This window comes from Nevskia sp., assembly GCF_021732705.1.
In the GTDB taxonomy this organism is placed as follows: Bacteria; Pseudomonadota; Gammaproteobacteria; order Nevskiales; family Nevskiaceae; genus Nevskia.
This window is the reverse complement of record NZ_JAKFUM010000023.1, coordinates 1-46,789: the sequence shown is the minus strand read 5'-3', so window position 1 is coordinate 46,789 and position 46,789 is coordinate 1. Positions and strand designations below refer to the sequence as shown.

54 protein-coding genes and 1 pseudogene are annotated in these 46,789 nt (G+C 65.6%); 48 read left to right on the top strand and 7 right to left on the bottom strand.

Going from position 1 to position 46,789, the window contains the following annotated elements:
* The 41 genes from QZ951_RS19725 to QZ951_RS19525 form a co-directional block, all read left to right on the top strand.
* Positions 1 to 122, top strand: a 122-nt coding sequence (locus tag QZ951_RS19725) for a hypothetical protein (RefSeq protein WP_293003720.1), incomplete at its 5' end; no start/stop codon positions are given.
* A 182-nt stretch (positions 123 to 304) separates the two neighbouring features.
* The gene (rpsJ, locus tag QZ951_RS19720; RefSeq protein ID WP_022978588.1) at positions 305 to 622 is read left to right on the top strand and encodes a 30S ribosomal protein S10; all 318 of its coding nucleotides are present in this window, start codon (positions 305 to 307) and stop codon (positions 620 to 622) included.
* A 15-nt stretch (positions 623 to 637) separates the two neighbouring features.
* Entirely contained in the window at positions 638 to 1,273 is a 636-nt protein-coding gene (gene rplC / locus QZ951_RS19715; protein WP_293003714.1) for a 50S ribosomal protein L3, read from the top strand.
* A 19-nt stretch (positions 1,274 to 1,292) separates the two neighbouring features.
* Positions 1,293 to 1,898, top strand: a complete 606-nt coding sequence (gene rplD, locus QZ951_RS19710) for a 50S ribosomal protein L4 (RefSeq protein WP_293003712.1) — start codon at positions 1,293 to 1,295, stop codon at positions 1,896 to 1,898.
* A gap of 11 nt (positions 1,899 to 1,909) precedes the next feature.
* Positions 1,910 to 2,212, top strand: coding sequence for a 50S ribosomal protein L23 (gene rplW / locus QZ951_RS19705; protein ID WP_366943996.1), 303 nt, complete (start codon positions 1,910 to 1,912; stop codon positions 2,210 to 2,212).
* 15 nt (positions 2,213 to 2,227) lie between these two features.
* Entirely contained in the window at positions 2,228 to 3,058 is an 831-nt protein-coding gene (gene rplB / locus QZ951_RS19700) for a 50S ribosomal protein L2 (protein ID WP_293003708.1), read from the top strand.
* Between the two features lie 35 nt (positions 3,059 to 3,093).
* On the top strand, positions 3,094 to 3,369 hold the full coding sequence (rpsS, locus tag QZ951_RS19695) for a 30S ribosomal protein S19 (protein ID WP_293003706.1): 276 nt from the start codon (positions 3,094 to 3,096) through the stop codon (positions 3,367 to 3,369).
* Between the two features lie 10 nt (positions 3,370 to 3,379).
* Entirely contained in the window at positions 3,380 to 3,721 is a 342-nt protein-coding gene (rplV, locus tag QZ951_RS19690) for a 50S ribosomal protein L22 (RefSeq protein ID WP_293003703.1), read from the top strand.
* A gap of 14 nt (positions 3,722 to 3,735) precedes the next feature.
* Positions 3,736 to 4,425 (top strand): 30S ribosomal protein S3, encoded by a 690-nt coding sequence (gene rpsC / locus QZ951_RS19685; protein WP_293003701.1) that lies wholly within the window; start codon positions 3,736 to 3,738, stop codon positions 4,423 to 4,425.
* Positions 4,426 to 4,462: 37 nt separating this feature from the next.
* Positions 4,463 to 4,876 (top strand): 50S ribosomal protein L16, encoded by a 414-nt coding sequence (gene rplP / locus QZ951_RS19680; RefSeq protein WP_293003699.1) that lies wholly within the window; start codon positions 4,463 to 4,465, stop codon positions 4,874 to 4,876.
* 78 nt (positions 4,877 to 4,954) lie between these two features.
* The gene (gene rpmC / locus QZ951_RS19675; RefSeq protein WP_293003696.1) at positions 4,955 to 5,173 is read left to right on the top strand and encodes a 50S ribosomal protein L29; all 219 of its coding nucleotides are present in this window, start codon (positions 4,955 to 4,957) and stop codon (positions 5,171 to 5,173) included.
* The gene (gene rpsQ / locus QZ951_RS19670) at positions 5,170 to 5,478 is read left to right on the top strand and encodes a 30S ribosomal protein S17 (RefSeq protein ID WP_293003694.1); all 309 of its coding nucleotides are present in this window, start codon (positions 5,170 to 5,172) and stop codon (positions 5,476 to 5,478) included. Before rpmC ends, rpsQ begins: the two co-directional genes overlap by 4 nt.
* A 5-nt stretch (positions 5,479 to 5,483) precedes the next feature.
* Positions 5,484 to 5,849 (top strand): 50S ribosomal protein L14, encoded by a 366-nt coding sequence (gene rplN, locus QZ951_RS19665; RefSeq protein WP_293003692.1) that lies wholly within the window; start codon positions 5,484 to 5,486, stop codon positions 5,847 to 5,849.
* Positions 5,850 to 5,866: 17 nt separating this feature from the next.
* Positions 5,867 to 6,193 (top strand): 50S ribosomal protein L24, encoded by a 327-nt coding sequence (gene rplX / locus QZ951_RS19660; RefSeq protein WP_293003690.1) that lies wholly within the window; start codon positions 5,867 to 5,869, stop codon positions 6,191 to 6,193.
* Positions 6,194 to 6,279: 86 nt separating this feature from the next.
* The gene (rplE, locus tag QZ951_RS19655) at positions 6,280 to 6,819 is read left to right on the top strand and encodes a 50S ribosomal protein L5 (RefSeq protein WP_293003688.1); all 540 of its coding nucleotides are present in this window, start codon (positions 6,280 to 6,282) and stop codon (positions 6,817 to 6,819) included.
* 15 nt (positions 6,820 to 6,834) lie between these two features.
* Positions 6,835 to 7,140 carry a 30S ribosomal protein S14 gene (gene rpsN / locus QZ951_RS19650; RefSeq protein ID WP_293003686.1) on the top strand — a complete coding sequence of 102 codons (306 nt, stop codon included), beginning with the start codon at positions 6,835 to 6,837 and terminating at the stop codon, positions 7,138 to 7,140.
* An 80-nt stretch (positions 7,141 to 7,220) separates the two neighbouring features.
* Positions 7,221 to 7,616 (top strand): 30S ribosomal protein S8, encoded by a 396-nt coding sequence (gene rpsH, locus QZ951_RS19645; protein WP_293003684.1) that lies wholly within the window; start codon positions 7,221 to 7,223, stop codon positions 7,614 to 7,616.
* A gap of 14 nt (positions 7,617 to 7,630) precedes the next feature.
* On the top strand, positions 7,631 to 8,161 hold the full coding sequence (gene rplF / locus QZ951_RS19640) for a 50S ribosomal protein L6 (protein WP_293003683.1): 531 nt from the start codon (positions 7,631 to 7,633) through the stop codon (positions 8,159 to 8,161).
* A 93-nt stretch (positions 8,162 to 8,254) separates the two neighbouring features.
* Positions 8,255 to 8,611 (top strand): 50S ribosomal protein L18, encoded by a 357-nt coding sequence (gene rplR / locus QZ951_RS19635; RefSeq protein ID WP_293003681.1) that lies wholly within the window; start codon positions 8,255 to 8,257, stop codon positions 8,609 to 8,611.
* 4 nt (positions 8,612 to 8,615) lie between these two features.
* A complete protein-coding gene (gene rpsE / locus QZ951_RS19630; protein WP_293003679.1) occupies positions 8,616 to 9,131 on the top strand; it encodes a 30S ribosomal protein S5 in 516 nt (171 codons plus the stop codon).
* 16 nt (positions 9,132 to 9,147) lie between these two features.
* On the top strand, positions 9,148 to 9,336 hold the full coding sequence (gene rpmD, locus QZ951_RS19625; RefSeq protein WP_293003677.1) for a 50S ribosomal protein L30: 189 nt from the start codon (positions 9,148 to 9,150) through the stop codon (positions 9,334 to 9,336).
* A gap of 85 nt (positions 9,337 to 9,421) precedes the next feature.
* The gene (gene rplO, locus QZ951_RS19620; RefSeq protein ID WP_293003675.1) at positions 9,422 to 9,856 is read left to right on the top strand and encodes a 50S ribosomal protein L15; all 435 of its coding nucleotides are present in this window, start codon (positions 9,422 to 9,424) and stop codon (positions 9,854 to 9,856) included.
* 35 nt (positions 9,857 to 9,891) lie between these two features.
* The gene (gene secY / locus QZ951_RS19615; RefSeq protein WP_366943994.1) at positions 9,892 to 11,244 is read left to right on the top strand and encodes a preprotein translocase subunit SecY; all 1,353 of its coding nucleotides are present in this window, start codon (positions 9,892 to 9,894) and stop codon (positions 11,242 to 11,244) included.
* Between the two features lie 49 nt (positions 11,245 to 11,293).
* On the top strand, positions 11,294 to 11,407 hold the full coding sequence (rpmJ, locus tag QZ951_RS19610; RefSeq protein ID WP_293003671.1) for a 50S ribosomal protein L36: 114 nt from the start codon (positions 11,294 to 11,296) through the stop codon (positions 11,405 to 11,407).
* Positions 11,408 to 11,641: 234 nt separating this feature from the next.
* Positions 11,642 to 11,998, top strand: coding sequence for a 30S ribosomal protein S13 (gene rpsM, locus QZ951_RS19605; RefSeq protein WP_293003669.1), 357 nt, complete (start codon positions 11,642 to 11,644; stop codon positions 11,996 to 11,998).
* Between the two features lie 22 nt (positions 11,999 to 12,020).
* A complete protein-coding gene (gene rpsK / locus QZ951_RS19600; protein WP_293003667.1) occupies positions 12,021 to 12,425 on the top strand; it encodes a 30S ribosomal protein S11 in 405 nt (134 codons plus the stop codon).
* Positions 12,426 to 12,437: 12 nt separating this feature from the next.
* Positions 12,438 to 13,058, top strand: coding sequence for a 30S ribosomal protein S4 (gene rpsD / locus QZ951_RS19595; protein WP_293003665.1), 621 nt, complete (start codon positions 12,438 to 12,440; stop codon positions 13,056 to 13,058).
* Positions 13,059 to 13,158: 100 nt separating this feature from the next.
* Positions 13,159 to 14,142 (top strand): DNA-directed RNA polymerase subunit alpha, encoded by a 984-nt coding sequence (gene rpoA / locus QZ951_RS19590; RefSeq protein ID WP_293003663.1) that lies wholly within the window; start codon positions 13,159 to 13,161, stop codon positions 14,140 to 14,142.
* A 94-nt stretch (positions 14,143 to 14,236) separates the two neighbouring features.
* Positions 14,237 to 14,626, top strand: a complete 390-nt coding sequence (rplQ, locus tag QZ951_RS19585; RefSeq protein ID WP_293003661.1) for a 50S ribosomal protein L17 — start codon at positions 14,237 to 14,239, stop codon at positions 14,624 to 14,626.
* A 503-nt stretch (positions 14,627 to 15,129) separates the two neighbouring features.
* Positions 15,130 to 18,087 carry a TonB-dependent receptor gene (locus tag QZ951_RS19580; protein ID WP_293003659.1) on the top strand — a complete coding sequence of 986 codons (2,958 nt, stop codon included), beginning with the start codon at positions 15,130 to 15,132 and terminating at the stop codon, positions 18,085 to 18,087.
* 86 nt (positions 18,088 to 18,173) lie between these two features.
* Complete coding sequence (locus QZ951_RS19575) at positions 18,174 to 19,388, top strand: aspartyl/asparaginyl beta-hydroxylase domain-containing protein (RefSeq protein WP_293003657.1); 1,215 nt, start codon at positions 18,174 to 18,176, stop codon at positions 19,386 to 19,388.
* Between the two features lie 48 nt (positions 19,389 to 19,436).
* Positions 19,437 to 19,976: a hypothetical protein gene (locus QZ951_RS19570; RefSeq protein WP_293003655.1), complete on the top strand. Its 540-nt coding sequence runs from the start codon at positions 19,437 to 19,439 to the stop codon at positions 19,974 to 19,976.
* A 3-nt stretch (positions 19,977 to 19,979) separates the two neighbouring features.
* Positions 19,980 to 21,596, top strand: a complete 1,617-nt coding sequence (locus QZ951_RS19565; RefSeq protein ID WP_293003653.1) for a peptide ABC transporter substrate-binding protein — start codon at positions 19,980 to 19,982, stop codon at positions 21,594 to 21,596.
* On the top strand, positions 21,590 to 22,507 hold the full coding sequence (locus QZ951_RS19560) for an ABC transporter permease subunit (protein WP_293003651.1): 918 nt from the start codon (positions 21,590 to 21,592) through the stop codon (positions 22,505 to 22,507). Before QZ951_RS19565 ends, QZ951_RS19560 begins: the two co-directional genes overlap by 7 nt.
* Before the next feature lie 41 nt (positions 22,508 to 22,548).
* Positions 22,549 to 23,343, top strand: coding sequence for an ABC transporter permease subunit (locus QZ951_RS19555; RefSeq protein WP_366943995.1), 795 nt, complete (start codon positions 22,549 to 22,551; stop codon positions 23,341 to 23,343).
* A gap of 4 nt (positions 23,344 to 23,347) precedes the next feature.
* On the top strand, positions 23,348 to 24,340 hold the full coding sequence (locus tag QZ951_RS19550; RefSeq protein WP_293003649.1) for an ABC transporter ATP-binding protein: 993 nt from the start codon (positions 23,348 to 23,350) through the stop codon (positions 24,338 to 24,340).
* 200 nt (positions 24,341 to 24,540) lie between these two features.
* A complete protein-coding gene (gene petA / locus QZ951_RS19545; protein ID WP_293003648.1) occupies positions 24,541 to 25,134 on the top strand; it encodes a ubiquinol-cytochrome c reductase iron-sulfur subunit in 594 nt (197 codons plus the stop codon).
* A 39-nt stretch (positions 25,135 to 25,173) separates the two neighbouring features.
* Complete coding sequence (locus tag QZ951_RS19540; RefSeq protein ID WP_293003647.1) at positions 25,174 to 26,427, top strand: cytochrome bc complex cytochrome b subunit; 1,254 nt, start codon at positions 25,174 to 25,176, stop codon at positions 26,425 to 26,427.
* A complete protein-coding gene (locus tag QZ951_RS19535) occupies positions 26,424 to 27,188 on the top strand; it encodes a cytochrome c1 (protein ID WP_293003646.1) in 765 nt (254 codons plus the stop codon). The genes QZ951_RS19540 and QZ951_RS19535 overlap by 4 nt, the downstream gene beginning before the upstream one ends.
* Before the next feature lie 72 nt (positions 27,189 to 27,260).
* On the top strand, positions 27,261 to 27,935 hold the full coding sequence (locus QZ951_RS19530; RefSeq protein ID WP_293003645.1) for a glutathione S-transferase N-terminal domain-containing protein: 675 nt from the start codon (positions 27,261 to 27,263) through the stop codon (positions 27,933 to 27,935).
* 41 nt (positions 27,936 to 27,976) lie between these two features.
* Complete coding sequence (locus QZ951_RS19525) at positions 27,977 to 28,384, top strand: ClpXP protease specificity-enhancing factor (RefSeq protein WP_293003644.1); 408 nt, start codon at positions 27,977 to 27,979, stop codon at positions 28,382 to 28,384.
* 27 nt (positions 28,385 to 28,411) lie between these two features.
* Here the strand turns inward: QZ951_RS19525 and QZ951_RS19520 are convergent, their stop codons facing one another.
* From QZ951_RS19520 to QZ951_RS19505, 4 genes are read right to left on the bottom strand one after another with little or no spacing between them, the layout of a single operon-like run.
* Positions 28,412 to 28,945: an MOSC domain-containing protein gene (locus QZ951_RS19520; RefSeq protein ID WP_293003643.1), complete on the bottom strand. Its 534-nt coding sequence runs from the start codon at positions 28,943 to 28,945 to the stop codon at positions 28,412 to 28,414.
* Positions 28,942 to 30,387: an FAD-linked oxidase C-terminal domain-containing protein gene (locus QZ951_RS19515; protein ID WP_293003642.1), complete on the bottom strand. Its 1,446-nt coding sequence runs from the start codon at positions 30,385 to 30,387 to the stop codon at positions 28,942 to 28,944. The genes QZ951_RS19520 and QZ951_RS19515 overlap by 4 nt, the downstream gene beginning before the upstream one ends.
* On the bottom strand, positions 30,374 to 30,724 hold the full coding sequence (locus QZ951_RS19510) for a YraN family protein (RefSeq protein WP_293003641.1): 351 nt from the start codon (positions 30,722 to 30,724) through the stop codon (positions 30,374 to 30,376). The genes QZ951_RS19515 and QZ951_RS19510 overlap by 14 nt, the downstream gene beginning before the upstream one ends.
* Entirely contained in the window at positions 30,721 to 32,739 is a 2,019-nt protein-coding gene (locus QZ951_RS19505; RefSeq protein WP_293003640.1) for a penicillin-binding protein activator, read from the bottom strand. The genes QZ951_RS19510 and QZ951_RS19505 overlap by 4 nt, the downstream gene beginning before the upstream one ends.
* Positions 32,740 to 32,803: 64 nt before the next feature.
* On the opposite strand from QZ951_RS19505, the gene rsmI reads away from it, so the two are divergent.
* Together rsmI and QZ951_RS19495 are read left to right on the top strand one after the other, a co-directional pair.
* The gene (gene rsmI, locus QZ951_RS19500; protein ID WP_293003639.1) at positions 32,804 to 33,724 is read left to right on the top strand and encodes a 16S rRNA (cytidine(1402)-2'-O)-methyltransferase; all 921 of its coding nucleotides are present in this window, start codon (positions 32,804 to 32,806) and stop codon (positions 33,722 to 33,724) included.
* Positions 33,721 to 35,001, top strand: coding sequence for an MFS transporter (locus QZ951_RS19495; protein WP_293003638.1), 1,281 nt, complete (start codon positions 33,721 to 33,723; stop codon positions 34,999 to 35,001). Before rsmI ends, QZ951_RS19495 begins: the two co-directional genes overlap by 4 nt.
* Positions 35,002 to 35,013: 12 nt before the next feature.
* Here the strand turns inward: QZ951_RS19495 and QZ951_RS19490 are convergent, their stop codons facing one another.
* The 3 genes and pseudogenes from QZ951_RS19490 to QZ951_RS19480 form a co-directional block, all read right to left on the bottom strand.
* On the bottom strand, positions 35,014 to 36,012 hold the full coding sequence (locus QZ951_RS19490; protein WP_293003637.1) for a hypothetical protein: 999 nt from the start codon (positions 36,010 to 36,012) through the stop codon (positions 35,014 to 35,016).
* Between the two features lie 153 nt (positions 36,013 to 36,165).
* A complete protein-coding gene (locus QZ951_RS19485; protein WP_293003636.1) occupies positions 36,166 to 37,614 on the bottom strand; it encodes an ATP-binding protein in 1,449 nt (482 codons plus the stop codon).
* 162 nt (positions 37,615 to 37,776) lie between these two features.
* A pseudogene (locus tag QZ951_RS19480) lies at positions 37,777 to 38,448 on the bottom strand (response regulator transcription factor); the annotation flags it as partial.
* A gap of 290 nt (positions 38,449 to 38,738) precedes the next feature.
* Between QZ951_RS19480 and QZ951_RS19475 the strand changes: the two are divergent.
* The 5 genes from QZ951_RS19475 (at position 38,739) to QZ951_RS19455 (ending at position 46,541) form a co-directional block, all read left to right on the top strand.
* Positions 38,739 to 40,157: a TolC family protein gene (locus QZ951_RS19475; RefSeq protein WP_293003718.1), complete on the top strand. Its 1,419-nt coding sequence runs from the start codon at positions 38,739 to 38,741 to the stop codon at positions 40,155 to 40,157.
* Entirely contained in the window at positions 40,154 to 41,317 is a 1,164-nt protein-coding gene (locus QZ951_RS19470; RefSeq protein ID WP_293003634.1) for an efflux RND transporter periplasmic adaptor subunit, read from the top strand. Before QZ951_RS19475 ends, QZ951_RS19470 begins: the two co-directional genes overlap by 4 nt.
* A complete protein-coding gene (locus QZ951_RS19465; protein ID WP_293003633.1) occupies positions 41,314 to 44,388 on the top strand; it encodes a CusA/CzcA family heavy metal efflux RND transporter in 3,075 nt (1,024 codons plus the stop codon). The genes QZ951_RS19470 and QZ951_RS19465 overlap by 4 nt, the downstream gene beginning before the upstream one ends.
* Positions 44,385 to 44,744 (top strand): DUF3240 family protein, encoded by a 360-nt coding sequence (locus QZ951_RS19460; RefSeq protein ID WP_293003632.1) that lies wholly within the window; start codon positions 44,385 to 44,387, stop codon positions 44,742 to 44,744. Before QZ951_RS19465 ends, QZ951_RS19460 begins: the two co-directional genes overlap by 4 nt.
* A 339-nt stretch (positions 44,745 to 45,083) precedes the next feature.
* Positions 45,084 to 46,541, top strand: coding sequence for a DUF5666 domain-containing protein (locus QZ951_RS19455; RefSeq protein WP_293003631.1), 1,458 nt, complete (start codon positions 45,084 to 45,086; stop codon positions 46,539 to 46,541).
* Positions 46,542 to 46,789: the final 248 nt, after the last annotated feature.

Sequence of the window (46,789 nt, the reverse complement as noted above, 5' to 3'; positions counted from 1 at the left end):
ACAACGTGAAGGTGAAGGTGGAGCTGATCGTTCCGATCGCGATGGAAGAGCAGGTCCGCTTCGCGATTCGCGAAGGCGGCCGCACCGTCGGCGCCGGCGTCGTCACCAAGATCCTGAAGTAAGTCGTACCGACCCCCGCGAGCCCGGACCGGGTTCGCGGGGGTTTTTGTCCCCGAAGCACGCTGCCGGAAAATAGTTCTCGGTATGTGTTGCACAGGGGTTCAGGGGTCGATATAATTCGCGCCCCTTAGTTCCCCGTTGATCATCCGATCTGCGGGTTGTTCTTTAAGACTTGAGTGAGAGCATGGCCGCAACCAGCCAATCGATTCGCATTCGGCTCAAAGCCTTCGATCATCGTTTGATCGACAAATCGGCCCGCGAGATCGTTGAAACAGCGAAGCGCACCGGTGCCGTCGTTCGTGGCCCGATCCCGCTTCCGACCCGCATGGAGCGCTACACCATCCTGGTGTCGCCGCATGCTGACAAGTCGGCTCGTGATCAGTACGAAATCCGTACGCACAAGCGCCTGATGCAGATTATCGACCCGACGGAGAAGACCGTGGACGCCCTGTCCAAGCTCGATCTCCCGGCCGGTGTCGAAGTCCAGATCCGCGTCAACTAAGGCGAGGAGCAGACCATGACCATCGGTATTGTTGGGCGCAAGGCGGGCATGACCCGCGTGTTCACGGAAGCGGGCGATTCGATCCCGGTCACCGTGATCGAGTGCACTCCCAATCGCGTTACTCAAGTCAAGACTGTGGAAACCGACGGCTATCGCGCCGTTCAGGTCACCGCAGGCGAAAAGAAGTCCAGCCACGTTTCCAAGCCGCTCGCGGGCCACTACAAGAAGGCCGGTGTTGCTGCGGGTCGCGGCCTCTGGGAGTTCCGTCTGAATGACGGCCAGGGCGACGAGCTGGCGCCAGGCGCTGAAATCACGGTCACTTCGTTCGAAGGCGTCAAGGCCGTCGACGTGTCGGGTGTCAGCATCGGCAAGGGCTTCGCCGGCGTTCAGAAGCGCTGGAATTTCGGCGGCGGTCGTGCCAGCCACGGTAACTCGCTGTCGCATCGCGTGCCGGGCTCCATCGGTCAGCGCCAGAGCCCGGGCAAGGTCTGGAAGGGCAAGAAGATGGCCGGCCACATGGGCTCGGACAACATCACGGCCCTGAATCTGGATGTGGTTCGCATCGACGCCGAGCGCAATCTGCTGCTCGTCAAGGGCGCCGTGCCCGGACACAAGGGTGCCGACGTCGTCGTGCATCCGACGGTCAAGTAAGAAGCATTCGGACGAAGCAATGGATATCCAACTCCACTCAAGCAACAGCACGCTCGCCGTTGCCGATACCGTGTTCGGTGTCGACTACAACGAAGCGCTCGTGCATCAGGTCGTGACGGCCTATCTGAACGGCGGTCGCGCCGGCACGAAGGCCCAGAAGTCGAAGGCCATGGTTTCCGGCGGCGGCAAGAAGCCGTGGAAGCAGAAGGGCACGGGTCAGGCGCGTGCAGGCTCGATCCGCAGCCCGCTGTGGCGTGGTGGCGGCAAGACGTTCGCCGCCGTGCCGCGTGACCACAGCCAGAAGGTCAACAAGAAGATGTATCGCGGTGCCATCCGTTCGATCATTTCCGAGCTGAACCGCAATGGTTCGCTGATCGTCGCCGACTCGTTCACGGTGGAAGCCGCGAAGACGAAGTCGCTGGTCGAGAAGCTGAACACGGTCGGCGAGAGCGACATCCTGATCGTCACCGATACCGTCGACCACAATCTGTTCCTGTCGGCGCGCAACCTGCACCGCGTGAACGTCGTCGACGTCAACGGCATCAACCCGGTTTCGCTGCTGTCGTTCAAGAAGGTGCTTTTGACTGCCCCGGCGGTCAAGAAGCTGGAGGCCTGGCTGTCATGAGCAAGTTGAAGATCTCGGGCGAGCGCCTGCATCAGCTGATTCTGGCGCCGGTGGTCTCGGAAAAGAGCACGCGCGTTGCCGAAAAGCAGAACGAGGCCGTGTTCAAGGTGCTTCGCAACGCGAAGAAGCCAGAAATCAAGGAAGCGGTCGAAAAGCTGTTCAACGTCAAGGTTGAGGCGGTTCGTACGCTGAACGTCAAGGGCAAGATCAAGCGGTTCGGCGGTTCCGTCGGCGTTCGTTCCGACTGGAAGAAGGCCTACGTCACGCTCGCCGCAGGTCAGGAAATTGATTTCCTGGCTGGTTCCAACAGCTAATCGGAGCGACGAGAAATGCCTCTCCAGAAAATGAAGCCGACCAGCCCAGGTCGCCGTCATGTGATCTCGGTGACGCACCCGGAGCTGTTCAAGGGTCGTCCGTACGCGCCGCTGCTCGAGTCGAAGAGCTCGAACGGTGGTCGCAACAACCATGGTCACATCACGACGCGTCATCAGGGCGGCGGTCACAAGCAGCACTATCGCCTGATCGATTTCAAGCGTGACAAGGATTCGATCCCGGCCAAGGTCGAGCGGATCGAATACGATCCGAATCGCAGCGCCCACATCGCTCTGCTGCTGTACAAGGACGGCGAGCGTCGCTACATCATCGCGCCGAAGGGCGTGAGCGTCGGCGATGCGATCCAGTCGGGTTCCGATGCGCCGATCAAGCCGGGCAACAGCCTGCCGATCCGCAACATCCCGGTCGGTTCGACGATCCACTGCATCGAGCTTCGCCTCGGCAAGGGCGCGCAGCTGGCGCGTTCTGCCGGTGCTGCCGTGCAGCTGGTCGCCCGCGAAGGCGAATACGCGACGGTGCGTCTGCGTTCCGGCGAAATGCGCCTGGTTCACAGCGAATGCCGTGCGACGCTCGGCGAAGTTTCCAACAGCGAACACAACCTTCGCCATTACGGCAAGGCGGGTGCCAAGCGCTGGAAGGGCATTCGTCCGACCGTCCGTGGTGTCGTCATGAACCCCGTCGATCACCCGCACGGTGGTGGTGAAGGCAAATCCGGTCAGGGCAATCCGCATCCGGTGTCGCCGTGGGGCCAGAAGGCGAAGGGTCTCAAGACTCGCAACAACAAGCGGACGGAGAAGTTCATCGTCCGTAGCCGCCACAAGAAGTAGTACGCGTTTTTCTGCACGAATTCTGAGAGCACGTCATGTCGCGTTCCGTCAAGAAAGGTCCTTTCATCGACCACCACCTCGCAAAGAAGGTGGCCGATGCCCAGGGCAGCCGTGTCAAGAAGCCGATCAAGACCTGGTCGCGCCGTTCGATGGTGACCCCAGACATGGTCGGTCTGACCCTGCAGGTCCATAACGGTCGTCTGCATGTTCCGGTTTTCATCACCGAGAACATGATCAGCCACAAGCTGGGCGAGTTCTCGCCGACCCGTACGTTCAAGGGCCACACGGCCGGCGACAAGAAGTCGGCCTAAGGAGCGAACCATGCAGACGCAAGCCGTGTTGAAGTTCGTTCGCCTGTCCCCGCAGAAGGCTCGCCTGGTTGCTGATCAGGTTCGCGGCCAGAAGGTCGATCAGGCGTTGAATCTCCTGAAGTTCTCGCGCAACCGCGCGTCGGGGATCATCCGCAAGGTTCTCGAGTCGGCCATCGCCAACGCCGAGAACAACAACGGTGCCGATGTCGACGAACTCAAGATCTCCGAGATCTTCGTCGATGAAGGCCCGACCATGAAGCGCATCCGTCCGCGTGCCAAGGGCCGCGCCGATCGCATTCTGAAGCGCACGAGCCACGTGACGATTCGCGTCTCCGACGGCATCAAGGGTTAACGGGAAGAGTATTCATGGGTCACAAAATCAATCCGAATCTGTTCCGTCTTGGCGTCTCGACGCAGTGGACGTCGAACTGGTACGCAGAGCGCGGTGCCTACGGCGACAATCTGAACAAGGATCGTCTCGTCCGTGAGTTCCTGTTCAAGAAGCTGGCGCAGGCGTCGGTTTCGCGTGTTCAGATCGACCGTCCGGCGAAGTCGGCGCGCGTCACGATCCACACGGCGCGTCCGGGCATCGTGATCGGCAAGAAGGGTGAGGACATCGAGAAGCTCCGTCAGGAAGTCTCGAAGATCATGACCCTGAAGCCGGATTCCGTGCACATCTCGGTTGAAGAAATCCGCAAGCCGGAACTCGATTCGAAGCTGATTGCCGAAAGCGTTGCGCAGCAGCTCGAGCGTCGCATCATGTTCCGCCGCGCGATGAAGCGTGCCGTGACCAATGCGATGCGCCTGGGCGCCGGCGGCATCAAGATTCAGGTGGGTGGTCGTCTGAACGGCGCTGAAATCGCGCGTACCGAGTGGTATCGCGAGGGTCGCGTGCCGCTTCACACGCTCCGTGCTTACATCGACTACGGCACTGCCGAAGCGAAGACGACCTATGGCGTCATCGGTGTCAAGGTCTGGGTATTCAACGGCGAAGTGTTTGAAGCCGATCGCCAGACCTCCAGAAAGGATGAAGGCGCCGAGCAGGCGTCCGTCTAGTCCTGTCACCACACCCAGTCTCTAGGAGAGCGCTGCCATGATGCAGCCCAAGCGAACCAAATTCAGAAAGCAGCAGAAGGGCCACAATCGTGGCCTGGCGCAGAACGGCAACAAGGTGTCGTTCGGCGAATTCGGTCTGAAGTCGACGGAGCGCGGTGCGCTGACCGCTCGCCAGATCGAAGCTGCCCGCCGTGTCATCACCCGTTACGTGAAGCGCGGCGGCAAGATGTGGATCCGGATCTTCCCGGACGTCCCGGTCACCCGCAAGCCGCTGGAAGTTCGAATGGGTTCGGGCAAGGGCAACGTCGAATGGTGGGTCGCCAAGATCCAGCCGGGCAAGATGCTGTATGAGCTCGAAGGTGTGAGCGAAGTCGATGCGCGCGAGGCATTTAAGCTCGCTGCCGCAAAGCTGCCGGTCAAGACCACCTTCGTGCAGCGCACGATTCTGTAAGCAAGCAGTGGCCTGTGGTTCCTGGTTGACTTCCAAGTCGTTCAGTAGCCACCCACCACTAGTCACTGGAAAAGAGTTATGAAGACCACCGAATTTGTGAAGACGCTGCGGGACAAGTCCCCGGCGGATCTGAAGACCGAGCTGGCGGCGCTGCGCAAGGAGCAGTTCAACCTGCGCATGCAGGCGGCTGTCGGTCAGCTCACCCAGTCGAATCTGGTGCATGACGTCCGCAAGAAGATTGCGCGCGTCAAGACCATCATGCAGCAGCAGGCCCAAAAGCAGGCGAAGGCGTCATGAGCGAAGTGAATGAAGTGGTGGCGACCCAGCGTCGCATCGTGGGTCGCGTGATCAGCAACAAGATGGACAAGACCATCACGGTTGCCGTCGAGCGTACGGTCAAGCATCCGCTGTACGGGAAGCTGCTGCGCAAGACGACCAAGCTGCACGCGCACGACGAGAACAACCAGTGCCACGAGGGCGACCTCGTTGCCATCGTCGAAACCCGTCCGCTGTCGCGTTCGAAATTCTTCCGCCTCGTGGAAGTGCTCGAGAGCGCCAGCGAACTGCAGCAGCGTGAAGCTGCCGCCAAGGCCGGAGTCTAAGCGCCATGGTCCAACAGGAATCAATGCTGGTGGTCGCTGACAACAGCGGCGCCAAGATCGTGCAGGTCATCCAGGTCAAGGGTTCGACCCATCGCCGCTATGCCTGCGTCGGTGACCTGATCAAGGTGACCGTCAAGGACGCGATCCCGCGCGGCAAGGTCAAGAAGGGCGAAGTGCATGACGCCGTTGTTGTCCGCACCAAGAAGGGCGTACGTCGCTCGGACGGCTCCACGATCCGCTTCGACACGAACGCGGCCGTGCTGCTGACGACCAAGCTGGAACCGATCGGTACCCGTATTTTCGGACCGGTGACCCGCGAGTTGCGCGAGCGGTACATGCGCATCATCTCGCTGGCTCCTGAAGTCCTCTGAAGTCGTAGGCCATAGCAATGCGCAAGATCAAGAAAGGCGACGAGATCATCGTCATCACCGGCAAGGACAAGGGTCGTCGTGGCACCGTGTCCGCCGTTCAGGATGACGGCAAGATCATCGTCGAAGGCCTGAACCTGGCCAAGAAGCACCAGAAGGGCAACCCGCAGGCCGGCGTCAGCGGCGGGATCGTCGAGAAGGAAATGCCGATCGATGCGTCCAACGTCATGCTCTTCAACGCGAAGACCGGCAAGGGCGACCGCGTCGGCTTCAAGTTCGTCGGTGAAGGCGATGCCAAGCGCAAGGTTCGCTTCTTCAAGTCGAATCAGGAAGTTCTCGACGCCTAATTTGCAGTAGTTGCTGGTGACCAGCGAACAGTGCGGCATCGATGCCGACCTCGCCAGAATCAGCCACAGATAACGGAAACAGAGTCATGGCCGCCAATTTGCAGACGCACTACCAGAACACCGTCGCACCGGCACTTCGCGAAAAGCTGAAGTGCAACGCGATGGCGACCCCGAAGATCACCAAGATCACCCTGAACATGGGCGTGGGCGAGGCGACCTCCGACAAGAAGGTCATCGAGCATGCCGTTGCCAACATGACGGCGATCGCGGGCCAGAAGCCGGTGGTCACCAAGACCCGTATCTCGATCGCGGCGTTCAAGGTGCGCGAGAACTATCCGGTCGGTGTGAAGGTGACTCTGCGCAGCCAGCAGATGTACGAATTCCTGGAGCGTCTGATCTCGATCGCGCTGCCGCGCATCCGTGACTTCCGCGGTCTGAAGGCCAACGGCTTCGATGGCCAAGGGAACTACAACTTCGGCATCACCGAACAGATCATCTTCCCGGAAATCGACTACGACAAGGTCGATGCGATCCGCGGCATGAACATCACGATCACCACCACGGCGAAGAACGATGAAGAGGGCCGCGCGCTCCTCGACGCATTCAGCTTCCCGTTCCGCAAGTAAGACCGAGTCCGAAACATGGCCAAGACCAACATGCTGGAGCGCGAGAAGAACCGCGCTGAACTTGCCAAGAAGTTCGCCAAGAAGCGCAAGGCGCTGAAGGCGACCATCGTCGATCCGAACGCGTCTTACGACGACAAGATGGCGGCCGTCGAGAAGCTTCAGAAGCTGCCACGCGATTCGAGCCCGATTCGCCAGCGCAACCGCTGCAATGTCACGGGTCGTTCGCGTGGTGTCTACCGCAAGTTCGGCCTGTCTCGCACCAAGCTCCGTGAAGCTGCCTCGCGCGGCGAGATCCCTGGCTTGAAGAAGGCGAGCTGGTAAGAATCTGCACCAGTTGTCGGCGAGGCATCGCGATGCATCCTGCGATGGACCACCGGCCAACCCCCACTGGAATGAATTGAATGAGCATCAACGATCCCATCGGTGACTTTCTGACCCGCATTCGCAACGGTCAGCAGGCCCGCAAGAAGTTCATCACCTCGCCGTCGTCGAAGCAGCGTGAAGCCATCGCCGCGGTGCTGAAGGATGAAGGCTACATCGGCGATTTCTCGGTTGCGACCGAGGGTCAGAAGAAGAAGATCACCGTGACCCTGAAATACTTCCAGGGCAAGCCGGTCATCGAGCGTCTCGACCGTGTCAGCAAGCCGTCGCTGCGCATCTACAAGGGCAGCGATGAGCTGCCGCGTGTGCTCGCCGGTCTCGGCGTGGCGATCATCTCGACGTCAAAGGGCATGCTGAGCGACCGCAAGGCGCGCGAAGCGGGTCAGGGCGGCGAAGTCGTCTGCATCGTCGCCTAAGGGAGAGCAGAAACATGTCACGAGTTGCAAGAATGCCGGTGACGATTCCGGCTGGCGTCGAGTTCAAGAGCTCCGCCACTGAATTGAGCGTGAAGGGCGCGAAGGCAAGCCTGTCGCTGCCGCTGCCGAAGGAAGTCAAGGTCGAGTTCAACAACGGTGTCGTGACCGTCGCCGAGGAGTCGATCAAGGCGTCGCCGGCGATGTCGGGCACAGTTCGCGCGCTGTTGGCGAGCATGGTGCTTGGCGTGACCAAGGGTTATGAAAAGAAGCTGACGTTGGTGGGTGTCGGTTACCGCGCAACGCTGACCGGCAAGAAGCTGAACCTGGCGGTGGGTCTGTCGCATCCGGTCGATTTCATGGTGCCGGATGGCATCACGATCACCGTCCCGACGCAGACCGAGGTCGTGATCCAGGGCGCTGACAAGCGGCTGGTCGGTCAGATTGCGGCGACGCTGCGCAGCCACCGCCCGCCGGAGCCTTATAAGGGCAAGGGCGTTCGCTACTCGGACGAGAAGATCGTTCTGAAGGAAGCGAAGAAGAAGTAAGGAGTGAAGCAGCGGTCAGCATCGAGATCTTCGTGATCGTTCGATGCCCGGCCGCTCGGTCGGTCACTGAAATTTGTCATTGGAACTAGTGTTATGAGCCCGAAGAAAGAATCCCGTCTGCGCCGCGCGCGCCGGACGCGCGCCAAGATCGCCGAACTGGGTACGAATCGCCTGTCGGTGCATCGCACGCCGCGTCACATTTACGCGCAGATCATCGCGGGTGATGGCGGTGTGACCCTTGTTGCTGCGTCGACTGTCGAGAAGTCGGTGGCCGAAGGCCTCGATGCCACCGGCAATGTCGATGCTGCCAAGAAGGTGGGTGCGACGATCGCCGAGCGCGCCAAAGCGGCCGGTATCACGAAGGTCGCATTCGACCGTTCGGGTTTTCAGTATCACGGCCGCATCAAGGCGCTGGCCGACGCCGCCCGTGAAGCTGGTCTGGAGTTCTAATTAAATGGCAAACCCGAACTACAATTTCGACGATTCGCAGAGCGGCGACTTCAAGGAGAAGCTGGTTGCTGTCAATCGCGTCTCCAAGACGGTGAAGGGCGGCAAGCAGTTCACTTTCACCGCGTTGACCGTGGTTGGCGACGGTTCCGGTCGAGTCGGCTTCGGCTACGGCAAGGCGCGCGAAGTGCCGGTTGCCATCCAGAAGGCGATGGAAAAGGCACGCAAGAACATGATCTCCGTCGAGCTCAAGGGGCTGACGCTGCAGCACGAGATCTGGGGTGTTCACGGCGCGACGCGCGTGTTCATGAAGCCCGCCTCGGACGGTACTGGCGTCATCGCCGGCAGCGCGATGCGCGCAGTGTTTGAAGTGGCTGGCGTGCAGAACGTGCTGGCGAAGTCGTTTGGTTCGCGCAACAAGATGAACATGGTTCGCGCGACCGTCGATGCGCTGCAGAAGCTGAACCAGCCGTCCCTGATCGCTGCCAAGCGTGGCAAGACGATCGAAGAAATCCTCGGCTAATTCAACGAGACCCGTCATGACCGCGAACAAGCAACTCAAAGTCACCCTCGTGAAGAGCGTGTTCGGCCGCCTGCAGGCGCACCGCGCGTGCGTCCGGGGCCTCGGTCTGTCGCGCATGCACCAGTCGGTGCAGATCGCGGCAACGCCGGAAAATCTGGGCATGGTCCGCAAGGTCGGATTCATGCTGAAGGTCGAAGAGGTTTGATTCCGTGCGGGCGCTACGCCCGCCGTGGATCAATCGCTCGTTGTCGAATCACGTTTTCTGATCTGAATTCCTGGATAGTGCTGCTATGAAACTCAATACGATCAAGCCTGCCGATGGCGCCAAGACTGAGCGCGTCCGTGTCGGTCGCGGCATCGGCTCCGGCATCGGCAAGACTGCGGGCCGTGGCCACAAGGGTCAGCGCGCTCGCAAGGGTGGCCGAGGCAAGATCGGCTTTGAAGGCGGCCAGATGCCGATCCAGCGTCGTTTGCCGAAGCGCGGCTTCAACTCCGCGATCGGCAAGCTCACCGCCGAAGTTCGGCTCTCGGATCTCGAGAAGATGTCGGCGACGGAAATCGATCTCGCTGTGCTCAAGGCCGAAGGCGTCGTGCAGTCGCAGATTCTGCAGGCGAAGCTGATCAAGTCCGGTTCGCTGACCCGCAAGATCACGATCAAGGGCGTTGGCGTCACCAAAGGTGCGCGCGAAGCGATCGTGGCGGCTGGCGGTAACGTCGCAGAATAAGCAGTCCCCGTTTTCCGACTCGTCAGGCGAATCAGATGGCCAAGACTCCCGGTGCTGGCGGCATGATGCCGGATCTGAGCAAGCTCGGCGAAGTGCGCAGCCGGCTCCTGTTCCTGCTGGGCGCGCTGATCGTGTATCGCATTGGGTCTTTCATCCCGGTGCCGGGCATCGATCCTGTCAAGCTCGCACAGCTCTTCGATCAGCAGAAGGGCACGATCCTGGACATGTTCAACATGTTCTCTGGCGGTGCGCTGCGTCGTCTGTCGATCTTCGCTCTTGGCGTCACGCCGTACATTTCGGCTTCGATCATCGTTCAGCTGATGGCCGCCACGACTCCGCAGCTGAAGGAGCTGAAGAAGGAAGGCGAGGCCGGTCGGCGCAAGCTGACCAAGTACACGCGTTACGGCACGCTCGGGCTGGCCACCTTCCAGGCAGTTGGCGCGGCCTATGCACTGCAGTCCAGCGTGGCGCTGGCTCCCGGTTTCGGTTTCATTTTCACGGCTGCCGTCAGTCTCGTGACCGGTACGATGTTCATGATGTGGCTCGGTGAGCAGATCACGGAGCGCGGTATCGGCAACGGCATGTCGATGCTGATTTTCGCCGGCATCGTGTCGTCCATGCCTGCCGCCGTTGGCGCTACGGCACAGCTGATCAGCGAAGGCTCGCTCAACCCGGTCATCGCGATCCTGGTGCTTGCACTGGTTGGCGTCGTCACGACGTTTGTCGTATTCGTCGAACGTGCGCAGCGTCGCATCCCGATTCACCACGCTCGCCGGCAGCAGGGTCGCAAGCTGTTTGCTGCTCAGACGCAGCACCTGCCGCTGAAGCTGAACATGGCGGGTGTGATTCCGCCGATTTTCGCGTCCAGCATCATCCTGTTCCCGGCCTCGATGGTTCGGTTCTTCGGAGGCGAAGGGAACGGCGGGTTCATGCAGTCGCTGGCGAATGCGCTGTCGCCGGGGCAGGCGCTGTACACGATCCTGTACGCGCTGATGATGATTTTCTTCTGCTTTTTCTACACCGCGCTGGTGTTCGATTCGCGTGAGACGGCTGAGAACCTCAAGAAGTCCGGCGCATTCGTGCCGGGCGTTCGTCCCGGCCTGCAAACCGCGAAGTACATCGACAACGTTCTGACCCGTCTGACGGTTGCCGGCGCCATCTACATCACGGCCGTATGCTTGACCCCTGAGTTCTTGGTGACTTACTTCAACGTCCCGTTCACGTTCGGTGGCACGTCGCTGCTGATCACGGTCGTGGTGGTCATGGATTTCATGGCGCAGCTGCAGGCGCATTTGATGTCGCACCAGTACGACGGTCTGCTGAAGAAGGCAAACCTGAAGTCCTTGAGCAATAACGCAGGTCGTCCGGGCGTCGTCCGGCCGAGCTGAGCATTTTCCATCCTGTCATTGCCGGGCAACCGGTTGTTGAGATCGCGCCATGAAAGTTCGAGCTTCCGTCAAGAAAATCTGCCGTAACTGCAAGGTCGTTCGCCGTAACGGCGTCGTCCGGGTGATGTGTTCGGATCTGCGTCACAAGCAGCGCCAGGGCTAAACCTGAAGCCCCGCTCCACGGTGAATCGGTAGCTGCCGGATTCGGGGATTGCTGAAGGACCTGAGGGCTCACCTCAAGTCGTGGGATCGTGGTTAGGAATGCTGTCGTTTTCGGAGAGGACCAGCGCGCACAGCGCAGACCTCGGCAGCTAACGTCCTTGAATTGCAAGATTCAGGACTAGTCCGGTATACTTTGCGGCTCCCTGCGCCGCTGGCACAAGTAACGAGGTTTTCGATGGCACGTATTGCGGGCGTCAATGTCCCGGCCAACAAGCACACCGTGATCGCGCTGCAGTCGATCTACGGAATCGGCGCGACCCGCGCTCGCAAGATTTGCGAGGCAGCGAAGGTCAGCCCCACCGTTCAGATCAAGACCCTGACGGAAGGCGAACTCGACCAGCTTCGCGGCGAAATTGCGAAGTTTGCAGTCGAAGGCGACCTTCGTCGCGAAGTGTCGATGAGCATCAAGCGCCTGATGGACATGGGTTGCTACCGCGGGCAGCGTCATCGTCGTGGCTTGCCGGTTCGCGGCCAGCGCACTCGCACCAATGCCCGCACCCGCAAGGGTCCGCGCAAAGCCATCCGCAAGTAAGCCCAGCAGGATTTAGAGACTCATGGCCAATACCTCCGCCGCTGCTGCAGCCGCCAAGGCTCGCAAGCGCGTCAAGAAGAACGTGTCCGACGCTGTCGCCCACGTTCACGCGTCATTCAACAACACCATCGTGCTGATCACCGATCGTCAGGGCAACGCCCTGTCCTGGTCGACTGCCGGTGCCTGCGGCTTCAAGGGGTCGCGCAAGTCGACGCCGTTCGCTGCGCAGATTGCCGCTGAGCGGGCTGCAACGGCGGCTGCCGAGCACGGCGTCAAGAATCTGGAAGTTCGCATCAAGGGCCCCGGCCCGGGTCGCGAGTCGGCGGTGCGTTCGCTGAACGCCGCCGGTTTCAAGGTCACCAACATCACTGACGTCACGCCGATTCCGCATAACGGCTGCCGTCCGTCCAAGCGTCGCCGCGTGTAAGGAGAGATCGAAATGGCACGTTATATCGGTCCTACCTGCAAACTCGCCCGCCGCGCCGGCACTGACCTGCTGCTCAAGAGCCGTGGTCGCTCGCTTGAAACCAAGTGCAAACTCGACACGCCGCCCGGCCAGCATGGTGCCCGCAAGCAGCGTCTGTCGGACTACGCGCTGCAGCTTCGCGAAAAGCAGAAGCTGAAGCAGATGTATGGTCTGCTGGAGCGTCAGTTCCGCAACTATTACCAGAAGGCCACGCGTTCGAAGGGTGCCACTGGCTTGAACCTGCTTCGGTTCCTCGAGCAGCGCCTCGACAACGTCGTATACCGGATGGGTTTTTCGGCCACGCGCGCCGAAGCCCGCCAGCTGGTTGGTCACAAGGCGATTCTGGTCAACGGCAAGAGCGTGAACATTCCGTCGTACAGCGTCCAGGTTGGCGACGTGATCCAGGTCCGCGAGAAGTCGCGCAACCAGACGCGCATCGCGCAGGCCCTGTCCGTTGCGTCGCAGATCGGTCTGCCGGAGTGGGTGGAAGTTGACGAGAAGGCGCTCAAGGGCGTGTTCAAGTCCCTTCCGGAACGCGATCAGATCGTTCAGGACATCAACGAGAATCTGGTCGTCGAGCTTTACTCCAAGTAAGTAGAGATCGAAGGCTGCCTTCCAGGCAGCCTTCGGTTTTGTGCTGCGTCGCTTTGCCACGGGCCTCCAGCTTGTGGCCACTGTTTCAAGAGGTCATTACATGCAGGGTTCCGTCGCCAGTTTCCTCAAGCCGCGCGTTGTTGACGTCGAGCAGATTTCTTCGCATCGCTCCCGGATCACGCTTGAGCCGCTTGAGCGTGGCTTCGGCCACACGCTGGGAAATGCACTTCGTCGCATTCTGCTGTCGTCCGTGCCGGGCGCTGCCATCACTGAAGCGCAGATCGACGGCGTGGTTCACGAGTACAGCGCGATCGAAGGCGTGCAGGAAGACGTCATCGATATCCTGCTGAACATCAAGAACATCGCTGTTCGCATGAATGCACGCGAGTCGGCCGTCCTGAAGCTCGAGAAGAGCGGCAAGGGTCCGATCACGGCCGGTGACATCCAGCTCGACCACGATGTCGAGATCGTCAACCCGGATCTGGTCATCGCCAATCTCACCGGCGGCAAGATCAGCATGACCTTGAAAGTCACGCGTGGTCGTGGCTATCAGCCGGCTGCGGCGCGCGCCCAGGTCAACGAGGACGAAGGTTCGGCGATCGGTTCGCTGCAGCTCGACGCGTCGTACAGCCCGGTTCGTCGTGTGAGCTATGCCGTGGAGCGCGCGCGTGTCGAGCAGCGTACCGACCTCGACAAGCTGATTCTCGACGTCGACACCAATGGTGGCATCGATGCTGGCGAGGCGGTTCGTTTTGCCGCTCGCATCCTCCGTGACCAGCTCGCGATCTTCGTTGATCTGGACCCGGATCTCGAGACGAGTCCGAAGGCATCGAAGCCGGATCTGAACCCGATTCTGTTCCGTCCGATCGACGATCTGGAACTCGGCGTTCGTTCGACCAATTGCCTCAAGGCCGAGAACGTGTACTACATCGGCGATCTCGTGCAGCGTGGCGAGACCGAGCTGATGAAGACCCCGAATCTGGGCAAGAAGTCGCTGAACGAGATCAAGGAAGCGCTGAAGGCGCACGACCTGGAGCTCGGGATGAAGCTCGACAACTGGTCATCGCCGAAGGTTTCGGCCTGAAGACGCTTGGCGGAGCACGGTGCTCCGTCGGGATCAAATCATCAACCGCGCGAACTGGTGTTGTGCCGGTCGCCATCGATAACTGAGTTAAACCATGCGCCACAAAGTTGCCGGCCGCCGTCTTGGCCGTACCACGAGCCACCGCAAGGCCGATCTGCAGAACATGGCCGTGTCGCTGTTCCAGCATGAGCTGATCCGGACCACCGTGCCGAAGGCGAAGGAACTGCGTCGCGTTGCTGAGCCGCTGATCACGCGCGCGAAGGCCGACAGCGTTGCCAATCGCCGCATCGTGTTCAGCCGCCTGCGCGATCGTGCGATGACCCAGAAGTTGTTCCTCGAGCTGGGTCCGCGCTACCAGGCGCGCCCGGGTGGCTATCTGCGGATCCTGCGTTGCGGCTTCCGTCCGGGTGACAATGCGCCGATGGCGTACGTCGAACTGGTGGGCCGTCCGACTGCCGCGGCAGCAGAGGCGGCGGAAGCTTGATTCCAATTCGGAAAAGTTGAAAGAAAGGGCGCTTCGGCGCCCTTTTTCGTGGCGGGCTGGTCATATTTCAAACTAAATGTCTCCCGTCTTGAGCTGCCTCTGGCAGAGCGGATACTCGGCAGAACGTTCGGCTGCGCCGGGAAGACAGTGCAAGGGCCCGATATCACAGGAGTTCTTCAGCGTTCATCGAAGCGGCCGATGGAAGTCAAAACTTACCCTGATGCGTGTTCGGGAAGCTGAATGGCACAGGTATTGCGCGGCGTTCCGGCAGCGTAACGTCAGCTTTACCTGCGGAATCTCCGACCGAATGTTGACGTTGCTTCAAGGGCAAGACTATTCTTCAAATGGTCACATTCCCCGATATGGCGAGCGCAGACTCGTTTGATCGGCTTGTCAAAAAACAGTAGGGAGAAATCACGATGAATCTGAGTGCAGACGGTAGGTTGCGGCTGGCGGCAAGGCTGGCATTCGTTGCCGGTGTGAGCGCGATAGCTGGAAATGCGATGGCTCAGGAGCTCGCGCAAGCTCCGGCAGCAGCGGCAACGGAAGTTGCGCAGGCCGATGACGCAGCGGCTCCCAACGGTGCTGCCAAGCAGCTGGGTGGCGTGCAGGTCACGGGTTCCCGAATCAAATCGCCGACGCTGACCAGCAACAGCCCGGTCACGGTTATTGGCAAGGAAGAAATCAAGTTTCAGGGCACGACCCGCGTCGAAGACTTGCTGAACAACATCCCGGCGGTGTTTGCTGGTGACGGTGGCAACCTCTCGAACGGCACGACCGGCACCGCAACGGTTGACCTTCGCAACCTCGGCCCGGCACGTACCCTTGTTCTGGTCGATGGCAAGCGCCTGCAGCCGGGTGTGCCAGGCAACACCGCTGCGGACTTGAACTTCATTCCGACGCAGCTGATCCAGTCGGTCGAAATTCTGACCGGCGGCGCCTCCGCAATTTACGGTTCCGATGCCATCGCCGGCGTCGTCAACTTCACGCTGCAGAAGGATTACGAAGGCGTCCGCGTTGATTACCAGCGCAGCGGCTACCAGCACACGAACAACAACGCCCTCGGTGCAGTGGTCGATGCTCGTGGCTTCCCGACGCCGGACAAGAATCAGTTTGACGGCCAGGGTCATCAGCTCTCGATCACGCTCGGCGTCAATTCCGGCGACGGCAAGGGCAACGCGACCGTGTTTGCGAACTACCTGCAGCTGGATCCTGTCACGCAGGATCGCCGCGATTTCAGCTCCTGCACGTTCAACAACCTGGGCTCTTCGCGTTATCAGTGCGCGGGTTCGGGTACCACGTTCCCGTCCCAGCTTTTCGTGTTCGACGGTGCTTCGTTCCTCGGCTCGTTCACGCCGGATCCGACGGGCGACGGCGTCCGTCCGTACGTTGGTGCGCGAGACGCGTTCAACTTCGCTCCGTTCAACTTCTATCAGCGTAACCAGGAGCGCTACGGCCTCGGCGGTTTCGCGCACTACAAGTTCAACGATGCGGCCGACGTCTACACGCAGCTGCTCTTCAACGACACGCGCACCAATGCGGTGATCGCGCCGTCGGGCATTTTCGGTGAAACCATCACCATCACCCCTGACTACGCTTTCCTGACGCCGACGCAGCGCAATCAGCTGTTCGCTGGCGGACAGGATTCGCTCGACATCACGGTTCTTCGCCGCAACGTGGAAGGCGGTGGTCGCGACGACAATCTTCGCAATACGGCCTATCGCGCCGTGTTCGGCGTCAAGGGCGAGTTCCTCAAGGCGTGGAGCTACGACACGTCGATCCAGTACGGCACCACGATCTTCAGTGAGGTCTACCGCAACGAGTTCTCGCTGGTTCGCGCACGTCGCGCGCTTGACGTGGTTCGGGATGACAGCGGTCAGATCGTTTGCCGCTCGGTGATCGACGGAACCGATCCGAACTGCGTGCCGTTCAACGCGTTCAGCCCGCAGCGTCAGAGTGCTGACGCCATCAACTACCTGCAGGTGCCGGGCTTGCAGAACGGCCAGACGACGCAGCAGGTCGCGACCGGTTCGATCACGGGCGCACTCGGCGAATACGGCATCCAGTCGCCGTTCGCGAAGGACGGTCTGTCGATCGCGTTCGGTGGTGAGTACCGCCGCGAAACCGGCAATCTCGACACCGACATTTCGTTCCAGACCGGTGACCTCGCGGGTCAGGGCGCGCCGACGCTCCCGATTTCCGGCTCGGTCGCGGTGAAGGAACTGTTTGGCGAAGTCCGCATCCCGCTGGCCCAGGGGCTCCCCGGCTTCCACGAACTGGGCATTGCCGCCGCGTATCGCTACTCGGATTACACCCAGACGTCGTCGACGAACACCTACAAGGTCGACGGCGAATGGGCACCGGTTCAGGACGTGCGCTTCCGCGGTGGCTACAACCGCGCAGTCCGCGCGCCGGCGATCGGCGAAATCGTTGACCCGACGCGCGTTGCGCTCGGCGTCAACGCCGATCCTTGCGCCGGAGTCATCGATCCCGCCACGGGCATCGTTGAAGGCGGCGGTACCCGCGCTCAGTGCGCCAACGATCCGCTGATCGCGGCCAACCCGACGCTGTACGGCAATATCCTTGCCAACCCGGCCAATCAGTACAACCAGCAGATTGGTACGTCGCCGGGCCTGCAGTCCGAAAAGGCCGACACCTACACGGCCGGCCTCGTGTTCACGCCGACGTTCGTCAAGGGTCTGTCGATTGCCCTCGACTACTTCGACATCACGGTTGACGGCTTCATCGGCGGCTACGGTGGCGACACGATCATCGACTCGTGCTACACCCGCGGCGCACTCTGCAACCTGATTCAGCGCGACAACGGTCCGGGTGCAGCATTCGGTAGCCTGTGGATCGGCAATGGCGGCTTTGTCGTCAACACCACGCAGAACACGGGTTCGTTGACTTCGACCGGTGTCGACGTCAGCGTGAACTACCGTCTTCGTCTTGCGGACCTCGGTCTCGGCAGCCGTTCCGGCTCGCTGAACTTCGATCTGCAGGGTACGCGTACGCTCGAGCAGAACGTTTCGCCGATTCCGGGCGACCCGTCGGCGAACTACTCGTGTGCCGGCAACTACGGTATTCAGTGCGGCGTTCCGGTGCCGCTCTGGCGCCATCGCTTCCGCACGACGTACACCGTGCCGACTCCGATCCTCGACAGCGTGCTGACGTTCTCGGCAGCCTGGCGCTACTTCGGCCATGTCACGGCGGATGACGCTTCGGGCCCGAACGACCTCAACCGTCGGATCGATGCTCAGAGCTACGTTGACCTGTCGGCCGCCGTCACGTTTGCCGGCTCGTACACGTTCCGCCTGGGCGTGCAGAACCTGCTCGACAACGATCCGCCGATCCTGTCGCAGACGGTGTCGCCGGGTGTCGTGGTCAACGGGAACACGTTCCCGCAGGTTTACGACACGCTGGGCCGTTACCTGTACGCCAACATCGTGCTCGACTTCTAAGCGCGACGTAGGGCGCAGTCAGCTGCAAAAGAACGGGCCGGGAAACCGGCCCGTTTTTTGTCATGAGTCAGAAGAGACTGTCATTCGTGAGCCAGAACGATTCGTCGAGGGTGATCCCCGAGCAGGAACGCTTGAAGCGCTTGAAGACGACAGCAAGCCACGCTTTGGCTGTCGGACGGCTTGCCGAAGCGATTCAGGCCTTGAGTGAAGCCACCGAACTGGACGGTAGCGACCCTTATCTTCATCTGAGCATGGCCGGCGCATACCGTGCGCTCGGCAATCACGTGGCTGCGCTGGGAGCGCTGGAACAAGCGCTTGCGATGGAGCCGAAGCTTTTTCTCGGCCTGCTGATGAAAGGTTCGCTGCAGGAGCGGGAAGGGGAGACACGAAGCGCTGCCATCACTTATGGCCGCGCGTTGGCCCAGTTGCCACACGGCACGCCACTGGATGCACCAACACAGAAGGCAGTGGAACATGCTCGCAAGGTCCATCATCGATACGTTCAGGAGCTGAGCGAGTTCGTGAAGGATGCCCTCGAAGTCGAACAGGGCAGGGTGACCGATGCCGAGGCTCGGCGTGTCGATTTATTTGTCGATGCCACCCTCGGCGTGCGCCGTATCTACCGACAGGAACCGACGGATTACTACTATCCGGGGTTGCCGGCCGTTGAATTCCATGAACGCAATGCCTTTCCGTGGCTTGCGGAACTTGAAGCGAGCACCGGCGAGATCACCGAAGAACTTCAGGCCGTGATGCGGCAATCTGGGCATTTCACGCCCTATGTGTCCTACCCGGATGGCGTTCCGCTGGATCAATGGTCCGACCTGAATCGTTCGACGCGGTGGAGCGCGTACCATTTTTTCAACATGGGCCGGCGCGAGGTCGAGAACTGCAAGCGCTGTCCCAAGACGACCCGCCTGCTCGAGCGCCTTCCGCAGCCGCAAGTCCAGGGTCGGATGCCGGCAGCAATGTTTTCGGTGCTGCGCGCAAGAACCCGAATTCCGCCGCACACCGGCGTCGCCAACATCCGCCTGGTCGTTCATTTGCCGCTGATCGTGCCGCCAGGCTGCGGCTTTCGTGTTGGCAACGTCACGCGGGAATGGAAGGTCGGTGAGGCTTGGGTGTTCGATGACACGATCGAGCACGAAGCCTGGAACGACAGCGACGAGGATCGCGTCGTGATGATCTTCGATGTCTGGAACCCGCTGCTCAGCGAAGCCGAGCGGCGAATGGTGGCGTCTGTGATGACATCGATCGATCGTTTCAACGGAATAGAATCCGTGAGTGGCGGCAACCTGTAGATTGAGGGCACCTGGTGCTGCGCGGGTCCCGTTCGAGAGCGAATTTCAATGTCCGAATCCCAGAAACGACGTCCCAGGCAACTGATGCAGGCAGGCGTCGTGCTGTTGATCCTGCCAGTACTGGTTCATTTTCCGGCGACAGCCGGCGTCGCTGAGTCTTTGGCCGCATGCAAGACGATTCCGGGCGATGCGGAGCGCCTGAAATGCTTCGATGGGATCGGGACCGTCGCAAAGCCTGCAGCGGCCGATGCTGCTATCGCCGACCCGGCACCTCGCCCGGCGGCTGTCACCAGCCAGGCATCGCCGCCGGTGGTTCCAGATGAGAACTTTGGCGCGACGGCGCTTCCCAAAGAACCCATCGAACAGCCCCGCGTCATCACGGCGTCGGTCGTCGGGACCGTTGACGGCATCAGCCAGGGCAAGGTTTTCGTGCTCGACAATGGCCAGCGCTGGAAGGTCACTGACGATCGCAGTTACGACTACGTGGGCACCAATCCACCGGTCAAGCTCGACCGCAATCTGATCGGCAGCTTTTGGATGAGGTTCACGGATGGCGGCCCGCGTTTCAAGGTGCGGCGTATTCAGTAATCGGTGGCTACCGGTCACGACAGGCGCGTCTCCGGAAGTGTTGCCGTTTCCTGTCTGGCGGCGCTGCTGCTCTGGATTCCGGCAATTGCAGCTACGCTTCCAACGACCCTGCGCATCGGCAATGGCAACGAGCCCGAATCCCTGGATCCGCAGCGCGCCACCGGCGTCAGCGCCGGCAACGTCCTGCGCGATCTTTACGAAGGACTGACCGGCATCTCGCCGACGGGCGAGCTGATCCCGGCCGCAGCGGAATCCTGGAGGTTGCGCGAGGATGGTCTCGAGATCACTTTCCGGCTGCGCGCCGGACTGCGCTGGTCGAATGGCGATGCGCTGACAGCACGCGATTTCGCGGCCGGTCTGCGGCGCGTGGTCGATCCGGCAACGGCGTCCGGCTATGCGCGAATGTTCGGCGTCATCGCCGGTGCCACGGCCATTGCGGAAGGGCGGCAGCCAGCCAGCATGCTCGGCGTCGAAGCGCCCGACGATCAGACGCTGGTCATCCGCCTCGATCGTCCGGCTCCGCAGCTGCTCGCCCTGCTGGCACACCCGGCCGCCTCGCCGGTGCATCGACTGGACCTCGCCGCGGCCACCAAGCCCGGTGGCCGCATCGGCAATGGGGCATACCGGCTGCAGCGCTGGGTCGTGCAGTCGCAGCTCGAACTGGTTCGCAATCCGGCGTACTGGAATGACGCACGGACCACGATCGATCGCGTGGTCTATCTGCCGACGGAGGACCTGAATTCCGAGCTGAAGCGCTACCGGGCCGACGAGCTGGATGTCACGACCTCGGTGCCGGCGACGCAGGCCGCGTGGATCCGCGCGAATCTCGGCGCGGAGCTGCATGTCGCGACCTATCTCGGCAGCTACTTCTACGGGCTGAATGTCACGCAGGCGCCATTCAAGGGGCAACCCGGCCTGCGACGGGCGCTGTCGATGGCGATCGATCGCGAGGTCATCGTCAACAAGGTGCTGAACGGGCTGGCGGCACCGGCCTGGAGTTTCGTGCCGCCGGGCACGCGCGACTACACGCCGCAGGTTCCCGCGTGGGCCGCGTGGCCGCGCCAGCGGCAGCTCATCGAGGCGCGACGACTGTATGCCGCTGCCGGCTATACGGAGGCGCGGCCGCTGGAGGTCGAGCTTCGCTACAACACGTCGGACGACCACAAGCGCATTGCCGTGGTCGTCGCCGCGATGTGGAAGCAGGCGCTCGGCGTGCGGGTGCGGCTGGTCAACGAGGAATGGAAGGTGTTCCTGCAGAACCGCAAGCTGCGGCGGGTGACGCAGGCCTTCCGCAACACCTGGATTGCCGATGCCAACGACGCGATGGACTTCGCCGCGCTGCTGACCCGTGACCATCCGCGCAACGATTCCGGCTACGACAATCCGGCCTACGAGCAGTGGCTGGCGGCGGCCACGTCGGTGGCCCAGCCGCTGGCACGGCGCTCGGCGCTGCAAGCGGCGGAGCGGGCAATGCTCGACGACGCGCCGATCGTGCCGATCTACTTCTATGCGTCGAAGCATCTGGTCAAGCCGCGCGTTCGGGGCTGGCACGACAATATCCTCGACTGGCATTACTCGAAGGATCTGCGGCTGAACTGCGCCCCGTCCGCGCCATGCTGAACCACGCATGGCGTCGACTGCTGACGGCCGTGCCGACCCTGCTGGTGCTGGTCACCGTCACCTTCTTCCTGATGCGCGCAGCACCCGGCGGGCCGTTCGACGTCGAGCGCGTGCTGCCGCCGGAGATCGAAGCGACCTTGGCGGCCGAGTTCCATCTGGACGAGCCACTGTGGCGGCAGTACGGGCGCTATCTCGTCGGGCTCGCAAGAGGCGATCTCGGGCCCTCGTTCCAGTACGAAGGCTTCCGCGTGTCGGAGCTGATCGCCAAAGGTGCGCCGGTGTCGGCGATCGTCGGGTTCTCGGCGCTGCTGCTGGCCCTGAGCGCCGGTGTCGGGCTTGGCGCGGTGGCGGCCATCCACCGCGGCAGTGCCATCGACCGTGGCGTGATGCTGCTCGCGCTCGCCGGCCTGTCGATTCCGCCGTATGTCACGGCGCCGCTGCTGATCCTGCTGTTCGCGCTCGGGCTGGCCTGGCTGCCGGCCGGTGGCTGGGGCACGGTCAGTTCGGTGATCCTGCCGGCGATCGCGCTGGCCTTGCCGCAGGTGGCGGCGATTGCCCGGCTGACGCGCGGCTCACTCGCCGACGTGCTGGCGGCGCCGTACATCCGCACGGCACGTGCGAAAGGCTTGCCGGAGCGGGTGATCGTGCTGCGCCACGCGCTGAAGCCGGGCCTGCTGCCGGTGCTGTCCTACCTCGGGCCGGCGGCCGCGGGGCTGATGACCGGCTCGGTCGTGGTCGAGCAGATCTTCGGCATTCCCGGGATCGGCCGCTACTTCGTACAGGGCGCGCTGAACCGCGACTACACGCTGGTGCTCGGCGTGGTGCTGTTCTATGGCGCGGTGGTGATCGCATTCAATTTTCTGGTCGATCTCGCGTACGGCGCGCTCGATCCGCGAGTGCGGCCGACGTGAGCCGCCTGCTAAAGCAACCAGGCATCGCCGCACCGGCCGCGATGCTGCTGTTGATCCTGCTGCTGGCGCTGGCCGGGCCATGGCTGACGCCGCATGCCTTCGACACGATCGATTTCGAGGCCGACTGGGGTGCCGCCCCGTCAGCCGCGAACGGGCACTGGTTCGGCACCGACGAACTGGGCTGGGATCTGTTCGCCCGCGTCTGCGTCGGGGGGCGGCTGTCGCTGGCCGTGGGGATCGTGTCGACCCTGGTGTCGCTGGCGATCGGCGTGGTCTACGGCGCGGTCGCCGGGTTCGTCGGCGGCCGGGTCGATGCGCTGATGATGCGCATCGTCGACATCCTGTACGCGCTGCCGTTCATGTTCTTCGTGATCCTGCTGATGGTGCTGTTCGGGCGGCACTGGCTGCTGATCTTCGTGGCGATCGGCGCGGTCAGCTGGCTCGACATGGCGCGCATTGTCCGCGGCCAGACGCTGGCGCTGCGACGGCGCGAATTCGTCGACGCCGCCGTGGTGTCGGGCCTTGGCACGGCGGCCATCATTCGCCGCCACATCGTGCCGAACCTGCTCGGCGTGGTCGTCGTCTACGCCACGCTGACCATTCCGCAGGTGATCCTGGTCGAGTCGTTCCTGAGCTTCCTCGGCCTCGGCATTCAGGAGCCTGCAACCAGCTGGGGCGCGCTGGTCAATGATGGTGCGCGGGCGATGGAATCGACACCGTGGGGGCTGCTGTTCCCGGCCGCCTTCCTCGCGCTGACGCTGCTGTGCCTGAACCTGCTCGGTGACGCGCTGCGCGACGCGCTCGATGCGCCCGCGCTGCGCCGGATGGCGGAGTAGGGACGTGACCCGGCTCGCGATCGACCGGCTTCAGGTGCGCCATCCCGCGTCCGGTGGCGATGTCGTCGTGCTGGACGACGTCAGCCTGCGGCTGGATGCCGGCCAGTCGCTCGGGCTGGTCGGCGAATCCGGCTCCGGCAAGAGCCAGACGGCGCTCGCGACGATGGGCCTGCTGCCCGCGTCAGCGAGGATCAGCGGATCGATCCGCCATGACGGGCAGGAACTGCTCGGCCAGCCGCGAGCGGTGCTCGACCGGCTGCGCGGCACCCGCATGACCATGGTGTTTCAGGATCCGATGACCAGCCTGAACCCGGCGCTGAGCATCGGCCTGCAGCTGGCGGAAGTGCCGATGCAGCACCGCGGCCTGTCCCGCGCGGCAGCACTTGCGGAAGCCGCCCGGATGCTCGATGCCGTCCGAATTCCCGACGCCGCCACGCGGCTGCGCCAGTATCCGCACGAGTTCTCCGGCGGCATGCGCCAGCGCGTGATGATCGCGATCGCCCTGATCGGCAATCCCGGGTTGCTGATCGCGGATGAACCGACGACCGCGCTGGACGTCACCGTGCAGGCGCAGATACTGGAACTGCTGGCGGATCTGCAGCGCGAACGCCAGCTGGCGCTGCTGCTGATCACGCACGACCTCGCCGTGGTCGCGGAATCCTGCGATCGCGTCGCGGTGATGTACGCGGGGCGCATCGTCGAGTCCGGCCCGGTTGCGCGGGTGCTGTCGCAGCCCTGGCATCCGTACACCGCCGGGCTGCTGGCGTCGCGGCCACGGCTTGATCGGCCTCGACCGGAACGGCTGCCGTCGATTGCCGGCGCACCGCCCAATCCGGCGCGGCGGCCCGCCGGCTGCGCGTTCGCGCCGCGCTGCCCGCGCGTCATGCCGATCTGCATGACCTCGGTCCCCCGGCTGGAAACCGGGCCGGATGGCCGGGCGGTCGCCTGCCACCTGGCGGAGGTCGAAACCGCGATGAACCGCGCCGCGGCGGGTTGATCGCGATCGGCCATTGACGGCGTCTTTTGTCGACCGATGGCAGCAGGATGCGGCGGTTTTTCGCTGCGTTTGATGACGAGTGCGTCTGGCGGCCGTTATACTGAGCGGCGTTGCGGTGGCATTGCGTCGACAGCCTCGACGGTGCCAGTCCGCACCATTCCGAATCCGCTTGTTCCAAGCACTCCAAAGGTCGTTCATCAATGAGCAATGAAGGCGTCGATGGCAGCCGCCGTCGCTTCCTCACCACCGCGACGTCGGTCGTTGGCGCCGCTGGCGCCGCCGGTGCCGCCTGGCCGTTCCTCGCATCGCTGAAGCCCAGCGCCCGTGCGCGCGCGCTCGGCGCCCCGGTGATCGCCGACATCTCGACGCTCGAACCGGGCATGCGTGCCACCTACCTGTGGCGCGGTCAGCCGATCTGGGTCGTGCGCCGCACGCCGGAGATGCTGGCGAGCCTCGATGCGGTCAAGGGCGATCTGCTTGACCCGGAATCGAAGGCGCCGCAGCAGCCTGCCTACATCACCGACAAGTCCCGCGCGATCAAGCCGGAATTCATGGTGATGAAGGGTGTCTGCACCCACCTCGGCTGCTCGCCGACGATGCGTGCCGATCATCCGGCTCCGGAAATTGCGCCGAACTGGCAGGGCGGTTTCTTCTGCCCGTGCCACGGTTCCAAGTTCGATCTCGCCGGCCGCGTCTACAAGGGCGTGCCGGCGCCGTCGAACATCGTCATCCCGCCCCATCGCTACGACGGCGACACGGTGCTGGTGATCGGCGAAGACCCGAAGACGGCCTGAATTCGTTACCCGATTTCCTCATCCAAACGGTAATTCGCCATGGCCATCACGCCCAACCCGTACAAGACGACCGGCACGCTCGGCTGGATCGACGACCGGTTCCCGCTGACCAAGATGTGGAAGGATCATCTGGCGGAGTATTACGCGCCGAAGAACTTCAACTTCTGGTACTTCTTCGGCTCGCTCGCCCTGCTGGTGCTGGTCAACCAGCTGCTGACCGGCATCTTCCTGACGATGCACTACAAGCCGGCCGCCGACATGGCGTTCGACTCGGTCGAATACATCATGCGCGACGTGCCGTGGGGCAACGTCATCCGCTACATGCACTCGACCGGCGCATCGGCGTTCTTCGTCGTCGTGTTCCTGCACATGTTCCGTGGCCTGCTGTACGGCTCGTACCAGAAGCCGCGTGAACTGATCTGGGTGTTCGGCGCGCTGATCTTCTTGGTGCTGATGGCGGAAGCCTTCTGCGGCTACGTGCTGCCGTGGGGCAACATGAGCTACTGGGGCGCCTCGGTCATCATTAACCTGTTCGGCACCATCCCGTTCATCGGCGCCGACCTCGTCACCTGGATCCAGGGCGACTTCGTGCCGTCCGATGCGACGCTGAACCGCCTGTTCTCGCTGCACGTCATCGCGCTGCCGTTCGTGCTGGTCGGTCTCGTCGCCGCCCACATCCTGGCGCTGCATGAAGTTGGCTCGAACAACCCGGATGGCGTGGAAATCAAGAAGAACAAGGACCCGAAGACCGGCATCCCGCTCGATGGCATCGCCTTCCACCCGTACTACACGGTGAAGGACATGGTCGGCGTCGCCGGCTTCCTGATCATCTTCTGCGGCGTGCTGTTCTTCGCGCCGGATGGTGGTGGCTACTTCCTCGAAGCGCCGAACTTCACGCCGGCCAGCCAGACCAACACGCCGGAGCACATCACGCCGGCCTGGTACTTCGGCACCTACTACGCGATGCTCCGCGCCACCCCGTCGTTCGCCGGCACCCAGATCTGGGGTGTGCTGGTGATGGGTGCGGCCGTCGTGATCCTGTTCTTCGTGCCGTGGCTCGACAAGTCGAAGGTCAAGTCGATCCGCTACAAGGGTCCGCTGTCGAAGGCGGCGCTGACTGTCTTCGCGATCAATTTCGTGATCCTGAACTACTACGGCCTGCAGCCGCCGAGTGGCACGGTCACGCTGATCTCGCAGGTTGGAACGGTGCTGTACTTCGCGTTCTTCCTGCTGATGCCGTGGTACTCCAAGATCGACAAGACCAAGCCCGTGCCGGAGCGGGTGACCGCATGAATCGCCTGACGACCCGTTTTGCCCGCATTGCCGTCCTTCTGACCGGTGCCCTGCTCGCGCAGGGCGCGCAGGCCAACGCCGGCGTGCAGCTTCTGAGTTTCACGCCGGACACCGGCAACCTCGCGTCGGCCCAGCGCGGTGCGCGCAACTACATGGCGTACTGCTCGGGCTGTCACTCGATGAAGTACCTGCGCTACAACCGCCTTGCCGAAGATCTGAAGATCCCGGAAGACGTGTTGAAGAAGAACCTGATGTTCACGTCCGACAAGGTCGGCGACCCGATCAAGGTCGCGATGCCGGCGGCGTCGGAGCAGTGGTTCGGTCGGGTGCCGCCGGATCTGTCGCTGGAATCGCGTGCGCGCGGTCCGTCGTGGATCTACACGTACCTGAAGAGCTTCTACATCGACGAGAGCCGCCCGCTCGGCGTCAACAACACCGTGCTGGTCGGCGCCTCGATGCCGCATGTGCTGTGGGAACTGCAGGGCTGGCAGAAGAAGGCCGAGCACAAGGCGGAAGGCGAGCACGCCGAGGCGGCGGGCGGTCATCACGAAGGCAGCCCGTTCGAGCTGGTGACGAAGGGCAGCCTGACGCCGAAGGAGTACGACGAGTTCGTCGCCGACACCGTCAACTTCATGGACTACGCCGCCGAGCCGGGCAAGGCTGGCCGCATCAGCCTCGGCTTCAAGGTGCTGATGTACCTGTTCGGCCTGCTGGTGCTGACGTACTTCCTGAAAAAGGAATTCTGGCGCGACGTCCATTGAGCTGCGCAGCGCAGCCTGCTGGTCAGACTTCGAGTCCGACGATGACGTTCGTGATGAGCAGCCGCCACTGACATGGCCCTGCGCATCCGCCAGAGAGTTCCGATGCCGCCGGTCAAGCCCGCCGCCAACGCGGGCTTGACCCTGTACGTCGGGCCCGACTCGCTGCAGGGAGACTGGGCTCGACTGGTCCTCGCCGAGAAGGATGTCGATACCGCCGCGATCCGCGTGATCGCGCCGGGCAAGATCGACGAGGATTTCCTGATCCTGAACCCGGCCCAGACGCTGCCGACCTTGGCCGATCGCGAAGGCGTGATCCAGACCGCCCGCGTCATCGTCGAGTATCTCGACGAGCGCTATCCGCACCCGTCGCTGATGCCGCAGGAACCGGCCGGGCGCGCCCGGATCCGGATGACCCTGCACAAGATCGAGCACGAACTGTTTCCGCTCGCCGAGCGCATGCAGGCCGGTGGGGCCGAAGCGACATCGGCCAAGCGCCAGCTGGTCGATGGCCTGAAGGGCGGCGCGCGGTTCTTCCCGTCGCGCGGCTACATCATGGGTCCCGAATACTCGCTGGCCGACACCGCCTGGGCGGTGCTGCTGCGCCGCGTGCAGATCGCGGGCGTGGCGCTGCCGCCGGAAGCGGCCAGCGTGACGGCGTATGCCCAGCGCCTGTTCGCACGGCCGAGCTTCCAGCGCTGCTTCCATCCGTCGGCGGTCGTGCCGACGTCGACGCGTCGGCGCAGCTGACGCCGGCCGCGTCGCAACCGCCCCGTTCCGAGAGTCTGTCGATGTCGATCAAGTCCCGCTCGCGCCGTCCGTACCTGATCCGCGCGATCTACCAGTGGACGCTCGACAACGGCTACACGCCGTATCTGCTGGTCGCGGCCGATCAGCCCGGCGTGTCGGTGCCGAATGCCTTCGTCAAGGACGGCAAGATCGCGCTCGACATCGGCGGCATGGCGGTGCGCGAGCTGAACATCGACGCCGATCCGATCTTCTTCTCCGCTCGCTTTGGCGGCCGACCGCACGACATCGTCGTGCCGAGCGGCGCCGTGCTCGCCATCTACGCGCGCGAGAACGGCGAGGGCATCGTCTTCGGCGAGCCGGAAGCGGCTGACAGCGAAGGCGATGCGCCGGAAGCACCGCCCGAGCCGCCGAAGCCGAGCGGCCGGCCGAAGCTCCGCGTCGTCAAGTAATCGCCGGCGGCGGCCGTCGCCGCGGGTTCAGGCGTCGAACGCGAAGCTGGCATTGCGGCCTGCGGTTTCCGGCTCGACCTCGAGCACCACCACGGCATCCCCCACGCGAATCGCGCCCGGCCGCAGCACGCGCGCGATGATGCCGCCGTGGCCGCGCATCGCCTGAAAGCCGCCGGGACCGAGGTTCTCGTCCATCCGCGAGCACGGCGCGCAGGGCCCGGTGTATTCCAGCAGCGCAGTGCCGATCGAGAAGCGGCGGCCTTTCAGCGCCAGCAGGTTCAGGCCCGACACCACCAGATTGCGCCGCGTCATGCCCGGCGTCACGGCCGGCAGGCCGAGAATGCCGGCGACGGCAGCCAGATGTTCGGCCTGGATCAGCGACAGCATCCGCTTGCCGTCGACCGGGCCGGTGTAGTGATCGCCGACCAGACCCGCGCCGACCTCGATCGTGGCCTCGCTGACCGGGACCAGCGCCGCGCGCTTGGCCGGGCGCAGGCCGATCCAGTCGAGTCGGCCGGGCCGCATCGGCGCGTTCATCAGTTCCTTCAGGCTGCTGCTCATGGCTCAGGGTTCGGCGGGGTGGAGGACGGGTCTGCTGGAAGCGCCTTGCCCGGGTTCAGGATGCCGGCCGGATCGAAGGCTCGCTTGACCGCGTGCATCATCGACAGCGTCGGCGCATCGATTTCCCAGGCGACAAAGTCGCGCTTGTCGATGCCGACGCCATGCTCGCCGGACAGCGTGCCTTCCAGGCTCAGCACCAGCCGGAAGACCTCGTGCAGGCAGGCTTCGATCGCGACCATCTGCGCCGGATCGTCCGGATCGGCCAGCAGGTTGACGTGGATGTTGCCGTTGCCGGCGTGCCCGAAGCAGACGATGCGGATGCCGTGGCGCCGCGACAGCGCGCCGACGCCGCGGATCAGCTCCGGCAGCCGCGACACCGGCACGGCGACATCCTCATTGACCTTCTTCGGCGCGAGCGAGCGCAGCGCCGGCGACAGCGCCTTGCGCGCCGCCCACAGGTTCTCGGCTTCCGCGGCGTTGCGGGCGGCCTGCAGGTCGATCAGGCCATCCCCGGCCGCCGCAGCACTCACGGCGGCGACGACCTGCTCGATGGCCGCATGGCTGCCATCGCATTCGATCAGCAGCAGCGCGCCGCACGCCGCCGGCAGGCCGCAGTCGCGGTGCGCCTGCGCCAGCTGCACGGCATCGCCATCGAGAAACTCGAGGGCGCTCGGCGTTTCCGGCTGCGCCATCAGCCGCGCGACGGCGGCGGCGGCGGCTTCGACATCGCGATACGCAGCGCGCAACATCCGCGTGGTTTCCGGCTTCGGCAGCAACTTCAGCGCCGCCTGCGTGATCAGCGCGAGCGTGCCTTCGGAACCGATCAACAGCCGCGTCAGGTCGTAGCCGACGACGCCCTTGGTCGTGTAGCAGCCGGTCGTAAGCCGCGCGCCGGTGCCGGCAATGGCGCGCAGGCCCAGCACGTTGTCGCGCGCGGTGCCGTACTTGACCGCGCGCGGTCCGCCGGCACCGCATGCCAGGTTGCCGCCAACGGTCGAGTAGACCGCGCTGGTCGGGTCCGGCGCCCAGAACAGTCCGTGTTTCGCGGCCGCCGCCTGAACCTCGCCATTGAGTGCGCCGGCCTCGCATTCCAGCAGCCGGTCTCCGGGCGAGACGCGCAGGATGCGGTTCATGCGTTCCATCGACAGCACCACGCCGCCGTGGATCGGCACCGTGGCGCCGGTGGTGTTGGTGCCGCGCCCGCGGGCGATCAGCGGCAGCCGTGCGTCGCGACAGGCATCGACGACGGCCTGCACCTCGGTGACCGACTGCGCAAGCACCACGGCCTGCGGCATCGCGACTCGGCGGCTGTTGTCGTAGCCGTAGGCAAGGCGATCGGCCGGATCGAGCAGCAGGCGATCCGGCGGCAGCACGTCCGCCAGCCGGCGCGCGACGGCGGGCGGCAGCTCCGGCGAAGCCGGCGGGCGCTCAGCCGCCGGCATCGAACGCGGCCTTGAGCCATTGCAGCTCGTTGCCGTCGAGGGCGACGACATCGAAACGCACTTCGCGGTGGGCATGTTCGCGGTGCGAGGCCAGGAACAGCTGCGCCGCATGGATCAGCCGGCCCTGCTTGCGGGCATCGACCGATTCCAGCGCGCTGCCGAAATCGGCGCGACTGCGGCTGCGCACTTCGATGATCGCGAGCGTGTCGCCGTCGCGCATCACCAGATCCAGCTCGCCGCCCTTGCAGCGCCAGTTGCGGTTGACCAGTTCCAGCCCGCGCGCTTCGAGGTGACGCAGCGCGCGGGATTCCGCGTTCGCGCCGCGCAGCCAGCTCATGGCGTGGCGGGTGCGACGGCTTCGCTGGCCACCGGCGGCAGCGGGAACGGATCGCCGCCGTTGGTGATCCGTGCGCAGACCAGCTTGCGGTGGATCGCGCCGTTCGGGTCGACCTGCAGGGCGCCGGTCGCGCCGTCGACGACGTCGCCCGGGCGCAGTGCGTTGCCGGCGATGCGGCTGGCCAGCAGGTGAGCATCGGCACCGAACGCGTAGAAGCGGGCGGCGTCGAGGTTGCGACCGCTCAGCGCGGCGTCGTGCAGCGCGGTCTGCGCGCCGCTGGCATCAAGCAGCCACGGCGCATCGCAGAAGCGGATGCCGGCGAGGTCGCCATCGCCACGGCCTTCATTGACGGCGCTGGTCGCGTACACCGGCGTGCGATCGGCGTGGTAGTAGCGGAACAGCGGCCACAGCACGCGGGCCTGACTGGCACGACCGGCCAGGAATACGAAATCGAAATCGTTGCGGCGCTGCGGATCGATGTCCGGCCCGGCCTTGGCGCGCGCTTCGGCGGCCTTCTGCTTGTTGTCGATCGGCACGTAGCGCAGCAGCTTGCGCACCGGATCGGACCAGTTGGACGGTTCGCCGGAATAGCGCCCGGCCTCGACCACCTTGCCGCCGAGTTCGCGCAGCCGCGTCTCGAACGCGGCCTGCACGCGATTGCCCCAGTCGCTGGCCGGCGTCATGGTCAGCGCCCGCTGGAAGCCGCGGGCAAAAGCGTCGTCAGCCGCGGCGCGGGCTTCGTCCTCCGGTGCCAGCCCGAACTGGAACAGCCCGGGCGGCGCCACCCGGTTGGCATCGAGGTAGTTCAGCGCCAGCACCGGCACCGGCATCGACGCCACGCCCTGGGTCAGCGCCACCAGTTCTTCCTTCAGCAGCGGGCCGACGATGACCCCCGCGCCGTCGTTGACCGCCTGCCCGAATGCCGCCGGCTCGTAGATCTTCGCGGGCTGACCGGCCGTCGCCGCATAGCCGGCGCCGAGCGCGCTGGCCAGCGCTGCCAGCGCCCCGGTCTGCGGCAGCAGCAGGGCGACATCGGCGCTGCGTGCGGTCGGGGCGACACCGACCGGGCCGCCGATCACGGCCGCTGCCGATGGCGCTGACGGCGCGCTCGCGGCGGCAGGTGCCGCACCGGCCACCGGCGGCAGGTTCGGCAGCGGCGCCTGCGCGATGAACAGCGTCGCCAGCTGCTCCTCGCCCGGATGGCGCGGATAGCGCTGGCGCCAGGCTTCGAAATCGCCGAGTGCCGCACCGCGGCGCGCGAGCTGCGCCAGTTCGATCCAGCCCTTCGTCACCGCGCCGGCACCCTGCCCGCGGCTCAGCGTGGCGCCATCGAGCGTGGCGCCCTGAAGCTGCTTCCACAGCAGCTCGCGGTTGCCGCTCAGTGCGACGATGCCGTTCAGATAGCGCTCGCGCAGCACCAGGCTCTGGGTGCCGCCTACCGCGTCATTGCTGCGGAACTGGGCCTGCGCGCGAAGCTGCAGCTGGCGTTCGGCCAGCACCGGGTCGCCACCGGGATCGCCGCTCGGCAGCAGGTTCAGCACGCGCGTGGCGTCGTTGCGCGACAGCGCGGTCTGCGCCCGCAGCAGGCGGTAGCGCGCCTGCTGACGGGCATCGAGCGGGCTCGCCGGAATCTGGTCGAGCAGCTGGTCGGCCAGCACCGGATCGCTGGCGAGATTGGCGGCTTCGGCCGCGCGCAGGCGGAATTCGGCTGCAGTCGCCGGCTTCTGCTCGGCCGCGGCTGCCGCCTGATAGAGCCGAACGGCGCCGGGGGCGTCGCCGCGCGCCAGCAGCGCTTCGGCTTCCGGCACGCTGGCGGCACCGCCGATGGTGTAGGTCGCGGCCGGCGGCGGTGGTGGCGCGGCGGAAGCGTCCGACAGCGGCGAAACGCCTCCGGCATAGCGCTCGGCAACGCCGATGCTGGTCGTGCAGGCCGAAAGAGCCAGCAGCGCGACGCTGCCGACCGCCGTGAACAGCCGCGCACCTTCCATGGCACTGGCGAATGGGTTGTGTTTCATCCGTTAAAGTATGACATGGCCTTTTTGCCGCCGACCCGTCCGCCGTCCCCTTGTTGACCGTCTCGTGAGTGCCTCCGTCGAAGGCGAGGTGAAGCCCGGCGCGCTGTACGTCGTCGCGACCCCGATCGGCAATCTCGGCGACCTGTCGCCGCGGGCAATGGCCGTGCTCGGGCAGGTCGACCGCATTGCCGCCGAAGACACGCGCACCACCGCGAACCTGCTGTCGCACTTCGGCATCCGGACGCCGGAAGGCGGTCTCGTGGCGCTGCACGATCACAACGAAGCCCGGGTTGCCGATGGCCTGATCCGCGATCTGGCGGCCGGCGGCTCGCTGGCGCTGGTGTCCGACGCCGGGACGCCGCTGATTTCCGATCCCGGCTACGCACTGGTCCGTGCCGCGCGAGCGGCGGAGGTGCCGGTCTACACCGTGCCGGGGCCGTGCGCGGCGATCGCGGCGCTGTCGGTGTCGGGGCTGGCGACCGATCGCTTCGTGTTCGCCGGTTTCCTGCCGGCGAAGTCGGTGGCGCGGCGGGCCGCATTCGAGCAGCTTCGGCACGAGCCGCGCACGGCGATCTTCTACGAGTCGACCCACCGGATCGAGGACAGTCTCGACGATCTCGTCGCCGTGCTCGGCCCCGAGCGTCGGGTCTGTCTCGCGCGCGAGCTGTCGAAGCGTTTCGAGCAGAGCATCACGCTGACGGCCGGCGCGCTGCGCGACTGGCAGCGCGAAGACCCGAACCGCGGTCGCGGCGAGTTCGTGCTGGTGGTGGAAGGCGTGCCGGATGCCGCCGATGACGCCGCCGCCGAGCGCGTCCTGCGCCTGCTGCTGGCCGAGCTGCCGCCGTCGCGCGCGGCCCGGCTCGCGGCCGAGATCACCGGCGCGCCGCGCAAGCCCTTGTATGCGCTGGCGATGAAGCTGGCCAGCGAGGATGAGGGCGAGGCCGAGGGCGCGGGCGGCGACGGGAAGGAGACCGACGGACGATGAGCGACCCGACGCCGTTGCCCGATGGCGCGATGCCGACCCAGGCCGATCCGTTTGCCGCGCTCCGCTTCCCCGAGTTCCGCAATCTGCTCGGTGGCAGCTTCCTGTTCAAGATTGCGATCACGATTCAGGAAATCGCGATCGCCTACGAGCTGTACCTGATCACCAAGGACCCGCTGGTGCTCGGCCTGATGGGGCTGGCCGAAGCGCTGCCGTTCATCGCGCTGGCGCTGTTCGGCGGCCATGTCGCCGATCGCCGCGACAAGCGCCAGATCATGCTGTGGGCGCTGAGCTTCATCTTCGTCGGCTCGGTGGCGCTCTGGTATGTGATGCAGCCGCAGGTGCGCGGCACGATCAGCCAGACCGCGCTGCTCGGCGTCTGCTACGGCGTGGTGGCGGCCCTCGGGCTGGCGCGTGGCTTCCTGACTCCCGCGGTCAGTTCGCTGAAGGCTTTCCTGATCCCGCGCGAGCACTACGCCAACTCGTCGGCCTGGAGCAGCACGGCCTGGCAGGCCGGTGCGATCCTCGGGCCGGTGACCGGCGGCTTCCTGTATGCCGCGGTCGGGCTGTCGAACTCGCTGATCGTGGTCTGCGCGCTGCTGCTGGTGCAGTTCGCGTTGTATTGGCGCATCCGCCCGCGGCCACCGAACCTGACGGCCGCCGAGGAAAAGGAAAGCCTGTGGCAGAGTCTGGGCGAGGGCATCCGCTTCGTGTTCGCGTCGAAGATCATCCTGTATTCGATCTCGCTCGACATGTTCTCGGTGCTGTTCGGCGGGGTCGTCGCGATCCTGCCGGTGTTCGCCGAAGACGTGTTGAAGGTCGGCGCGGAGGGGCTCGGTGTGCTGCGCGCGGCACCGGCGGTGGGCGCGATGCTGACGGTGCTGGTCTGCACCCGCTATCCGCCGATGAAGCACGCGTGGCGCAACCTGCTGATCGCGGTCGCCGGCTTCGGCGTGTCGATTCTCGCGTTCGGGCTGTCGCGCAACCTGTGGCTCAGTGCCGCGGCACTTTTCGCCAGCGGCGCGTTCGACTCGATCAGCGTCGTGATTCGCGGCACCGTGCTGCAGATGGTGCCGCCGGATCATCTGCGCGGCCGCGTGCTGTCGGTCAACAGCATCTTCATCAGCTCGTCGAACGAGCTCGGCGCATTTCAGGCCGGCGCGTCGGCGGCGGTGTTCGGCGCGACTCGCTCGGTGCTGATCGGCGGCACGATCACGCTCGGCATCGTCGCGTTCGTCTGGCGCAAGTCACGGGAACTGTTCGCGGTGCGCCTGAACTGAGGCGTCCCTGCCTCACGGAGCCTTGATCGCCGCGATCAGCTGCTGCGCCAGCTTCTCGAACGGTTTCGACTTCGGATGGATCTCGTCGAACCACTGCGAGGTCCGGGTCAGGCTGCCGCGGAAATCGACGAAGCGGACCTTCCCCTTCCAGCGCGGGTCCTGACTGACCGCCATCATCTGCTCGCACCAGGCATCGACCATCCGCTCGACGATGTCGGTCTGCAGGTAGTCGACGGTCAGGCCCAGTTCGCGCATCGGTGCGCCGAGCCAGGCGCCAGCGCGGTCATCGTCCGGCGTGTTCGGGATCACGTAGTCGTAGCTGTGCAGGATCACGCGCTGCACCGAGCGCGTGGCCAGCACGGTGCCGATGATCTCGTCGAGCCAGCCCCGCAGTTGCTGGATCAGCTTCGGAAACGCCGGGCTGATGTAGTCCTGTGCGTGGAACAGCGTGTCGCGGTTGCCGGGCTTCGGCTTCCACGGAATCAGGAACGGCCGGATGTCGCCGAGGAAGTCGTTGCCGCCGGCCGACAGCAGGAACACCGACGGCTTCACGGCTTTCACGGCGACGGCGTAGTCCGCCGGATCGACCATCTGCCGAAGCTCCGCGCCGCCGCTGGCAAGGCTGTGCACGGCGAGGTCGGGATCGCGCTCGACCCAGTCCAGCAAGTCGCAAATCAGCGGATGCTGGAACCACGAATCGCCCTCGGCGACGATGCGCGTCGCGTTCGGATTGACGGCGATCTTGCGGTCGTACTTGCGCAGCCGGTTCTTCACTTCCTGCCGGATCAGCCAGCCGGCGATGCCGCCCGGAATGTCCTTGAACTGGTATTGCCAGTAGCGGCTGTCGGCGCTGGTGCCGGCCCCGGTGACGGTGATGCCGGATTTCAGCTGGAAGCTCGGCCGGCCGCTGCTGTCGGCGACCGGTTCGAAATACTTGCCGGCCTCGGCCGGGAAATCCGGCGCGGATTCCAGCAGTTGTTCGAGCTTCAGCAGATCGATCGACTTCGGCATGGCACGGCTCCGGCGGCAGGCGGGCGAACCGGGCCGTCATGCGCGGCCGACGCTCGGCACGTCGCAGCGGAACCGGATCGCGTCAGCTTCCCGGATCGGCAACGACGACGGAAGCGCAGCCCGGCGCGGCGGCGAGCGCCGCTGTGATCGCGATCACGCCAGCCGCGGCAGTTCCAGCACCGCGCGGGTGCCCGGCGCGCCGTCGTGCAGCCGGCATTCGCCGCCGTGCAGGCGGGCAATGGCCCGGACCAGGCTCAGGCCCAGGCCGAAGCCCGGCGTGCTGCGGCTGCTGTCGAGGCGGACCAGACGATCGAACACGCGCTCGCGCTCGTCATCGGGCACGCCCGGGCCGCCGTCGCGGATCGAGATCCGCACCAGCACGCCGGCCGTCTCGACATTGACCGCCACTCGACCACCGTCGGGCGAGAACTTCACGGCGTTGTCGAGCAGGTTGCAGATCGACTGGAACAGCAGGCCGCGATCGCCGTTGACTTCCAGTTCCGGCAGCGGTGCCGGCACGCTGCCGGTCGTCGCCGGGACGGCGTCGCCATCGGCGACTGGCGCCGGGGCAGCCTCGGCCGCCACGGTGGCCTGACTCAGGCTGACGGCGATGTCGCGCTCCGCCGCCAGTGCCTCGTACAGGCCGACGGCGTCGTTGACCAGCGGCAGCAACGGCACCGGCCGGAAGCTCGTGCGCTGCACGCCGGATTCGATCGTCGCCAGCCTCAGCAGCGAGGCGAACACCGACAGCACGCGGTCGACCTCGCCCGACAACTGCTCGACCAGCGATTCCCGATCGTGATCGCTGAGGGTCGCGATGTTGACCGAATCCAGCTGATTCCGAAGCCGCGCCAGTGGCGTGCGCAGATCGTGCGCGATGCTTTCGGTGGCCGATTTCAGGGCCACCATCAGCTCGTTGATGCGGTCGAGCATCTCGTTCAGCGTCTGACCGAGGCGGTCGTACTCGTCGCGGCTGCCCCGCAGCGGCACCCGCTGGCTGAGATCGCCGTCGATGATCCGCACGGCGGTCCGGTTGATCGTCTCCAGATGGCGCAGCGACACGCGGCTGGTCAGATAGCCGGCGACGCCACCGAGCAGCATCGTCGCCAGCATGCCGACCGCGGCCGCGTTCTCGAGCGAATCGCGCACGGCCGTGATCTCGTGCTCGTCGAAGCCGACCATCAGACGCGTGCCGTCGGACAGCGTGCGGCTGCGGATCCGCATCTGCGCGTCGCGTTCCGGGCCCAGCGATTCCAGCCGCACGTAGCCGTGATCGTTCGGCACTTCCGCTGGCCAGCGATCGAGGTTGCCGATCAGCTTCTTGCCGTCGGCGTCGACCAGCAGGTAGATCTGGTGGCCTTCCGGGTTGGCCACCAGCCGTTCATGGATGAGCCCGACGACGCCCGGCAGGTGGTCGATCGAGAACTCGGACTCCAGCACGTGAATCTCGTCGAGCACGGCATCGTCGACGTGGGCGCTCATGAACCGGATCGCCAGCCAGCACAGCACCAGGATCATGATCATCGCGAACGCCATCGTCAGCGCGGCGTTCAGCAGCACCAGCCGCGCCGACAGGGAGCGCAGCCAGGTTGCAGGGTTCATCAGGCCTATCCTCGATTAGCCGCGGGCGCGTTCCCGATCGGGTCAGACGCTGACGCCGCTGACCGCGTGGTGCGACAGGGTCAGCGGCATCATCATGGCCAGACCGTCATTGCGAAGGCTGCTCGGTGCCGGCGACGTCGTGCTCGAAGCGCCGTTCGGTTCCCGCAGGCAGTAGCCGGCGCCGCGCACCGTGTGGATCAGCGGCTGCGCATGCTCGCGGTCGATCTTCGCGCGCAGGCGGGAGACATGAACGTCGATGACGTTGGTTTGCAGGTCGAAGTGATAATCCCAGACCGATTCGAGGATCATCGTCCGGGTCACGACCTGGCCGGCGTGGCGCATCATGAATTCGAGCAGGCGGAACTCCTGCGGTTTCAGGTCGATGCTCTGGCCGGCGCGGCGGACCTGGCGCGACGACACGTCCATCTCCAGATCCGACACCCGCAGGCGCACCGTGCTCGCGGCCTGGGACGGCTGGGCCCGGCGGACGATGGCATCGAGGCGCGCCAGCATTTCCTGGAACGCGAACGGCTTGACCAGATAATCATCGCCGCCGGCGCGCAGGCCGCGGATGCGTTCGTCGACATCGCTGAGCGCGGAAATGATCAGCACCGGGGTGTGGCGGCCGGTGCCGCGCAGCACGCCGATGACGGCGAGGCCGTCCATCAGCGGCAGCAGGCGATCCATGATCAGCGCGTCGTAGTGTTCGGTCGATGCCAGAAACAGCCCGTCACGCCCGTTGCTGACCAGATCGACCACGTGTCCCGCTTCGCGCAGACCCTGTGCGATGAACGGGCCCATCTGGGGATCATCTTCAATGACCAAGTAACGCATGGCGCAGTCTCCAACTTGAGGTGTGACAGGGGCCCGATCACGGGCTAAATGCTTGTAATCGATATCACTGCGCGATGCAGAAGGTCGACGAATGGTTGGAATTCTGGGGATTAAAGTCTGACTGCGATATTTCCGAAACATTAACTGTTGTTAATGAAGCCTACACGTGGGGGAAATGCCCCGCTCGATAGCTTGACGTTCAAGGATGCGGGGCGCTGCGCGAAGCGGCTTTCGCCGCTGCCGGCCGTCCATGTCGTTTCATCTGGAAGGATTCCGCCGTCGTGTCATTCATGAATACCGGCTGCCCGGCAGCCATTGCACCGGCGTCCGGCCAGACGCCGCGCGGCGGTCGCCACCCGCGGCCGGCCCTCGGCAGCCGCATGTACCGCGCGGCGGTCGGGTTGCTGGCGACGCTGTCGGTGTTGCTGGCCGGCCCCGCGCTGGCGGTCACCGCCGCCGAACCGCCGCCGGAAGCCGTCGAGTCGCAGCCGCTGCTGCTCGATGCCGAACTCGGGTTGGCCGAGGTGCTGGCAATGGCGCTGGCGCGCGATCCGGGGCGGGTCGTCGGCGACGCACGCGCCGCCGAAGCGCGGCAGCTGGGATCGCGTGCCGGCAGCTGGCTTGCCGGTGATGCCGTGATCGGCCTGCGCTGGCAGGACAGCGCGCCGGTCGATCGCCGCGGCATACGCGAAAGCGAAGGCGGGCTCGATCTGCCGATCTGGCGGCTCGGCCAGCGCGATGCCGCCGCCGCCGTCGCCGAGGGCGGTCGCCAGCAGAGCGAGGCCGAAGCGCAGATGCGCCGCCTGCGGGTGGCCGGCGACGTGCGCGAAACGGCCTGGGCGGTCGCGCTGGCCCGGGTTCGCGTGGCCGAAGCCGAGCAGGCCCTGGCGGCCGCGCGGGCGCTCGAAGCAGTGGTCGACAAGCGCATCGCCGTCGGCGATCAGGCGCCGGCCGATGCCCTGTCAGCGCGCGATTACCGGCTGGAGCGCGAGTCCCACCTGCAGGACGCGCAGATCGTGCGGGTTCACGCCGAGCTGTCGTACCGGCTGCTGACTGGGCTTGATCGCCTGCCGGCGGCGCTGACCGAAGCCGTGGCCGGCGCGCGTGCCAACGACGCGCCGAATCCGCATCTGGCGATGTCCGAAGCGCAGGTGCAGCGGGCGCGGGCCGAGGCCGATCTCGCGCGTCGCAGCCGGGGCGGCAATCCGCGGCTGACCGTCGGCGCCCGCAACGAAATCGGCGGCGACGGCCGCGACATCGTCAGCCTTGGCGTCGGCGTCAGCATTCCGCTCGGGCTGTCGGCATCGGCACGCGGCCCGGAAGCGCAGGCTGCGGTGCAGGCCGCGCAGGCGGAAAGCGAGCTCGCGCTGGCGCGTCGTCGCTACGTCTACCAGCAGCACGAAGCGGAACACGAGTACGAAGCCGCCGGGCGGTCGCGGACGCGATCGCGGGAGCGGGCGGAACTGGCGCGACGCGAGCTGGCCAACGCCGCCAAGGCGTTTGGTGTCGGCGAGATCGGCCTCGCCGAGCGCCTGCTGATCGAGATCCGCGCGCGCGGCGCGCTGGCCGAGGCGGCGACGGCCGAATTGCAGTACGGGCTGGCGATCGCCCGGTTCAACCAGATCCAGGGGCAGTTGCCGGCAGCGGCCGCGGGCGCCGAAAGCCCCGCAAGCCCCGTCGCCGACACGAATTCAGGAGCCACCCCGTGAACCGCCCCACCACGCAGGCGCGCCGCGCCGTCATGCTGAGCCAGCCGCTGCGGGTGCTGGCCGGCGCCGTTGCACTGGCGATCACGGCCGGCATCTCACGCGCCGCACCGGCTGCGGACGCAGCGGCCACGGCCGAGATTCCGTTCACCGACGCCCAGATCACCGCGATCGGCGTCACCTTCGAATCGCCGACCTCGGCTGCCGAAGCCGGCTCGATGCGCTTTCCAGCGCGGGTGCTGGTGCCGCCGACCGCCGAGCGCGCCGTGATCTCGCCGCTGGCGGCGACGGTCGAAACCGTGCGGGTCAATGCCGGCGACAGCGTGCGCGCCGGCCAGCCGCTGGCGACCCTGTTCAGCGCCGACCTGAGCGGGCTGAAGTCGACCTACGCCCAGATGCGGGCGGCCGAACGGCTGGCGAAGGCTGATCTGGACCGCGATGCCGAACTGCACACCGACGGCATCATCGCCGCCCGGCGTCTGCAGGAAAGCCGCAGCCGGCACGAGGTGGCGGCCGCGCAGCTCGCCGAAAGCCGGCAGCGGCTGCGGCTGGCCGGCGTGTCCGAGCGCGATCTCGCCCGCGGCGGCGACGCCGCGATGGCCTCGAGCATGACCCTGCGCGCGCCGCAGGACGGCGTGGTGCTGATGCAGGCGGCCGCTGTCGGCGAGCGGGTGGAAGCCGGCGCGCTGCTGTTCCGCATCGCCAGACTCGATCACCTGTGGCTGGACGTGCAGGTGCCGGTGGAAGCGGCGAACCGGATGAAGGCCGGCGACCGGCTCGGCCTGCGCGATGCGCCGGCGGCGACGGTGCGCGTGCTCAGCGTCGGCCGCGATGCCGGTGCCGGCACCCAGAGCGTGCAGGTTCGCGCCGCCATCGAGACCGGTGCCGACGCGCTGCGGCCGGGCCAGTTCGTCGAGGTGCTCCTAAAGGCCGGCGGTCTGGCGGGCTGGTCGGTGCCGGATGCCGCGGTGGTGCGGTCGAGCCGGGCCAGCCATGTCTTCGTCCGCAGCGCCACCGGCTTCCGCGCGGTGCCGGTGACGGTGGCCGGGCGCAGCGGCCCGCGGACCATCGTCGAAGGCGCGCTGACCGCGGCCGATCGCGTGGCCGTCACCGGCATCATCGCGATCAAGGGCGCGTGGTCCGGCCACGGCGGTGGCGAATGACGGCGGCGCGTCTGATCGATGCCGCGCTGACCCGGCCGCTCGCCGTCGTCCTGCTGGCGCTGGCATTGGCCGCGGCCGGTGTCTATGCCTGGCTTGGCCTGCCGGTCGACGCCTTTCCGGATGTGTCGAGCCCGCAGGTCAAGATCATCCTGAAGGCGCCGGGCATGACCCCGGAAGAGATCGAGTCGCGGATCACCGCGCCGATCGAGGTCGAGATGCTCGGCCTGCCGAAGCAGGCGATGCTCAGGTCGGTGTCGAAGTACGGGCTGGCCGACATCACGGTCGATTTCCGCGAAGGCACGGACATCTACTGGGCGCGCAATCAGGTCGCCGAACGCCTCGGCGGCGTCATGGCCGAGCTGCCGGACGGCGTGACCGGCGGCGTGGCGCCGCTGACCACGCCGCTCGGCGAGATGTTCATGTTCACCCTCGAGAGCGACACGCTGTCGCTGACCGATCGCCGCAGCCTGCTCGACTGGGTGATCCGCCCGGCGCTGCGCTCGGTGCCCGGCGTCGCCGACGTCAATGCGCTCGGCGGCAGCGTCGAAAGCTACGAAGTGGTGCCGCTGCCGGAGCGCATGGCGGCGCGCGGCATCGCGTTCTCGCAGCTGCAGACTGCGCTGGAGGCGAACAACCGCAACGACGGCGCCGGCCGACTCGGCGAAGGCGAGGAAACGCTGCTGGTGCGCACCGAAGGCAGCCTGCGTTCGCTCGACGATATCCGTGCGACCGTCGTCCGCGGCGATGCCGGCGGCGTCGTTCGTGTCGGCGACATCGCCGACGTGCGCATGGGCGCGGTCACCCGTTACGGCGGCGTGACGCGTGACGGCGGCGGCGAGACGGTCGAAGGCCTGGTGCTCGGCCTGCGCGGCGCCAACGCGCGGGAAGTCGTCTCCGGCGTCAAGGACAAGCTGGCGGCCCTGGCGCCGACCCTGCCGCCCGGTGTGCGCCTCGAAACCTTCTACGACCGCGGCGATCTGGTCGACCGCGCCGTGCAGACCGTCTCGAAGTCGCTGCTCGAAGCCGTGGTCCTCGTGCTGGTGCTGCTGATCGCCTTCCTCGGCAACCTGCGCGCCGCGATTGCCGTGGCGCTGATCCTGCCGCTGTCGGCGCTCAGCACTTTCCTGCTGATGCGGGCGTTCGGCCTGACGGCCAATCTGATGAGCCTCGGCGGTCTGGCGATCGCCATCGGCATGCTCGTCGACGCCGCGGTGGTCGTGGTCGAGAACATCGTCGCGCGCCTCGCGCAGCCGGCGCTCGGCCAGCCGCGCGACTACCGGATCGCGCGGGCAGTACGCGAGGTGGCGGGCCCGATCATCGTCGGCATCGTCATCATCATTCTGGTGTTCCTGCCGCTGCTGACCCTGAGCGGGCTGGAAGGAAAACTGTTCGCGCCGGTGGCGCTGACCATCGTCTTCGCGCTGGCCTCATCGCTGGTGCTGTCGCTGACGGTGATTCCGGTGCTCGCGGCGAGGCTGCTGCACGACGGCGATCACGACGAGCCGTGGCTCGTGCGCAAGCTCACCGCGCTGTACGAGCCGGCGCTGAAGCGCGCGATCGCCCATCCGGGCATGGTCGTGGCGGCGGCGCTGATCGGCCTGGTCGCGGCCGGCATCGTCTACACCCGCATCGGCAAGACCTTTCTGCCGACGATGGACGAGGGCAGCATCATCGTGCAGCTGGAAAAGCTGCCCTCGGTCGGGCTGGATGCCGCGCTGGCGCTCGACGGCATGTTCCAGCAGGCGCTGCTGGCGCGCGTGCCGGAGGTCGAACGCGTGGTGGCGCGCGCCGGGGCCGACGAGATCGGCCTCGATCCAATGGGCCTGAACCAGACCGATACCTTTCTCGCGCTCAAGCCGCGCCACGAGTGGCAGAGCCCGGACAAGGAAGCGCTGGCCGATCGCATCCGCACCGTGCTGGCCGATTTTCCGGGCGTCGCCTACGCGTTCACGCAGCCGATCCAGATGCGCGTGTCGGAAATGATCCTCGGCGTCCGCGGCGACGTCGCGATCCGCCTGTTCGGGCCGGATCTCGGCGTGCTGAACGCCAAGGCCGAGGCGATCGCCAGCGAACTGCGCGCGCTGAACGGCGCCGAAGACGTCTATTACACCGCCAACGCCGGCGTGCAGTACCTGCAGGTCGCGGTCGATGCCGCGGCGGCCGGGCGCTACGGCTTGTCGGTGGACATGCTCGAAACCCTGCTGCGGGCGCAGATCGAAGGCGCAAGAGTCGGCACCATCCATCGCGATGGCCGCCGGCTGGCGCTGAGCCTGAAAGGGCCGGACGCGCTGCGGGTGACGCCGGCGCTGCTCGACGAGTTGCCGATCGGCCTGCCCGATGGCCGGAACGTGCCGCTGTCGGCCGTGGCGAAGCTCGAACGGGTCGAAGGGCCGGTGCAGATCAGCCGCGAACTCGGCAACCGCAATGTCGTGGTCATCGCCAATGTCCGCGGCCGCGATCTGGTCGGCTTCGTCGCCGAGGCGCAGGCGCGGGTCGGGCAGGCGGTGCCGCTCGACGCCGGCTATTCGCTGACCTGGGGCGGCGAGTTCGAGAACCAGCAGCGCGCCGCGCAGCGGCTGTCGATCGTCGTGCCGCTGGCGGTCGGCCTGATCTTCCTGCTGCTGCTGTCGACCTTCGGCTCGCTGCGGCAGGCGTTGATCATCCTGCTGAACATTCCGTTCGCGATGATCGGCGGCGTATTCGCGCTGGCGCTGTCGGGCGAATACCTGTCGGTGCCGGCGTCGGTCGGCTTCATCGCGCTGCTCGGCATTGCGGTGCTGAACGGCATCGTGCTGGTGACCTGCTTCAACCAGCTCAAGGCCGGCGGCCTGTCGATCGACGACGCGGTGACGGCCGGCGCGCTGCGTCGCCTGCGGCCGGTGGTGATGACGGCGGCGATTGCCGCGCTCGGTCTGGTGCCGCTGCTGTTCGCGACCGGCCCGGGTTCGGAAATCCAGCGGCCGCTGGCGATCGTCGTCATCGGCGGGCTGATCACCTCGACCCTGCTGACGCTCGTGCTGCTGCCGATCCTGTATCGCCGCTATGGCTTTGCCCGCCCGGTGACGGCATGAACGACGGTGCCGATCTTCCGAAGGTGCAGATGCCCGACACGACGAATCCCGACCGCCTGCTGGTGCTGATTGCCGATCCCGAGCAGACCGAGCGCCTCGGCGACCTGCTGGCGGAAGCCGGCCTCGACGGTGGCTGGTTCGAGTCCGCGATCGATCACGCCGGCGGCCGCGCGCCGTATCGCAGCCGGCGCGAGCAGGTGCGCGGCCGGCGGGCGCGGGTGCAGTTCCAGATTCCGGTCACCGCCGACGGCGCCGAGACGCTGATCGCCCGGCTGCGCGCGCGGCTCGGCACCGCGATGCCGCAGCACTGGTGCCTCGCGCTGCAGCCGGTCACTGCGCCGAACCGAGCGGATTGACGCACGTTCATCCGCCGGACAGCGCCCGGCAAGCGGCGTGACCGCGTAATGGCTGCGGATCGATGACGGTGCGGCGGCAGGCGGCTGGCTTCTGGCGGCAGCCGGGCCGGCGCGCCGTCCGATCCGCCTGTCGGCGACGCCGCCGTCGTCCGTCCTGCCGCCCCGGTGATGGCCGGGCACAGATCGGTCCCGACCGCTCACGACCGTTCACGACCGTTCGTCGGCCGAGGACGGCAGGGACGGAATAAGTCGATCCCCGGATCGTTTTCGACAGGCAAGCCCAACCCGCGAAGCCGCTCGCCCCCCGAAGCGGTGTCGCCGACCCACAGGAGTCGCCTGATGAACATTCGCAAGCTGCTGGTTGTTTCACTCTCTTCCGCCGTCGTCGCCTGCGGCGGCGGCGGTGCCGGCTCACCCGGTGCCTCGCTGTCCGCCGCCAGCGTCACCGGCGTCGTCGGTGGCACGCCGAGTGCCCTGACCGTCGGCAACGCGCCGTTGTCGATCACCGGTGCCGTCACCGTCAACGGCAAGTCCGGCGCGGTGGCCGATGTCCAGCCGGGCTCGGTGATCGTGGCCAGCACGGCGGCCCCGAGCCCGGGCGCCACGGCGATCCGCGCCACGTCGACCGATGTCCGCATCGAAGTCGAAAGTTCGATCGGCGCAATCGACCTGACCGCGTCGACGATCACCGTCGCCGGCCAGACCGTGACCATCGACGCGCTGACCCGCCTGTACGCCGAGAACGCCGACCGCAGCTACACGACGCTGACCCTGTCCGATTTCGCCGTCGGCGACTATGTCGAAGTGTCCGGTTCCCGTCAGGCCAACGGCAGCATTCTCGCCACCCGCGTCGAGCGCCAGCGCGTGCGCGCCGGCCAGCCGGGCTACAGCAACGCCGAGCTGTATGGCGCGATCGCCGGGCTCGACACCACCGCCCGCACCTTTACCATCGGCACGCTGACGGTGAACTACAGCGGCGCGACGGTGCAGGGCACGCTGGCCAACGGCACCCGTGTGGAAGTGCAGGGCACCCTCGCCGGCAACGTTCTGACCGCCACCAGCGTTGAAACCAAGCGCAATGAAGGCAACCGCGGCGCGGAAATCGAGCTGGAAGGCGCGATGACCAACTTTGATGCCACCACCACCACGTTCACGGTGCTGAACACCCGCGTCAACTACGCCAATGCCCGCGTGCGCGGCACGCTGGCGGAAGGCGCGCGCGTCAACGTCGAAGGCCGTGTCGATGCCACCGACGCGACGCTGGTGATCGCCCGTGAAGTCGAAGTCGGCCACCGCCGCGGCGGTGACGGCCACGCCAACCGCGAGGTGAAGGGCGCGGTGACGGCGGTCGACGCCAACCTGCTGACGCTCGATGTCGGCGGCAACGGCTTCTTCCTCGATGCCAACACCATCCTCGAGCGCAACGAGCGCCCGATCACGCTGGCCGACGTCACCGTCGGCGCCTATGTCGAAGTCAAGGCCGACAGCACCCGCATCCAGGGCAGCCGCACCTACGCCACCAAGATCGAGGTGAAGAACGGCACGCCGGCCGCCGGCGAGTACGAAGTGAAGGGCACGGTCACCGCGTTCACCGGCACTGCCGGCAGCCGCTCGCTGACCATCAACGGCGTGACCATCACGCCGGCCGCCAACGCGACCTACTACGGCGACAACGACAACGCGCTGACCGCCGACCAGTTCTGGGGCACCAGCCGCCTGAACCTCGTGCTGGAAGTGAAGGGCACGGCCACCTCGGCGACCGCCGCGACCGGCCAGCGTTTCGAGATCGAGGACTGATCGCGCCGGGACGGCTGCGGCAGCCCGAAGCCGGTGCCCGCCCGATGGCGGCGCCGGCGTCGGGCCCGACCACCGGCCCACTGGCTGCGCATCGGTTCGCTGTCCCTGTTCGCCCCGCCTTGCGGGGCTTTTTTTTTAACCCCGCTTAACCCCACTTTAGTCCCACAGGTAAGCGTATAGTCTCAATATAGGGGAATAAATCCCGCACCTGCCAAGAGAGCCCTGGAAGCTTCTGCGTTTCCAGTGAT

Bases quoted from the DNA above. Each gene is read 5' to 3' on its own strand.
- rpsJ (WP_022978588.1), top strand. From the start codon at position 305: ATGGCCGCAACCAGCCAATCGATTCGCATTCGGCTCAAAGCCTTCGAT.
- rplC (WP_293003714.1), top strand. From the start codon at position 638: ATGACCATCGGTATTGTTGGGCGCAAGGCGGGCATGACCCGCGTGTTC.
- rplD (WP_293003712.1), top strand. From the start codon at position 1,293: ATGGATATCCAACTCCACTCAAGCAACAGCACGCTCGCCGTTGCCGAT.
- rplB (WP_293003708.1), top strand. From the start codon at position 2,228: ATGCCTCTCCAGAAAATGAAGCCGACCAGCCCAGGTCGCCGTCATGTG.
- rpsS (WP_293003706.1), top strand. From the start codon at position 3,094: ATGTCGCGTTCCGTCAAGAAAGGTCCTTTCATCGACCACCACCTCGCA.
- rplV (WP_293003703.1), top strand. From the start codon at position 3,380: ATGCAGACGCAAGCCGTGTTGAAGTTCGTTCGCCTGTCCCCGCAGAAG.
- rpsC (WP_293003701.1), top strand. From the start codon at position 3,736: ATGGGTCACAAAATCAATCCGAATCTGTTCCGTCTTGGCGTCTCGACG.
- rplP (WP_293003699.1), top strand. From the start codon at position 4,463: ATGATGCAGCCCAAGCGAACCAAATTCAGAAAGCAGCAGAAGGGCCAC.
- rpmC (WP_293003696.1), top strand. From the start codon at position 4,955: ATGAAGACCACCGAATTTGTGAAGACGCTGCGGGACAAGTCCCCGGCG.
- rpsQ (WP_293003694.1), top strand. From the start codon at position 5,170: ATGAGCGAAGTGAATGAAGTGGTGGCGACCCAGCGTCGCATCGTGGGT.
- rplN (WP_293003692.1), top strand. From the start codon at position 5,484: ATGGTCCAACAGGAATCAATGCTGGTGGTCGCTGACAACAGCGGCGCC.
- rplX (WP_293003690.1), top strand. From the start codon at position 5,867: ATGCGCAAGATCAAGAAAGGCGACGAGATCATCGTCATCACCGGCAAG.
- rplE (WP_293003688.1), top strand. From the start codon at position 6,280: ATGGCCGCCAATTTGCAGACGCACTACCAGAACACCGTCGCACCGGCA.
- rpsN (WP_293003686.1), top strand. From the start codon at position 6,835: ATGGCCAAGACCAACATGCTGGAGCGCGAGAAGAACCGCGCTGAACTT.
- rpsH (WP_293003684.1), top strand. From the start codon at position 7,221: ATGAGCATCAACGATCCCATCGGTGACTTTCTGACCCGCATTCGCAAC.
- rplF (WP_293003683.1), top strand. From the start codon at position 7,631: ATGTCACGAGTTGCAAGAATGCCGGTGACGATTCCGGCTGGCGTCGAG.
- rplR (WP_293003681.1), top strand. From the start codon at position 8,255: ATGAGCCCGAAGAAAGAATCCCGTCTGCGCCGCGCGCGCCGGACGCGC.
- rpsE (WP_293003679.1), top strand. From the start codon at position 8,616: ATGGCAAACCCGAACTACAATTTCGACGATTCGCAGAGCGGCGACTTC.
- rpmD (WP_293003677.1), top strand. From the start codon at position 9,148: ATGACCGCGAACAAGCAACTCAAAGTCACCCTCGTGAAGAGCGTGTTC.
- rplO (WP_293003675.1), top strand. From the start codon at position 9,422: ATGAAACTCAATACGATCAAGCCTGCCGATGGCGCCAAGACTGAGCGC.
- secY (WP_366943994.1), top strand. From the start codon at position 9,892: ATGGCCAAGACTCCCGGTGCTGGCGGCATGATGCCGGATCTGAGCAAG.
- rpmJ (WP_293003671.1), top strand. From the start codon at position 11,294: ATGAAAGTTCGAGCTTCCGTCAAGAAAATCTGCCGTAACTGCAAGGTC.
- rpsM (WP_293003669.1), top strand. From the start codon at position 11,642: ATGGCACGTATTGCGGGCGTCAATGTCCCGGCCAACAAGCACACCGTG.
- rpsK (WP_293003667.1), top strand. From the start codon at position 12,021: ATGGCCAATACCTCCGCCGCTGCTGCAGCCGCCAAGGCTCGCAAGCGC.
- rpsD (WP_293003665.1), top strand. From the start codon at position 12,438: ATGGCACGTTATATCGGTCCTACCTGCAAACTCGCCCGCCGCGCCGGC.
- rpoA (WP_293003663.1), top strand. From the start codon at position 13,159: ATGCAGGGTTCCGTCGCCAGTTTCCTCAAGCCGCGCGTTGTTGACGTC.
- rplQ (WP_293003661.1), top strand. From the start codon at position 14,237: ATGCGCCACAAAGTTGCCGGCCGCCGTCTTGGCCGTACCACGAGCCAC.
- QZ951_RS19580 (WP_293003659.1), top strand. From the start codon at position 15,130: ATGGCTCAGGAGCTCGCGCAAGCTCCGGCAGCAGCGGCAACGGAAGTT.
- QZ951_RS19570 (WP_293003655.1), top strand. From the start codon at position 19,437: ATGTCCGAATCCCAGAAACGACGTCCCAGGCAACTGATGCAGGCAGGC.
- QZ951_RS19560 (WP_293003651.1), top strand. From the start codon at position 21,590: ATGCTGAACCACGCATGGCGTCGACTGCTGACGGCCGTGCCGACCCTG.
- QZ951_RS19555 (WP_366943995.1), top strand. From the start codon at position 22,549: ATGCTGCTGTTGATCCTGCTGCTGGCGCTGGCCGGGCCATGGCTGACG.
- petA (WP_293003648.1), top strand. From the start codon at position 24,541: ATGAGCAATGAAGGCGTCGATGGCAGCCGCCGTCGCTTCCTCACCACC.
- QZ951_RS19540 (WP_293003647.1), top strand. From the start codon at position 25,174: ATGGCCATCACGCCCAACCCGTACAAGACGACCGGCACGCTCGGCTGG.
- QZ951_RS19535 (WP_293003646.1), top strand. From the start codon at position 26,424: ATGAATCGCCTGACGACCCGTTTTGCCCGCATTGCCGTCCTTCTGACC.
- QZ951_RS19530 (WP_293003645.1), top strand. From the start codon at position 27,261: ATGGCCCTGCGCATCCGCCAGAGAGTTCCGATGCCGCCGGTCAAGCCC.
- QZ951_RS19525 (WP_293003644.1), top strand. From the start codon at position 27,977: ATGTCGATCAAGTCCCGCTCGCGCCGTCCGTACCTGATCCGCGCGATC.
- QZ951_RS19520 (WP_293003643.1), bottom strand. From the start codon at position 28,945: ATGAGCAGCAGCCTGAAGGAACTGATGAACGCGCCGATGCGGCCCGGC.
- QZ951_RS19515 (WP_293003642.1), bottom strand. From the start codon at position 30,387: ATGCCGGCGGCTGAGCGCCCGCCGGCTTCGCCGGAGCTGCCGCCCGCC.
- QZ951_RS19510 (WP_293003641.1), bottom strand. From the start codon at position 30,724: ATGAGCTGGCTGCGCGGCGCGAACGCGGAATCCCGCGCGCTGCGTCAC.
- QZ951_RS19505 (WP_293003640.1), bottom strand. From the start codon at position 32,739: ATGAAACACAACCCATTCGCCAGTGCCATGGAAGGTGCGCGGCTGTTC.
- QZ951_RS19495 (WP_293003638.1), top strand. From the start codon at position 33,721: ATGAGCGACCCGACGCCGTTGCCCGATGGCGCGATGCCGACCCAGGCC.
- QZ951_RS19490 (WP_293003637.1), bottom strand. From the start codon at position 36,012: ATGCCGAAGTCGATCGATCTGCTGAAGCTCGAACAACTGCTGGAATCC.
- QZ951_RS19485 (WP_293003636.1), bottom strand. From the start codon at position 37,614: ATGAACCCTGCAACCTGGCTGCGCTCCCTGTCGGCGCGGCTGGTGCTG.
- QZ951_RS19475 (WP_293003718.1), top strand. From the start codon at position 38,739: ATGAATACCGGCTGCCCGGCAGCCATTGCACCGGCGTCCGGCCAGACG.
- QZ951_RS19465 (WP_293003633.1), top strand. From the start codon at position 41,314: ATGACGGCGGCGCGTCTGATCGATGCCGCGCTGACCCGGCCGCTCGCC.
- QZ951_RS19460 (WP_293003632.1), top strand. From the start codon at position 44,385: ATGAACGACGGTGCCGATCTTCCGAAGGTGCAGATGCCCGACACGACG.
- QZ951_RS19455 (WP_293003631.1), top strand. From the start codon at position 45,084: ATGAACATTCGCAAGCTGCTGGTTGTTTCACTCTCTTCCGCCGTCGTC.